We start from the raw sequence: 57,671 nt of genomic DNA on the forward strand, positions 1-57,671 counted from the left end.
GGCTATCGAGCGCTATGGCATCCATAAGCTGCTGCGGCGTGGCACACGCCGTATGCAAACCCGCCGGCAGATCGCTGGCACGCAGCCGGGCGGGATCATAGTCCACCAGCGTGGTACGCCATCCCAATGCACTCGCCAGGGGCAGCAATGCACGCGCCGCGGCGCTGCTGCCGATCACCACCAAGGCATGCGGTGGCGCGATCGCTTCCAGCAACACCTCGGCCATGCCTTGCGCAGAAGGCAGGCTCGCCGTGCCTGCGCGCCGCCATGCAGAAGCCGGCGCGTGCGCCATGATGGCTTGCACCAGCGCCGCATCGCCGATGCCATCGTAGGCCACGCCGTGGCCGTTCCATACCAGCCTGCGCGGCAATACTGTTTTGCCATTGGCGACAAACAGCGTGGCCATGTGCAGCGTGCGCCGCAGATCGAGGCAGCGTGCAAGCGTGTCGATGAAATCCATATCGTGCATCGCCAGCAGCGGTTCGATCAGGACCTCCAGTTCGCCGCCACAGCCCATTTCGATCAGCACGTCCAGGCCTGATTCCGCGTTGTAGCGGACCAGTTTCGGCTCGCCGCTGTCGATGACTTCCAGGGCGCGCGCCACGATATCGCGTTGCGGGCAGCCGCCGGAAAGCTCGCACACGACACGGCCATCGCCCAATACCAGCATGCGCGTACCGGCGCGCCGAAAGGTGGAGCCGCGTGTTCGCGTGAGCGTGGCAAGCGCTGCTTTCGGCGCGGCTTCGCCATGCAGATCACGCAATGCCGCAATCAAGGTGCTTAGCTCGTGGGCTGAATTCATCTTTGCCGTCGACAGACAAAAGGAGCAGAATAGATGACCGTGATGGTGTCACGCCTTTGCCGTTCGATGCCATCCTGTCGTGGGGTTGCCGGCAACCGTTATCACGTCGGCGGTGTTGAACAGGTCGTTTTCGGTTGCGTGCTTTGCAGGCGTGCGCGTTTTAGGCAAACGCTGCAGTTTTAGACAATACACGCCGCTCCTGATGCAGTACGGAGGCTTTCATGGTGTCCTTGTCCGTCAACGGTCAGTCTTACCCGGTCGACGTACCCGATGACATGCCGCTGCTGTGGGTGTTGCGCGACGTCATCGGCCTGACCGGCACCAAGTTCGGTTGCGGTATCGCGCAATGCGGCGCATGCACGGTGCATCTGGATGGGCAGGCGGTGCGCTCGTGCGTGCTGCCGGTGGGCGCCATCGGCAACCGCGCCATCACCACCATCGAAGCGGTGGGCAACACGCCTGCCGGGCAGAAGATCCAGCAGGCGTGGCTGGATGTCGACGTGGTGCAATGCGGCTATTGCCAATCCGGCCAGATCATGTCGGCGGCCGCGCTGCTGGCGCATACGCCCAATCCTTCCGACGACGATATCGACGCCGCCATGTCCGGCAACCTTTGCCGCTGCGCCACCTATGTGCGCATTCGTGCGGCGATCAAGCAGGCCGCCACCGGCAAGATCGAGATCCTGCAGACGATCGGCAGCACGCCGGAAGGAGCCGCGTCATGAGCGCCGAATCCCTTGCGCCGGAACCCATGGACAACATCGACCTGCAACGCCGCAGCGTGCTGAAATCCAGCGGCCTGGCGATCGCCTTCCTATGGCTGGGCGGCACTGGCGCGGCGTCGGCTATGATGAGCGCGCGCCGGCAGCCGGCCGATACCGCCGCGGCCATGGCCGACGGCAATCCGCCGTTCGCACCCAATGCCTTCATCCGCATCGACAGCGAAGGCCCGGTACGCCTGGTGATGCCCAGCGTGGAAATGGGGCAGGGCATCTATACCGGGTGCAGCATGCTGCTGGCCGAGGAACTCGGGGTGGGCCTGGACCAGATCAAGGTGGAGCACTCGCCACCCAGCGATGATCTTTACGGCATACCCGCACTGGGCGGACAGATCACCGGCGGTTCCACCAGCACGCGTGGTACCTGGTCGGTATTGCGCGAAGCGGGCGCCGTGGCGCGCAGCATGCTGGTGAGCGCGGCGGCGGTGAAATGGCACGTGGATCCTGCCAGCTGCACGGTGGATCGCGGCGTGGTGCATCACCCGCCATCCGGGCGCAGCGCCACCTTCAACGAATTGGCGGACGTCGCCGGACGGCTGCCGATGCCCGACAAGGTGCAGCTCACCGATCCCAAGGATTTCAAGCTGATCGGCAAACCGATTCGGCGCGTGGATGCCGCGGACAAAGTCAAAGGCTCCACGCAATTCGGCCTCGACGTGCGCGTGCCGGGCATGAAGGTGGCTACGGTGAAGGCATGCCCGACCTTCGCCGGCAAGCTGGTGTCCGTCGACGACAAGGCCGCGCGCAGACTGCCCGGCGTGGTGGGCGTGCTGCGCCTGGACAACGCCGTCGCGGTGGTGGGCGAGCATTTCTGGGCGGCGAAGAAAGGCATGGAAGCGCTCGTGATCGAGTGGGACCGCGGCGTCAACGCCAACCTCACCACGCAGCAATTGCAGGAGGCCATCGCCGACAGCGCACGCAACGGCAAGGGCATCGTGGCGCGCGATGACGGCGAACGTCCGCAAGGCACGCTGGTGCAATCGGAATATTCCTCGCCGATGCTCGCGCACGCCACGATGGAACCGATGAACTGCACCGTGCACGTCACGCACGATCAATGCGAGATCTGGACCGGCACGCAGGTGCCGATGCGCGCGGCGCAGGAGGCGGCCAGGATCACCGGCCTGCCGATCGAGAAAATCGTGTTTCACAACCAGTATCTGGGCGGCGGCTTCGGGCGCCGGCTGGAAACCGATTGGGTGGAGCAGGCGGTAGCGTTTGCCAAGCAGGTGCCGTATCCGCTGAAAGTGGTGTGGACGCGCGAAGAAGACATTGGCCAGGATCACATGCGGCCGATGTATCACGACGTGATCTCGGCCGTGCTCGATGCCAGTGGCCGTCCCATCTGGTACGGCTATCGCACCAGCGGCGGCTCGGTGCTGGCGCGGTTTGCGCCGGGCGCGATGGGCAAGGATGGCCTGGACAGCGATGCGGTCGAATGCGTGGTGCAAACGCCCTACGACATTCCCAAGGCGCACGTGGAATGGATCCGCCACGACATGCCGCCCGGCTTTATCGTCGGCTGGTGGCGTGGCGTGGGGCCGACGCACAACTTGTTCGTGGTGGAAAGTTTCATCGACGAACTGGCTCATCATGCCAAGCAGGATCCGCTCGCCTTCCGTCGCGCGCTGTTGCAGAAAAATCCGCGCGCGCTGGGTGTGTTGAATCTCGCTGCCGAGAAAATCGGCTGGGGTAGCCAGACCTTGCCGGCACGTGTCGGCCGCGGCATCGCGTTGGGCGATCCATTCGGCAGCCATGTGTGCGTGATCGTGGAAGCGGAAGTCACGCCGCAGGGCGAGGTGCGTTTGCGCAAGGTGGTCGCGGCGATCGACGTCGGCATTGCCGTCAACACCAGTTCGATCGAGGCGCAAGTACAAGGCGGCGTGCTGTTCGGACTGAGCGCGGCGTTGTACAGCGGGCTTACCATCAAGCACGGTGCGGTCGAGCAAAGCAACTTCAACAACTATCGCGTGCTGCGCATCAACGAAACGCCGCTGGTGGAAGTGCATCGCGTGGTCAATGCCGAAGCGCCGGGGGGCATGGGCGAAGTCGGCACCGCCATTGCCGCGCCCGCGCTGGCCAACGCCATCTTTGCCGCTACCGGCGTACGACTCTACAAGCTGCCGGTGGATCGCAGCCTGCTGGTGCAAAGCCCGGGTGCGCTCAAGTCCGTCGCATCCACCGCCGTGCATGAGAGGAGGGAGACCACATGAAACGCTTCCTGCTCGTTATCGTGATCCTGCTGCTGATCGGCACGGGCGTGTACCTGTATTTGAACCGCTCCGACAGTTCCGTAGGTACCTCGCCTGCCATGGCCGGCGCACCGCCGTCGGCCGATGTGCTGGCGCGCGGCGAATACCTCGCCAAGATGGCCGATTGCACTGCATGCCACACCGTGCCGGGTTCCGGAAAAGCGTTTGCCGGCGGCGTCTCGTTCCGCTTGCCGTTCGGCACCATCTACTCGTCCAACATCACGGCGGATGAAGCGACCGGTATCGGCAGCTGGAGCGATGATGAGTTCGTGCGCGCGCTGCACGATGGCATCGGCAAGCACGGCGAGCATCTGTATCCGGCGTTTCCCTATACCTCGTATACGTTGCTGAGCCGTAGTGACGTGCTGGCGATCAAGGCGTACCTTTTCAGCCTGCCGAAGATCTCGCAGCCGAACCGCGCCAACGATCTTTCTTTCCCGTACAACCAGCGTTGGGTGATGGGCTTCTGGAACGCCGGCTTCTTCAAGAGCCAGCGCTTCCAGCCGGATGCCTCGCAATCGACGCAGTGGAACAGCGGCAAGTATCTCGCCACGGCGCTGGGACATTGCGCGGAATGCCATACGCCCAGGAATTTCGCCTTCGCCCTGGATCACAAAAACGACTTGGCGGGTTCGGTGTTGCAAGGCTGGCGCGCTTACAACATCACCCCCGATCTGGTGCATGGTATCGGTGGGTGGAGCGATGGCGATCTTGTCGGCTACCTCACCACCGGTCATGCCGATGGCCATGGTTCCGCGTCCGGCCCGATGGCCGAGGCGGTGGAAAACAGCCTGCGTTTCCTGCAACCGGCGGATGCGAGTGCGTTGGTTGCCTATTTGCGCAACGTGCCGGCGCGTGCCGGCACGGACGCGATTGCGATCGATACCAGGCCTGCTCCCGCCTTGGCGTCCAGCGACTATGCGCCCGGCAGCGAAGCACACGCCGATGCGCAGGGCGTCAAGCTGTTCGAAGGCGCTTGCGCCAGTTGCCACCAGTGGAACGGCAAGGGGCAGCAGACGCCGTATGCGTCATTGCTTGGTTCGCGCGGCGTCAACGATGTGCGCGGCACCAACGTGACACAGATCCTGCTGCACGGCTCCAGCTTGAGCGGCATGAGTGCAAGTGTCTTCATGCCGAGCTTCGGCGATGCCTATTCGGATACGGAAATTGCCGAGCTGAGCAATTACGTGATCGGGCATTTCGGCAACAAGCAGGGCACCGTCACGCCGGATGATGTGGCGCAGCGGCGAAAGCAAATGTAATTCTTAGGCTGGGAATTTACACGACTTTCCATGAGGCTTGATCGTGCGCCGCCATTATTCCGGGCCTTCGCCGGATGACGGTAAGGCGTGATCAAACATAGGATGTATTTGGACGTCTACGTTTTGCACGTCCAAAATAGGGATAAACATGTTTGCATGACATGAGCAGGCACCAGGCGGCGGTCGATGCGCTCGTAAGGGCGTTTCCGTGGTGGGTAGAGCGTTGCTCGGCCGCATACAAACGGTACGGCGCGTGGGAAGTCGCTCATATCACATCGAAAGGCGGCATATTGAAAATGCTTATCTGCGACGTAGGCATGACGTACAAGTCTACGCGATGTTGACTTCTTCTGAATGAGAAGAAGCTGACCCATAGAAACGAATGATGACGATACGCAAGCGCAGAGACTTTGGCGAAACTGTCTTCGTGCGCGAGTATGGTGCTGTTATCGGCTCGTGTACAGGAAAAGCGACAACGCCGGTTACTCAAAAAATTTTAAAGGACATAAACATGAAGAGGTTAACTAAGTTAAGCATTATCGCATCAACATTTGCAATGGCAGGTGTCGCGCAAGCTGGATTTTCTTCAGTGCAATATGGGGTGCACATAACAAATTTCGTCGGCGGTATGTCAGGCGGATTAAACGGTTTTACTGAATTAACATATCCCATTACAGTGTTGAGCGGCCCTGTGGATAGGGCTATGTATTATTCGCAATACATCTATTTCAAAAATCATACTGCAAAAAACGAAGCGTATTACTATGGTATACAACCACAGGGTAATGGCGAGGCGCTCTTGATTTTTTCTTACTTTGGCGAGGGTGCTCGTGTAATTGACCGGGCCCATTGTAGCGAAGGTGCTGACTATGGTAATGGAATAACGTGCAACACCGTTAAGGTACCGTTCTCGCTAGGTACTACGTATGACTTCACTGCCACTCTGGTCAGCGGAACATCGGCGGAAAATGTCTGGGAAGGATACGTAAAAGATACTAAAACGGGTATTGTTACGAAAATCGGATCTTGGTCGACTCCTGCGGCATTGGGATATTTGTCTGGTGAAAGTATAGGTTTTATCGAATATTACACTGGTTTGAGAAGTTGCGCGGAAATCCCGGCTACCACCGCCATATTTGGCCCTGGGATGGGATCTTTAAATAATGGCGCGCCAGTTTTTGGAGTTGTTGCCAATGCGTATGGTGTTGGTGTTTGCAATGGAAAAGTAATGTTTTCTAGTTATCCGTTACAAGGTGGCGGTCAGGAAATAGTTCAGCAACAAGGTGTTGATTAATTGGCTCCAGTCGTTTTAAATTTTAATAGTATTTTATTTAAAGATGCGGATGCGCTTGTCCACAAAATGATGAAGTATTGACATTTATGTGGAATTTCTGATTTTTGCAAGGATGTGCGAATTGCTTCATTTAAAAAAACATCGCCACTTGTGGCGGTGTTTTTTTTGCATCATTACAGCCGATCGCCTTGGGATGTTTTTGTGGTAGGCATTGGTCAAACAGCGCAAGTTTCGTGTCGTGAAATGCGATTCCGAGTAATAACCGAAGAACTGTTGACTTAGGCGACACCGTTGAGCATCACTGGCGATTCATATAACTGCCATCTACCCTGCGAACCTTCTAGGGACGACGGCGATACTGATTCGGGTTTTCTTAAAGCACAGCTTGCACGCTAGAGTTTTCACCTCGGCATGCATCGCCTTGTCGGACCATACTGGCCTCCCCTATGGGGAGGCCAGTAGCGAGAGTATATGCAGTTTATTGCCGTTCCTAAGCAGGAAGCCCTGGTTTTGGAGGAAAGCGCTGGGTCTGACGTCGCATGGTTGCTGCTATGCGCTGGCGTGGTCGGACTCGTTCACGTGCTTACCAACGTGCGCTTCGGTTTTCATCGCGATGAATGGCAGGTGCTGAGCGACGCGCTGCATCTGGATTGGGGCTTTGTGCCGTATCCGCCGTTTACGCCTTTCATCGAGCGCATCGGGTTGTTGCTGTTCGGTCTGTGGCTGCCGGGCCTGCGTCTATTTTCCGTGATCGCGCAGGCCATCGTGGTGGTGGTATCGGGCTTGATGGCGCGCGAGCTCGGCGGCGGACGCAAGGCGCAGTTGATGGCGGCGATTATCGTGGCGCTTTCGCCGCTGCCCTTGTTCGAAGGCACGGAATTCCAATACACCAGCTTTGATTACTTGTGGTGGGTGCTGGCGGCTTATTTCGTCATACGCCTGCTAGCGACGGAAAACCCGCGCTGGTGGCTGGCTGTTGGCGCGGCTATCGGTGCGGGCGCGCAGACCAAGTACACCATTTTCTTTCTTGCGGCCGGGATCCTCGCCGGGCTGCTGTTTACGTCGCCGCGCCGCTATTTTCGCAGCGTGTGGCTTTGGGCAGGCATCGCGCTTGCGCTGCTGATCTTTCTGCCCAACCTCATCTGGCAGGTGCGGCACGATTTTGTTTACTGGCGTTTTCTCCAGGCCATTCACGCGCGTGACGTGGCCGAAGGGCGCGCCAACGACTTCTTTTTCCATCAGGTGACGAGGTGCACGAACCCGTTCACGCTGCCGCTGTGGCTGGCCGGTCTGTATGGTTACCTGCAAGAGCGCCGCTATCGTCTGCTTGCATGGATGTATCTGGTGCCGCTCGCGCTGTTGGTACTCGGGCAGGGACGGGGTTACTACCTGGGCGCCGCGTATCCGATGCTGTTTGCCATGGGCGCGGTGCTGGTGTTGCGCTGGCTGGCGTCGCCGCCGCGACGTTTGCGACGGGTGCTTGCCGGGGTTTTCTTCGTCGGGTTTTCGGGCTATGGGCTTGGTGCTGCCGCGGCGATTCTTCCGCTCTCGGCCAACGGGCCGTTGATGCGTTTTGCGCTCCACTACAACGGCGACTTGCGCGAAGAGCTAGGTTGGGAAGATATCGTGCAGACCGTTGCGAACATTCGCGATGCATTGCCGCCCAAACAACAGGCGCATGTCGGCGTGCTGGTGGGCAACTATGGCGAGCAGGGCGCCATGGAAATCCTTGGGCCACGTTACCGCCTGCCCGCGCCGATCAGCCTCACCAATTCAGCATGGCTGCGCGGCTATCCCGTGCCGCCGCCCACGACGCTGATCGTGCTGGGCTCATCGCGCGCCTGGGCGGAGCATTACCTCACCGGCTGCCGTTTGGCCGGCCACATCAGCCATCCGTATGGCATGCAGAACGAAGAGAGCCGGGATCATCCGGACATTTTCGTGTGTGGCGCGCCGCGCATGCCTTGGGCGGTGTTTTGGAAGGCGGCTCGGCGCTTTGGGTGAGCAGAGGTAATGCCGGATGCTCACTCCGGAATGACGAGCAGGAAGGACCGCATCAGCTTTTCGCCGCCGCCTTCCGCGCCAGCTTCTTCGCGTCCGCCGACATCTCCGGCTGCACCGGTTGCGGGGTTTTCTTGCCGGTGCCAGGCTTGGTCCAGACGGCGACGTAATCCACCACCATCGAGTGCCCTGGCTCTGTTTCCGGCGTCGGCGTGGGTTTCCAGCCGGCCATCACGAACGAGAAGCCGCCGCCCATCGCGACGTCCAGCAGCATGAAATACCCGTGCTCGCCGGTGAGTTGGCGCCAGGTATCGGCGGAAAGCTGGTTCTCGGCAACCTGGTTGATGAGCTGGTCGTCCACGAACCAGCGCAGCCGTTCCGGCGTCACGCTGCGATCCCACTCGAACGTGAAAGTGTGCGGGCCGGCCGTGCAGGCCTCGTGCGGGCAGGGCAGGCGGGCGCCAATGCCGATCGGTTCGCCGCACGGACCCCCGGGATTCACGCCGCAGTGCAGGATGCCCCACACCGCATCCAGTCCATTGACGCTTTCCATGATGTCGAACTCGCCGGACTTGGGCCATGCCATGGTGGTGCGGTAGTCACTGCCCAACGCCCAGAATGCGGGCCAATAGCCGAGTGCGCGCGGGCCGGTCACGTCCGGCATCTGGATGCGTGCCTCCATGCGCAGCTGGCCGCCATCGGGGGCGGCAAAGTCGTCACGCACGGTTTCCACGCGGCCGGAGGTCCACTGCCCGGCCGCGTCGCGTTGCGGCGTGATGACCAGATGGCCTTGGCCGTCCAAATGGATGTTGGCCGGATCGCTGGTGTAGTTCTCGATTTCCGAGGTGCCCCAGTTGACCGGCCCGTTCGGGTAGCCGTGTCCCGTATCGATGCGCCAGTTGGTGGACGAGGGAAGGGAGCCTGCGGCGCCGGCGAAATTGTCGCCCCATTGCAACTGCCAGCCGGCGGGAGCAGGGATGTCGATGGCTCGCGCGGTGCTGGCAAAGCCGGTCAGGCCGATACCGAGGGCGCAAGCGGCAGCGACGGCGCGGGGGAAAAGATTTTTGATCTGCATAAACTACCAAGATGAGGAGCGTGCCGTCTCGCGACACGCTCTCTGCCATGCCAACCCGGCCGTGGCCGGGTTTGACGGAGAAAAACACGGGAATGATACGCCCCTTGCACTTGCTTTTAATGTGTTCGACCTTTGGAAGCAAATCTGTAGCGCAGGTCTCAGCGCGCGATATTCATTGCAGCATGTCGGCGAGAGGCGCTTGCTTGGCTGCCGGCAATGACACACCAAGCAACTTGGCAATCGTCGGCGCCACGCGCAAATTGCTGATGGCGCCCAAGCTCACGCCATGTTTTACATGCGCTCCAGACGCCACGAACAGCGCCTGCATGTCGGGATTGGTATTGAGGTAGCCGTGCGCGCCGCGCGCGTTCTCGAAATCCGTCACCAGCGGCTCCGCGGTGCCGTCCGTGAAGGAATAGCCGGCCTTGGCGATGAGATACAAATCAGGCGCCTGGTCGGTGGAGCCCGGCACGGGAAGGCCCAGCTGATTCGCGTCGTTGGCGGTGTAGATCGCAGCTACGCCCGGCACTTTCTCGAAATCGGCTTTCAGTTTCGGCAACAGCTCGGCCCGCTTGGCGCTGTCACGGATATACAGCGATGCTTCGCCGCCTTCCGGCTGAATCCACACGTCACCGCGATAACTGCCTTTTTCCTGATGCAGATAGCCTGCCCGCACCAGTTCGACGTTTGGATGGACGGCATGCGTGTAATCGGTAAAACCGTGGTCGGAGGCAATGACGAAGGTGATGCGATCCAGCAGGCCGGCCTTGCGCGCCGCGTCGATCAACTTCGCCATGCGCGTATCCGCATATGCATAAGCCGCATAGGCAGCCGGTGACAATGCGCCGTATTCGTGTTGCAGCGTATCGGTTTGCAGCAGATGGAACAGCAGGAGATTGGGCGTGTGATGGACGAGGATGTCGATGGCGGCATCCGTCCATATTTCATCGCGCCATGCCGGCGTGCTGTCGTCGCCGAAGCTTGCTACCTGCTGCTTGGTCACGAGCCCCTGTGCGACAAGATCCTGCGCAATCGGGCCGTCTGCATCAGGCTGTTCGGCAAAGGCCCATTGCACGTTTTTCGCGCCGTAGATCGCCACCCAATCCACCTGACCCGTGCTCATGCCTTTTTCCGCCAATGCGTCATACAACGTGCGGGCGTGCACGAGTTGATCCTTCGGCGTCCACGGCTTCACTTCCGGCACGCTGCCATCCGGCGGAAAAGTGATCAGGCCATTGGCCATCACGTGATGCCCGCTGGCGTTGACGCCAGTGATCAGCGTGGTGTGATTGGGCCAGGTCACCGAAGGATTGATCGGCTGCATGGCCTGCGCATAGGCGCCATCGTGCATCAGCTTGCGCAGCGTGGGCATCGGCAAGCGCGGGTCTTGCAGGGCACGGGCGGGAAAGCCGTCGATGGTGATCAACACCACGATCGGGCCGTGCGTAGCAGCGGTGCCATCGTTGTGGGATCCCTGGGCGTGGGCGGGTTGGATGGAAGCGATGGCTAAGGCGAAGGCTAGGGCGAGCAGTTGGCGCATGATTCACCGGAGGCTGGGCAAAAACACGTCGATTCTAGCGGACAAGTTTTGCAGAACGGCTCACATGGCTGGCAGTTGCAAATGGCAGCGATCGGCTCCCTCCCCTACGACAGTAGGGGAGGGTTGGGGTGGGGTTGCTTGTGCTTTAGCGTATTACCCAATATCGCCAGGGATATATTGAGTGGCGATGTCAGCTTGTCGCCGCACGGAGACCCCCTTCGTGTCGCTGGAAGCTTGCTTACGGTACGGTGATCGTCGCCCGGTGCAGCACTTTGTACGGGCCCACCACGAAGCTCAGTTGATAACTTCCTGGCCGCAGATACAAAGTGCCGGATGGCACGGCTTGCGTATTGCCGTACGCCTTCAGGCCCGAAATGGAAACGGCGAGCGGCGCGGGTGTATCCAGCAGCATGCGGTCGGCCGGAATGGCATCGGGCCCTTCGTTGCTATAGCGCGCCTCGACCAGGCAGGCGTAGTGGCCGTGGCAACCGTCCGCACTGATCAGGCGTGGCTGGCGCAAACCCCACAGGCTCAACCAGGTGGGCCGCCCATGCTCCAGTTTTTCCGGTGGAAAGAACACGGTGACGTCGTAGGCCGGACGCAGCGACCATGGCTTGCCGTTCGCATCGGCGAAGACGATGGGCGCCTTCGGATGCAACTGGTCCATCACCGCCTTGTAGTAGGGATGATCGCCCTGGCCGGACGGGCGCGGATACATGGTGGTCTGGTCGATGGCAAGCATCGGCAGGCCGGTAAGCTTGTACAAATGTTCGGCCATGGATTGGCCACCCAGATAGACGCCCGATTTGACGATGTGTTCGTAGCCGGCGTTGACTACCAGGCGCGCGCGCGGATCCTGCTTGAACACGCTCTCGTACAGATGGCGCGCCTGTTCGGTCTCGCGCTGGTCGGGCGTGGCGGCATTCGGTGCGGCTTCGTACGCAATCACCTTGTAACCGAGCTTGAGCGCTGTGCGCACCATTTCCGCGTACACCGGCTCTTGCGTGTAGAAGCCGCTGTCTTCGATGGGATAGCCGCGCGCCTGCAACCCCGTATCTTTCGACGACAGCGTTTCGGCGGCAAAGTAGCGAAAGCCTTGCTGATAAAGCCGGCTCAGCAACGCCACGGTAAGGCTGCGCGTCATCGCCACGTTATGCGCTTCGTTGAGCAGCACGATCTGGTAATGGCCGGCAAATTCGGGAATGGCGTCCAGCGCCGGGCGCGCCGTGTAGCCACCGCCGAGGGGGGAAGGATTGTCCACGGGCTGCGCTGGTTGCGCGATAAAAAAGGCTTGCGTCGCCAGCGGATACTCGCCAAGGAAACTCAGGTACCAGCTGATGTATTGGCCGAAGATCATGTGGAAGGCGGTGGAATTGTCGCGGGCATAAGCCTCGCGCATGGCCATGTACTGGCTGAGCAGGCCTTTCTGGTGCGCGGCCTCGACCATGATCTTGTCCGCTTTCGCTTCGGCCGCCGCCTGCTCTGCGTTCCATTCGGCAACCGATTGCGCGTGCAGGGCCGTAGTGGCACCCGCAGCAAGCCAAAGCATGCCTTTTGCCCACGTGCCGCAGCGTAACGTCATGGCCCTCTCCATAACCTCTACCGGCTTGCTTGCGATCATGCACCTGTCGGCGTCGCGCTCCCAATAGCCACTTTCCCGTGGCGGGGCACGGCCATTTCCTGCACGGAGCTTTGTGTATTCCGGTCGCCGACAGGCATCAACGATAATCCAGAGCATTCTTTCGATCTGCAGGAGCAACAGCATGAAATCCCGCGCAGCCGTCGCCTTCGCCGCCGGCAAACCCTTGGAAATCGTCGAGATCGACGTCGCGCCGCCCAAGGCCGGCGAAGTGCTGGTGAAGATCACGCACACCGGCGTCTGCCATACGGACGCCTTCACGCTGTCTGGCGATGATCCCGAAGGCATTTTTCCCGCCGTGCTGGGCCACGAAGGCGGCGGCATCGTGGTGGAAGTGGGCGAGGGCGTGACCACGCTGCAGCCGGGCGACCATGTGATTCCGCTCTACACGGCCGAGTGCGGCAAGTGCAAATTCTGCCTTTCCGGCAAGACCAACCTGTGCCAGGCGGTGCGAGCCACGCAGGGCAAAGGGCTGATGCCGGACGGCACCACGCGTTTCTCTTACCGGGGCCAGCCCATCTACCACTACATGGGCACCAGCACCTTCAGCGAATACACCGTGGTGCCGGAAATCTCGCTGGCAAAGATCGACACGCAGGCGCCGCTGGACAAGGTGTGCCTGCTCGGTTGCGGCGTCACCACCGGCATCGGCGCGGTGCACAACACCGCCAAGGTGGAAGCGGGCGCGACGGTGGCGGTGTTCGGCCTCGGCGGCATTGGCCTGGCAGTGATCCAGGGCGCGGTGCAGGCGAAGGCCTCGCGCATCATCGCCGTGGATATCAACGCCGACAAATTCGCGCTGGCGCGGGAGATGGGCGCCACCGATTGCATCAATCCCAAGGATCACGACAAGCCGATCCAGGACGTGATCGTGACGATGACCGACGGCGGCGTGGACTACAGCTTCGAATGCATCGGCAATGTGGACGTGATGCGCGCTGCGCTGGAGTGCTGCCACAAAGGCTGGGGCGAAAGCATCATCATTGGCGTGGCCGGCGCGGGCAAGGAAATCCGCACGCGCCCGTTCCAGTTGGTCACCGGCCGCGTGTGGCGCGGCAGCGCGTTCGGTGGCGTGAAAGGACGCAGCCAGTTGCCGGGCATGGTGCAGCAGGCCATGCGCGGCGAGATCCGGCTCGATCCGTTCATCACGCATCGCCTGCCATTGGAGCAGATCAACGAAGCGTTCGACTTGATGCACGAAGGCAAGTCGATCCGCACTGTCATTTACTTCTGACGCAAAACGCCCTTCTCCCCGTGGGAGGGCTAAAAGCAGTGTCATCTACTCCGAGGGCCTTCACCATGGAACGCATCGAACGTCACGCTTGTTTCGGCGGCTGGCAGGAAGTGCACCGCCATCGCTCCAAGGCGGTGGATGGCGAGATGCGTTTCGCCATCTACTTGCCGCCGCATGCTGCTGAAGGGAAGGTGCCGGTGCTGTACTGGCTGTCCGGCCTTACCTGCACCGAACAGAATTTCATCACCAAGGCCGGCGCGCAGCGTTATGCCGCCGAGCACGGCCTGGCCATCGTCGCCTGCGATACCAGTCCACGCGGCGAGCAGGTGGCGAACGATGATGCATACGACCTGGGGCAGGGCGCCGGCTTCTACGTCAATGCAACGGTAGCGCCCTGGTCGCAGCACTTCCGCATGTACGACTACGTGGCGCACGAATTGCCCGCCTTGGTCGAGCAGCATTTCCCGGTGACGAAAAAGCGCGCCATCAGCGGTCACTCGATGGGTGGCCATGGCGCGTTGGTCGTTGCGTTGAAGAATCCTGGACGCTACAGCAGCGTCTCGGCGTTTTCGCCCATCGTTTCGCCGTCGCGTGTGCCCTGGGGCGAAAAAGCCTTTACCGCCTACCTTGGCAGCGATCGCGAAACCTGGCGCGCGTACGACGCTACCGAACTGGTGAAGACCGCCAACGAAAAACTGCCGCTGCTGATCGACCAGGGCGATGCGGATGAATTCCTGTCGACGCAACTGCAGCCGCGCTTGTTGCAGGAAGCTGCCAAGGCCGCGGGGCATCCGCTCGAGCTGCGCATGCGGACCGGGTATGACCACAGCTATTACTTCATTGCGAGTTTTATCGGCGAGCACGTCGCCTATCACGCAACGGCGCTGTCGCAGCCGTGATCGGTTTTCAATCGCCGGAAACTCTTGCTCGGCATTCCAGCTTTCGCTCACTGCTGTCGGGCAGGAATTTGCGTGGCCCCATGTACGTCTGCGGTAACCCATAGGGCCGTCATTCCCGCGAAAGCGGGAATCCATTTCAGGGATATACCAGAGCAAAATGGATTCCCGCTTTCGCGGGAATGACGGCCCTATGGGATACGGCGATTTTGAGTCTTGCCCTCGGTAGATGAACACTAAACTGCGTCATATCCATGTCTTGCTGCGGATTCGCAAAGCCGTGCCGGACACTAGTGAGCTTTCGCTGGAATGACTTCAAGCTGCACGCATAACCCAACCGTCATGGCGCACACGGCGAGATTCAGCTGATTTTTCCTGCACAAAACCTTCACATGGCGCCGCCATATTCCACGACTTGCACACCATCCGGCCCATCCTTCGTGGATGTATGCTACGGCGGCGGCCTCACGGGGAAGAAAGCAGTGTTCTAGGGCCGCGTCGGTTCGAGCGTTCCAGCTGGGTCACCGCACACTGCCAGGGCCATGCCCATGAACATACACGACTTGATCGTCCTGCCAACGAACCAGTCCGACGCTGTTCTTCTTAAACGCCTGGCTGTCGTGCAAAGCGCTTGCTTGGCCGTTGCAGCGCTGCTTGCTTTTCTCATTCTGCTTGCGTGGATCTTCAAGGATCTGCGCCCCGGCTATCCGCACGGCTGGGATCTGATGAAGTTCGATACCGCCGCGGGCATGCTGCTGAGCGCGGTGAGCCTTGCGTTGCTCTCCGCGACACCATCGCCACGGCGCTTGGGGTGTGGCCGCGCGCTAGCGCTGTTGGTGCTGCTGCTGGCGGTGGTGCCGCTGTACGAGCATCTCAGTGGAGACTTCATGGGATTCGACACGTTGATCGTGGCTGATCCCGGCAATGCCGAGCCTGGCGTGATGTCGGTGCAGACGGCGCTTTATCTGCTGCTGTTCGCATTGAGCCTGTTGCTTGCCACGTTGCGGCATCCGGTCTACGGGATGGCGGTGGCGATCTTGACCATACTGCTGAGCTTGCACGCCCTGATCATTTTTTCCGGCTACTGCTTCAGGGCGGTGCAGCTGTTCGGGCAAAGCCTGGCCACGCGCACCTCGCCGCACACCTTGCTGTGCATGCTGCTGCTGGCTGGCGCCTTGATCATCTGGCGCATGCAGCATGGCTATTTCTTCGTGCTGTCCGGGAGTGGGCTTGGCAGCCGGCTGGTGCGCCAGGTGATGCCCTTTGCATTGCTGTTGCCGTTTGTGTTGATGCTCGCCGGTACCGCCATGGCCAGCGCGGGCTGGCTTTCGCCACCGGTGGCCGTGGGCTTGGCCATGGCGGTGATGGCGGCTGCCCTGGCTGCGCTGGTCTCGCTGATGGGGCGCCGCATCAATACGCTTGAGAAAGAACTGCGCGAGCTGTCGTTGACGGATCAGCCCACCAGCGTGTTCAACTGCCGCGGTTTCGAATTGCTCGGCGAGCAGGCATTCCGCGAAGCGCAGCGCAGCCGTAGCGTGCTGACAGTGCTGGTGTTTCACGTCGATGGCGTCAAGGACATCAGCGACGCGTACGGGCACGAAGCCAGCGCGCACCTGATCCAGGATATGGCGCGCATGTTGCGCGAAAGCTTCGAGCCGGCGGACATCATTGCGCGTATCGCCGGCGACGAATTCGCGGTGGTCACCAAGGACGAAAACACCGGCGGCGTGATCGCCCTGATGCGCATGGGCGAGGCGATGGAGGCATTGAATGCGGCAGGTGGCTCGTACAAGACGCGTTTCAGCGTCGGCGAAGCCACCAGCCATCCCGATGCCGACGAATCGTTTCGCGATCTGGTGGAAAGAGCCGGCGTCATGCGGCGCGAACGCCAGCGCGCCGAGCACGCGCTGGCCAGGCCGGAGCGTGTTGAACCGCAGCCGTCGCACAATGAGCGTTGAATCGATGGATGCTTCGGCTTGGCTCGAACTATCCATCCGGTCTGCGCGCGTGCACTACACTGCGCATTCCCCTCAAGCCAGATCGAGAAAACATCATGACGTTCGAAGGCGGATGCTATTGCGGTTCGGTGCGCTACAAGGCGGAAGGCGAGCCGATGATGAAAGGCCAATGCCATTGCCGTGAATGCCAGTACATCAGTGGCGGCGCGCCGCAGATGTTCCTGGTGTTGCCCCAGGCCGGTTTTCATTACACCAAGGGCGCACCCAAGACCTTCACGCGCGCAGACCTGGAACAACCGGTCACGCGCGAATTCTGCCCGGACTGCGGCACGCACCTGGTCACGCGGCGTCCGGATATGCCGATGGTGATCCTGAAGGTCGGCACGCTCGACGACCCGCGCCAGTTCGGCGCACCGCAAATGGCCATCTATACCTGCGACAAGCAGAGCTTCCACCAGATTCCGGATGGCATGCCGGCATTCGAGCGCATGCCGGCGCGGTGAGTGTTTCGCAGTCCTCGTGCCCGACGCTCCCGCGAAGGCGGGACGCAATTTCGTAAGCCTGGATGCGATCCCCATTGGATGAGCATGGCGATGCTGGGATTTTCATCCCAGCCTCCGTCGCTACCGCATGGGCCAAAGGTCAACTTACTCCGGCCCGCCACACTCGCTACCATGCCGCGATCCCCGTCGGCGAGGTTACGATGCGATGCAACACCATGGTGCCACAGCGACCCTGCGCCTGAGACGCGGCGCCTTTGCAGCAGCCATCTCCCTCTCGCTCGGCCTTGTTGCCACCGCCCATGCGGATGACGAATCCGCCCGTTGGCAACGCGAAGCCCAGGCCGTCACCATCACGCGCGACGACTGGGGCATCGCCCACGTCCATGGCAAGACCGACGCCGATGCGGTCTTCGGCATGGCCTACGCGCAAGCCGAAGACGACTTCAACCGCGTGGAAACCAATTACCTCAATTCACTCGGCCGCCTGGCCGAGGCCGAGGGCGAATCGGCCCTCTGGAGCGACCTGCGGCAAAAGCTCTTTATCGATCCTGCGGAACTGCAACGCCAATACGCCGGTAGTCCGGCATGGCTGAAGGCGTTGATGAATGCATGGGCCGACGGCTTGAACGAATACCTCGCCACCCATCCGGGCGTGCATCCGCGCGTGATCAAGCATTTCGAGCCGTGGATGGCCTTGAGCTTCAGCGAGGGCAGCATTGGTGGCGATATCGAGCGCGTATCGCTCAAGCAACTGCAGGCCTTCTACGGCCGCGACGGCGAGAAGGTTGCCTTCGCCGATACGCCGTCGAGCTGGGTGGAGCCGACCGGTTCCAACGGCATCGCCATCGCACCCAAGCTCACTGTCGACGGCCATGCATTGCTGTGGATCAATCCGCACACCTCGTTCTATTTCCGCTCCGAGCTGCAGATGTCGAGCGATGCAGGGCTCGATGCGTACGGCGCCGTGACGTGGGGCCAGTTCTTTATCTACCAGGGTTTCAATCCGCACATTGGCTGGATGCATACCTCCACCACTGCCGACGCGGTGGATGAATTCGCCGAAACCATCGTGCACAAGGATGGCAAGCTGTTTTATCGCTACGGCAGCGAACTGCGACCGGTCGCCGTACGCCAGATCAGCGTGCCTTATCGTCGCAACGACGGTTCGATGGCGCAACGCAGCTTCACCGTCTACGCCACGCATCATGGCCCGATCGTGCGCGAGAAAGACGGCAAGTGGATTGCCATCGCCCTGATGAACAAGCCGCTGCAAGCGCTCGAGCAAAGCTGGCTGCGCACCAAGGCCAGCGATTACGCCAGCTACATGAAAGTGGCGTCATTGCAAGCCAACTCATCCAACAACACCATCTTCGCGGATGACAAGGGCGAGATCGCGTATCTGCATCCGCAATTCATTCCCAAGCGCGACGATCGCTTCGATTACACCAAGCCGGTCGATGGCAGCAACCCGGCCACGGATTGGCAAGGCCTGGTGGCACTCACCGATCTGCCGCACGTATACGACCCGCCCAACGGCTGGGTGATGAACACCAACGACTGGCCGTATTCCGCCGCCGGCCCTTATAGCCCCAAGCGCAACGACTACCCGCGCTACATGGACACCGTCGGCGAAAACCCGCGGGGCGTGCACGCCACCATGCTGTTGACCAACCGGCAGGGCTTCACCATGGCCTCGCTGATCACGCTCGCATTCGATTCCTACCTGCCTGAATTCGCGCGGCAGATTCCCATCCTTGTGCACGATTGCGACGCACTGCCGGCCAGCGATCCGCTCAAGCAGAAACTCGCCGGCCAGATCGCCATGCTGCGGCATTGGGACTATCGCTGGGGCATTGCCTCCATGCCCACCACGCTGGCCGTGTTCTGGGGCGATACGCTGTGGGACAAGATGGACAAGGCCGATAACGCCGAAGGCCTGTCGATGTACGACATGATGGCCGAGAAGGCCGGGCCGCAAGCAAGGCTGCAAGCATTGGCCGACGCCTCCGATCGCCTGGTGAAGGATTTCGGCAGCTGGGGCATTCCGTGGGGCGACGTGAACCGCTTCCAGCGCGTCAACGGCGATATCGCACCGCATTTCGACGACGGCAAACCCAGCATCCCCGTGCCGTTCACCTCATCGCGCTGGGGTTCGCTCGCATCCTTCGGCGCGCATCGCTGGCCCGGCACCAAGCGTTATTACGGCACCAGCGGCAACAGTTTCGTGGCGGTGGTGGAGTTCGGCGACAAGGTGCATGCGCGTGCGATCACGGCCGGCGGCGAAAGCGGCCATCCGGATTCGCCGCATTTCAATGACGAAGCGGAGCGCTACACCACCGGCAATCTCAGGCAGGTGTATTTCTGGCCCGAGGAGTTGAAGGGGCATGTGGAGCGGGTCTACCACCCTGGCGAGTAGGGACGTAGTCTGGATGAAAATCCCAGCTTCGTACTGCTCATGATGCTGGGATTTCATCCCAGCCTGCGCGTGGCCACTTGGATATGTGGACAACCGCCCATATCGCTCCCTGAATATCCCCAAGGAGACGCGACCATGACGCAATCCGATATGGGCTCTCGCCCGGTCAAGCTGCCCGGACCGGACCATCCCATCACCATCACGCCCCATCAGCAGCACATTGTGGTGAAAGCAGGCGGTCGCATCATCGCCGACACACGCCACGCGCTGACGCTGCAGGAAGCGAATTACCCGGCGGTGCAATACGTTCCACGCATGGATGTGGATATGTCGTTGCTGAAGCGCACCGACCACGCCACTTATTGCCCGTATAAGGGCAACTGTTCTTACTACAGCATTCCCGCCGGCGGTGAGCGGGCGAACAATGCCGTGTGGACGTATGAACATCCGCATGATGCGGTGGCGCAGATCAAGGAGTATGTGGCTTTTTATCCGGATCGGGTCGACGCGATCGAAGTGTCCGATTGATTGCAATATTGCCGATGGCTGCACGCCATTGTGGGGGTTCTGCTTTGCCTCACCCCAACCTATGAGGTGTTTCGTCGCGAATCGTCATTCCGGCCTTCGCCGGAATGACGATTCGCTCTGAACGAGCGAAGCGCACACTTCAGATTTTATTTCTTGCGCATACCGCCATCGCCAATGCCCATGCACAGGCGAAGCGTGGGCAGCGCCTTGTATGGATTAAGGCAACACTGATCAAGTATCGCCGTCGTCACCAGCCCTGTCTGTCCGCAGGCCACAGGGCCGCCGGCGAAGGCAGACTGGCGCATCGTCGAGACGGGGACCTGCGGCATGCGGACAGACAGGGCTGGCCCCAACAGGTTGAATTCAAAGTGATGGGGTGATGTCTGGAAGGCCCGCAGGCTGCGCCGCGCGGCTTGGCAAGACGGCCAGTCTTCCCGGCGCCACGCGACACACCCCGCGAGCTTCCAGACATCATGACGACGGCGATACTTGATCAGTGCTGCCTTAAGCAAACAAGACGGACCTTTGGCGTTGCTGGAATGACCTTGCGCGGTAGGTGTTTCGTCAAGCCGCCAAGCCAGTTTCGCGGGCACAACGTGGCCGCGCAGAAACAACCAATCAATCCACGGCTTCGCCACTATCGGCTCCCTGCATCGGTATCCACGGTATTGCCATGCAACGTGGTCGCCAACATCGACGGCCGCGCGCAGAACTGCGTGTACCAGGAGGAGAGCCGCGGCCGTGCCTGCTGAAATGCGTACACGCCGCGGAACTCAATCCAGCTCAGCGCCGTTGCCAGTGCGATATCGCCGATATCGATCGCTTTCCTATGATCAAGATGAGCTTCGAGAAAATCGCAGGCAGCGATGATCTTCTGCAGCTGCCCGTTACGCAGCGGTGCCCAGCGCACGGCTTCCGGCCTGCGTTCGGTTTCCCAGCGCACCGCGATGCCAGCATCGGCGGTGCCCGTGGCAATGGCTTGATGGCGCAGTGCGCGATAACGACGTTCGGGATCGGAGGGAATCAGCTTGGCGCCATCGTGCAAGGCATCCAGGTATTCGCAGATCACGCACGAGTCGAAGATCACTTCGCCATCGTCGCCAATCAGCACAGGCACTTTCCCCAACGGATTGAGCGCGAAGACATCATCGTTACGCGCGAGCGGACTGGTTTCGTGGTGCACCACTTGCAAGCGATCGGCCAGGCCCATTTCATGGGCGGCGACCAGCGCTTTGCGGGCATAAGGGGAGTGCGTTTGATAGAGAAGCTTCATGAACAGGAAGGTTGTGATGGAAGCGGGTGGAGCAAATCAGGCGGCGAGCAGACGTTCGCGTAAGGCAGGCGCAATGTTTCCACCCGTCAAAATCGTGGCTATGCGTTGTCCTGCGTAACGCGTCGGTTCCGCCAGCATGGCGGCGACACCGGCAGCACCCGCGGGCTCGACCACGATGCCGAGCGTGCGGTGGATCATTTGCATGGCCGCGAACAGTTCGGCCTCGGACACCGCGACAATGTCATCGCAACATTTGCGCAGCCGTGGCAGCGTGGCGGCAATCGGCACGCGCACGGCAATGCCATCGGCGATGGTCTGGGCGTGTTCGGTGGCGACGGCTCTTCCGGCTTCCAGCGAAAGCTTCATCGCCGGCGCGCTGGCCGCAACAATGGCGACGACACGTACCTGTGGCGCCAGGGCGCGCATGACCCGGCCAACGCCATCCAGCAAGGCGCCGTTGCCGAGCGGCACCACGAGCGTGTCGAACGGCGCCGCATCGAGCAGTTCCAGCGCAAGCGTGCCGGCGCCATCTGCGATGGCCGGTTCCGCGCCGTCTTCCACCCAGCGTTGGCCGGTTTGCGTGGCATGTTCGCGGGCGGTGATTTTGGCTGCGTCGAAATCCATGCCGCTGAGGCGAACGTCCGCCCCCAGGCGGCGCATGGCATCGAGCTTGACCGGATTTGCCCGGATCGAGGCGAATACCGTGCATGCATGCCCACGCCGGTTCGCCGCATAGGCCAGCCCTTGTCCAAAATTACCAGCCGAAGCGCAGACCACCGATTCCCCCGGCGCCAGCGCGGTGGCGCAGAACAAATCCGCGCCGCGTCCCTTGAAGCAACCGATCGGATTGGCCAGCTCCGATTTCGCCAGCACATGGCAGCCGGTTGCAGCATCCAGCGCCGCGGCAGTCAACAGCGACGAGCGCAGAAAAACCCGATCGATGTGGCGCCGTGCGTCAAGCACACCGTCGATGTCGCGATCCAGGACCATGCGCAAGTACCCTTTCCGAAGTAGCCGTGATGGCGACTTATGCTAGGGTTTGCCCGCGCGGCCCGCCCGCGACGATCAGCAGCCAAACGCGTTTTTTTCCCGACTTACGCATCCCATCGCGCACATGCCCATCGAACTGGACAAGCTTGACCGACGCATCCTTACCATCCTGCAAAAAGACGTGCGTCGGGCCGCCGAGCTGATCGGCGCCGATATCGGGCTTTCCGCATCGGCAGTGCAGCGTCGCATCACTCGATTGCGCGAGAACAGCGTGATCACTGCCGAAGTGGCCGTGATCGATGCCAAGAGCGTCGGCCGTCCGTTGACGCTGATTGTCGACGTGGACGTGGAGCGCGAACGGCCCGAGCTGCTATCCAGCCTCAAGCAATGGATCGCCGCCGAACCGATGATCCAGGAAGCGTGGTACGTCACCGGGGCGGGGGACTACGTATTGATCATCGTGGCGCGCGACGTCGAGGATTTCGAAGCCTTGATGCAACGATTGCTTGCCGACAACGCCAACGTCCGCCGCTATCAAACCCGCGTCACCTTGGGCACGATCAAGCGCGGCATGCAGGTGCCGGTGGAGCCGCTGGCGGAATAGCAAGACTGGGCATGTCGAATCCATCGCATGCCGTTCGTCATACAGAGCAGAGGGGTTTCCTCTGCACCCGAGACCAAACCATGCCCACCCAAACCGTTCGTCTCCATCGCGTGCTTCGCGCCACGCCCGACCGCGTCTATCGCGCGTTCCTCGATGCCGATGCCATGGCCAAGTGGCTGCCGCCCAATGGGTTCACCGGCCGCGTGTACAAGCTGGAACCCAAGTTAGGCGGGCAATACCGGATGGCGTTTACCAACTTCACCACCGGCGACGGTCATTCGTTCGGTGGCGAATACCTGGAACTGGTGCCGAACGAGCGGCTGCGCTACACCGGCGTGTTCGATGACCCCAACCTGCCGGGCACGATGCAGACGACCATTTCGTTGCGCGCCGTGTTTTGCGGCACGGAATTGACCGTGGTGCAGGAGGGGATTCCCGAGGTGATTCCCGCCGAGGCTTGCTACCTGGGCTGGCAGGAATCGCTGGTATTGCTGGCCAAGCTGGTGGAAGCCGAAATCCGGCAGTAAAGCCATGTAGGCTGGGATGAAATCCCAGGACCGCCATGCGGAAAAATGCCGGGATTTCATTCCAGCCTACGAAGGCCGTCATTCCCGCGCAGAGGGAATGACGGCCATGAGGTCATCACACGTTTCCTCAATGCCCGAGGAAATTCTTGCCCTGCTTCAACACCACGTCGCAGGCCTTGGTGGTGATCTTCGACTTCAAGTCGCTGTTGCCGCCGCCCACGCTGGACAGGTCGGTGGTATGCCCGTTGTTGCCCTTGAGAATGCCGCTAAGACCGCTCTGGTAGTCGCCATTGCCGGTGCCGCCATCGGTCTTGCCCAGCAGTTTGCTGGCGAGGCCCGAGGCGCCGGTGTTGCCGCCCAGGTAGTTGTTCTTGACGCAGTACTGCAGCAACCCTGCCACGTTGCCCATGCTGCCGGAGCTCAACGAGCCGGCATTGCCTAGGCCGCCGAGTTTTCCGCTGAGGCTGCTGCCCAGGTTGCCCAGGTCCTGGGCGGATAGCGCGCCGCAGGCCAGGCAGCACGCGAAAGCTGCCGCGGCCATTATCGAGGTTCTTGCCATACCGTTCTTTTGCATCTTCATGTGCATGCCTCCTTGTGGATGAGTGGATTCAATACCGGCGCCTGTTAGAAGTATGTCAGCGTGGTTCTTGGCGAGCCTGCGAAAGGACCCTTCCTGCTCCGAACCGTTTGCGACAACTTTGTAACACTGCGCGGGTTCTAATTCACGGCCAGCGACGAAAAGGCCACGCGACATGCCGAATCAGGACGCCATCCAGGCCGTCATCAAGACCAGCCTCACCGGCTATGACCTGATCAACAAGCCGATGTTGAACAAGGGCATGGCGTTTACCGCCAGTGAGCGCGACACGTTTCGCCTGCACGGCTTGTTGCCGCCGCATGTCGGCACCATCGACGAGCAGGCGGAGCGGCGGCTGAAGATCCTGCGGGCCTTCAGTACCGATTTCGAGCGCTATGCCTTTCTGCGCGATCTGCAGGACACCAACGAGACGCTGTTCTATCACGTGCTGGTGCATCACCTGGAAGAATTGCTGCCGCTGGTATACACGCCGACGGTGGGCGAGGGCTGCCAGCATTTCAGCGAGATCTGGCGCAAGCCACGCGGCTTGTTCCTGAGCTATCCCAACAAGCCGCGCATCCGCGAGATCCTGGCCGATCCGCGCTTCGACCGCGTGCGCGTGATCGTGGTGAGCGATGGCGAACGCATTCTCGGCCTGGGCGACCAGGGCGCGGGCGGCATGGGCATTCCCATCGGCAAGCTGTCGCTCTATACCGGGTGCGCCGGCATCCATCCGGAACTCACGCTGCCGATCCTGCTGGACGTGGGCACCCACAATCGCGAACGGCTGACCAACCCGCTGTACATCGGTTGGCGGCACGAGCGCATCGTCGGCGCCCAATACGATGAATTCGTCGAGGAGTTCGTCAGCGCGGTGATCGAGCGCTGGCCGGACGTGCTGCTGCAATGGGAGGATTTCGCCGGTGCGAATGCCGGTCGCCTGCTGCAGAAATACCGCGATCGCCTGTGCACTTTCAACGACGATATCCAAGGCACCGCCGCGATTGCCGCAGGCACGTTGCTGGCCGCCATCAACGTCACCGGCATCCCGTTGCAGGAGCAGCGCATCGCCGTGCTCGGCGCCGGTTCGGCCGGTTGCGGCATTTCATCCTTGTTGCTGCGCGCGGTGGTGGATGCCGGCGTCAGCGAAGCGCAGGCGCGCAAGGCGTTTTTCCTGGTCGACCGCAATGGCTTGCTGGTCGAAGGCATGGAAGGCTTGACCGCTGCGCAGGCGCCATTCGTGCAACCGCGCGAAGCCGTGAAGGACTGGAACATCGAATCATCCGGCCGCATCGGCCTCCTGGACGTGATGCGCCATGCCAGGCCGACGGTCTTGATCGGCGTATCCGGGCAGGCCGGTGCTTTTGCGGAAGACGTCGTTCGCATGATGGCGCAGAACGTGGCGCGCCCGGTGATCTTCCCACTCTCCAACCCGACCTCGCGCAGCGAAGCCACGCCGCAGCAATTGCTCGAATGGACCGATGGACGCGCCTTGGTCGGCACCGGCAGCCCGTTTGCAGCGGTGCCATGGCAAGGGCGCAGCGTGCACATCGATCAAACCAACAATTCGTATGTGTTTCCCGGCGTGGGATTGGGTGTGCTCGCGGTGGGCGCCAAGCGCGTCACGGATGCGATGTTCATGGCCGCCGCGAAGGCGGTGGCGGCGTTGTCGCCGACGGCCAAGGACAAGACCGCTTCGTTGCTGCCACCGGTGGATCAGTTGCGCGAGGTGTCTTTTGCGGTGGCCAAAGCGGTGGCCTTGCGGGCGCAGGCCGATGGCGTGGCTGCCGCGTGCGACGAAGCGGAAGCGGAGCGGCGCATCAAGGCGTTCGTGTGGGAGCCGAAGTATGTGCCGTATGAGCCGGCGTGAGCGAATGCAGCTTCGGACAGGCCACGGCACGTTTCCACCCCTGCAGACAGAGAGGTAACCGTTGTCCAGGATGATCGCGATGGTTGCGCTTATTCATCGCTCCACGGCCTGCGCGGCTGCGGCGCCGCCAGGTGCAGGCGATTGTTGATGTCCTTCACGCCATCCACGCTATCCACGCACTGCTCCACGCGATGGCGCACCAGCGCATCGGATACCTCGCCTTCGATAATCACCACGCCATCATGTACGTGCAGCGAGATGTCGGGAGCATCGATGTCGGCACGGCTATCGAGCGCTCCGTAAACATCTTCGCGAATCCGTTCGTCGGTGCGGTTGCCGCGCCGTGCGGCTGGTCCGGGGTAGCATGCGACCTTTTCGGCGTCGCGATCGACATAACCGTCCGGCGAGGTTTCCAGGTCTTCTGCGCTGAGCCGGAAACCGAGATCGGGATCATCGGGTTCGTAGGCGGGGTTGATGTCGCTGGGCGGCAGGTCGCCCAGCAGCTCGTTTTGGGTATCGCGATACTGCAAGCGCTGCGCTTGATCGCTGCGTGCGCCTTCCTCGTCGCCGGGGCCGACTTCGTCCGCGTATTCGTTGTAGCCGCCTTCGGGTAGCGTAAGCCGTTCCACGCTGTAATTGGTTTCATCGAAACGCAGAGGGCCCTGGCTCGGTTCTTCCGGATCGCGCAAACCCAGGTGTTCGGTGCGCCGATCAGGATCGAAACTACGCGGGCCGAAGCCGAGCGAGGCATCTTCGGGGTCCCACGCCTGCTTGCCCGGAATGACGGTGGTATCGGCCACGCTGCGCTCCTGCGCAGTCATGCCATTGCGCTGTTCCGGACGTGCGCGCGGGTGTTTCGCATCACTGGATTTTCTGGCCATGAGGCGCTCCGGTTGGTGTGCGTGGACAAAAGCTACTGCGCGTGCGAGTGGCGAGAGAGTGAATCGGATGCTAGCTATGTGTCACGTCTGCACAGCATTCATATGCGTGAAAGGTGCGCGGTTTCCGCCGTGGAAAGCACACTGGCTGGCGCTTGCCGCGTTCGTGCATGCGCTGCTTTGGGTTGTGACGCGCGGCAAGCTTTCACACACATGCAGGCCGTGGAAGCACGCAGGCATCACACAAGCGATGGCATGTTCAGCGCTTGCATGGCCGTGCGGAACGTATGCGGCCGGATTTTTTGCAGAGCAATACAAGAGGTAAGGGCATGAGCAGGAAACAGCGCAACCCGGAGCGGGGCGCCATGAGCGTACGCGAAGCTGGCCGCAAAGGCGGCGAGGCACGTAAAGAACAACTGGGACCAGAAGGTTATTCGGCGCTCGGCAAGAAGGGCGGCGCCGCCCGCAAGGAAGAACTCGGCTCGGAAGGTTATTCGGCGCTCGGCAAGCAAGGCGGCGAAGCACGCAGGCAGGAACTTGGCCGCGAAGGCTATGCGGAGCTCGGCAAGAAAGGTGGCCTGCGCAGCCGTGCCTCCTCGGCGGAACGCAACAAGAGTTCCACCCATCAGCAGCACTGACCGGCTTGCCGCGAGCGCGTGAAGCCGGCGAGAAGAAAGCTTTGTCAAACGACTTTCGTCGCGTGATCGGCCGACATGTACGTGACTATTGACTGAATCTGCACGTTTTGTCGATAAGCGCTATCGGAAGCTTCGTTCAGGTAACGCGAGGATCAGCGAAATGCCGCAAACACGACCGGCGTGGGAGTCCCCGCTGGCCCGGCCGCCAAGCATGTCTCCCCCGCAAGGATCGTTGAAAGAGTTGCGCGATCTGGCGCTGCGCTGCCACGACTGTCCCCTCTGGAAACATGCCACGCAAACGGTGTTCGGCAAGGGACCTGCGCATGCGCCCATGATGTTGGTAGGCGAGCAGCCTGGCTTGCAGGAAGATGCTTCGGGCGAGCCGTTCGTCGGGCCGGCGGGTGCATTGCTCGACCGTGCGCTGCACGAAGCCGGCCTCGATCGGGCCCACGTCTACATCACCAATGCCGTCAAGCATTTCAAATATGAGCTGCGCGGCAAGCGCCGCCTGCACAAGCGCGCCAACGCCGCGGAGCAGGCCATCTGCCGCGAGTGGCTGGCGGCGGAACTGCGCGAAGTGCGCCCGCAACGCGTGTTGGCGCTGGGTGCGATGGCCGCGCAGGCGTTCTTCGGCACCAGCTTTCAACTCACCATGAGCCATGGCCGCTGGCTCAGGCTGTCCGGCGGCATCGATGCCATGGCCACCTGGCATCCTTCCTCAGTGCTGCGCTCGATCAACCGCGATACGCATGACCATCGCTATCAGCAATTGGTGGATGATTTGCGCGCATTCATGGCAGGGCCGGAGCATGTGCACGCGGTGTCGGTGGTGGGACGAAGGGCAGGGTAGGTTTCCTGATCCGTCATCCAAGCTTTGCTCACTGCAAGCGCCATCATTCCATGTGAATTGGCGTAGACATCGGAGGTGTCTACAAAACTGTTCACTCCACTGCCTGCAACAAGCCCTGCACCTTGTTCAACAATTCCCCCATGTCGAACGGCTTGATCAAGGCATCCATCGCATTGTCGAACGCCTTGAAATCATGCCACTCCGATTCGGCGTAGCCGGTCATCAGGATCACGCGCAACTTGGGCAGCAGCTTGCGTGCCTGGCAACACAGCTCATAGCCGTCCACACTCGGCAGATCCAGATCCGATAGCAGCAGATCCCACGTGGCGTTGCCGGCAAGCATCGACAAAGCTTCATCCCCGGTGGCCGCTTCGGCCACGATGCAGCCCAATTGACGCAGCCGGGTGCCAACGGATTCGCGGATGGTCTGGTTGTCTTCCACCACCAGGATGCGATAACCGCGCAGATTCGGGGCGGTCTTCGGCCGCTGCGGTGGCGCGATGTCCAGGCTGGCACTGTCGCAGGGCAGGTAAAGCAGCACCGATGTGCCGGCGCCGGGCACGCTTTGAATGTCCACGGCCCCGCCGTGTTGCGCGGTAAAGCTGTGCACCATGGACAAGCCAAGACCCGTACCGCGTCCTTCCGCCTTGGTGGTGAAAAACGGTTCGAATGCGCGACGCCGCGTTTCGCTGCACATGCCGGGCCCATCGTCGGTCACGCAGATTTCGGCGTAGACGTCATGGCCGTGATCCAGCGGCACCTGCACGCTGCTGTCGTCGGGATGGCACAGGCGGCAGCTGATATTGAGATGGCCATGGCCGCCCATCGCATCGCGCGCATTCACGGCCAGGTTGACCAGCGCGCTTTCCAGTTGTCCGCTGTCGCATATCAAGGGCGGAAGATCGTCGGGAAACGACACATCCAGCATGATGCCGTCGCCCAGCGTGCGGCCGAGCAGTTCACGCATCGCGTTGAACACCTTGGCGATGTTTGTGCGCTGGTTGGAGCATGCCTGCCTGCGCGCCAGTGAAAGCAGGCGCTGCGTAAGGCGTCCGGCGCGCAAGGCAGCGTCCAGCGATAGCAACACGTGCCGCCTGGCCTGTTCCGCATGACGCCGGTCCAGGCACAGCGATGCCAATTCGAGCGAACTGATGATGCCTTGCAAGGCATTGTTGAAATCATGCGCAATGCCACCGGTAAGGTGGCTCATCGCCTCGATCTTCTGCGCATGCGTGATCTGTTCGTGTGCTTCACGCAGGCGGCGCTCGGCCAAGTGCGGTTGCGTGCGGTCGCGCATGATCAGGGCGAAGCCGAGCAGGTTGCCGTCGCCACCCTGGACAGATTCAAGCACGACTTCCGCCGGAAAGCTTTCGCCGGCGCGCAACAGTTCACACCCTACGCAGGCACGGCCGTCCCGGCTCGCGGCTTGGATCAGTTGCGCGGGAAGTTCATCGGTACCTTGCGTTTCGCTGAAAAACGCCGCAAACGACTTTCCCACGATGCTCCGCGCGACGTGGCCGGTGAGGCGTTGGGCGCCTGCGTTCCAATCCATGACTACGCCTTGCGGATCGAGCATGCAGAAGGCGGCATCGTCCACGCATTGCGTGAAAAGGCGAAAGCGTCGCTCGCATCCACGCAGGCGATCCTGCAGGAGCGTATGCGGAAGCATGTTGCGCATGACCATGGCAAAACCATGCAATTGCTGGTTTTCGCCTTTTAATGCGTGTATGGAGACTTCCACCCGCCGACGTTGTCCATGCGCTGGAATGACCCACGTCTCCAGGCAGGCGGGCTGACCGGTACCATCGGCGTTGAGCGCTGCGTCCAGCAGATCGTTGCCATGCGCACCTGCATATACGTTGGTGTAGTGCTTACCGATCAGCTCCTGCGTTTGCACGGCGTCGAACGGCGTTTCTCCTGCATGAATTGCCACGATATAACCGTGCCGGTCGAGCATGAACACGGCGCAGTCGGGTGGCAATGAATGGGACGGGTGATCATGGCGTAACGCTAACGGCATGGCATGGCTCAAAAAGCGTGTAAAGCCGGGCGGTGAATGCAGTGCTCTTCGCGGACAAGCCGGTCGAAACTGCGCCTTTACTCATGCAGCGGAAAACGGGCAACACGCATCTGCGTGAACGCTGTGCGAGCTCCATGCCTTGAGGCCCGCGCAACGTAAGACTGGCGTCAATGAATGGGCGTTTGCCTGCGATCGGCAGGCCTTCCAGCCCCTCGCAGTCATCCGCGCCAGCCTCCCGCTCCGTTGCCCCTGTTCAAGATGCTGGTTGCGTCGTAATGGCAATGTGAAAATTGCCGAAAAAACGGGCAGTTGAGCACAGTTATTCGTGTTGGCTGTCGCCAGGCTGACGAAGCGCGGGTACGTTCGCCAGAGGCGCTGTAGACGGGTCCGTTCGCTTGCCGTGCGCGATGTTTTTTCTGCTCGCCAGGCATGCTGGCGGTTCCCGATGCGAAGACGCTTTCTGGCCAAAGAACATGGCTGCGTCGCATCGGCTCATGCGTTGTCGGAGAGTAATAATCATGCAAGCGAGCGAAATCATGACCACCCATCTGCGCTGCTGCTCGGCGCGCGATTCGTTGCAAGGCGCCGCCAAGATCATGCTTGAAGCAGATATCGGCGAAGTGCCCGTGGTGGACGAGCAGCACAGACTGGTTGGTGTCATCACCGATCGCGACATCGTCGTGCGTTGCGTGGCCGCCGGTGAATCGCCCGACACCTGCGTGGTGGACGCGTACATGACGGCACCGGCGGTGTCGCTGATGGAAGATGCCAGCGTCGAGGATGTTGCCAACGCGATGGCGAAGGAAGCGGTGCGACGCATTCCCATCACCGACAAGGAAGGCCGGCTTTGCGGCATCGTCGCGCAAGCCGACCTGGAACATTCCGCCGCGCGTTCCCAGAAAGAGAAAGTGTCGCAGCGCGTATCGACGCCTCACTGAGCGGCACGCACCTATCATGAAGTCATTGATCGAAGCACTCCCGGCTTTTCCCATCTGGTTTCAGCCCCAACCTGCGCCACCGCCGGACCCGGTAAAACCACCGAGGCCGGCGATACCGCAACCCGGACCACTCACACCACAGCCCAGTCGACCGCCCTTGATCGAGCCGAATCCGGAGCCGGCGCCGATCGATGATCCAGCGCCGCCGCCCAACTGGCGTCCGATGGCGTGGGTGAGTGCGGCGGCTACCTGTTAGCTTTAGCTTTTTCTCCCTCTCCCCTTTGGGGAGAGGGTCGGCGTGAGGGGGGCGGGCAGCGTGGATTTCAGTTTCCCCGCAGCACTCACTCGGTCTTCGCCGGAATGACGGCGATGTTGAGCCGAGCCATCGACATCATCGTGCGTCGCACTGCCATGCCATGTTGGGGCTCATGCGCCGACCTACATCAACGGCGCAGCGCAGTCAGCTCCATGCTTCTTCGGTAGGTTGAGAAACATCGTCGCGTGGGTCGTCGCGGCGATCGAACTCAGCCATGGCCTTGCGGTTGCGGCTGATCTGGCTGCCGCCTTTCTGGCCGGCCTTGCGTGCTTCTTCGGGCGTAAAGCGATGGGCGCGCCCTCTTGCATGAGCAATGCGGCCGCCGAGACTCGCGACCTCGCGGCGCCGGCGCTCATCCATGGCGGCAAAACCCCGGGGTGGAACGCTGGTTTCGTCGTGATCGGACATACAGGCACTCGTTACGCAAACGAAAGGAACCCTGAGTTTTAAACCCCCGGCCTCGGAAGGGCGTGAATGTATGGAAAAGAGAAGGTGAACGGCCGGGCTAGTAGCTGAATTGGCCGCCAACAGGTTGAATTCAAAGTGATGGAGTGATGGCTGGAAGAATGGCACTGACTTAAGCCCAAAGGCAGCTGAAACGTCCTTAAGTTAGTGCCATTGGCCTTAAAGACGGCTGAGATGGCGATGATCACCCAGCAGCATGCCGGAGCGTCCCGTGATGGAGCTTTTCAGCGGACGGCGGGATTTCATGGCCAGCTGATTGCGCCGCACCAGCCCCAACGCGACGTCTTCATAGGCTTGCTGAAGCGCGATGCGCTGTTCGTGGTGGCGTGCGCAAGCTTGCTCGAAGTGGCCGATGAAGCGTTGCAGTTCGGCATCTTTCACCAATGCCAGCAGCAGTCCCCACGCCACCTCGTTGAACTGCTCCACCACCAGCAGCGCCTGCATGGCAGCCAGCACGGACGTGTCCGGGCCGCTCACTTGTTGCTCGGCGGCACGCAACAGGGCGAGAAAGCGTTCGTGCCGTTCTTCCAGGTTCTCCGCGTTGGGTTTGTCCGCCAGCACGTCCAGCGATTGAGTGAGCAGATGGATGTGCTCGGTGAGCGTCCCGCAGAATTGTTGCAGCGGGGAGACGTCCCATGCGCGGATCACCGGATCCTTGCTTTCGCGCGCCTTGGCGATAAAGCACTCGCACATGCTGTTGGTTGCACGTTCGTAAGTCATGCGCATGGCGAGCAGGTCGGGCAGGGAGAGATGTTCGGTGGTGTTCGTTTCGCCCGTCTTGGGCGAGAGATCGTCGGTCATGTCATGCACCATGAGTGGAAGAACTTTTGACAGGCTAGCGCAGGCCGTGCCGTACGCATGTTCAATTGATCTTAAAAAATAGCCGCGTCATGCAGGCATGCAAGCGATTGCGTGCGGCAATGACGCACGTGTTTTTTGCCGCATGACAGGGCTGTCACTGATGCGAAATAGTTTTCACGATGGTCTCAAATCCATTTGACCACTGCACGAATAGAGTGGCATGCGTCCGTTGCAAGACGGGCGTTTGTTCCTCACTGGGAGTCATTTCATGTCTAATGAGAAAAGCAACCGCGGATTCGCATCGATGGATGAATCCAAGCAGCGCAAGATCGCCAGCAAAGGCGGGAAAGCGGGCGGCGGCGATCATGCAACCCATGAGCAACACGTGGAAGCTGGCCGCCAGAGCAGTGGCGGTACTCACGAGCAACACGTGAAAGCCGGCCAGCAAAGCCACAAGAACACATGACGTGTTCGGGGAGGGAGCCCAGCGGTTTTAACCTCATGGATGATTCGAAGACGAGAGCCCGGCACAGCGGATGTGCCGGGCTCTCGGCAAAGAGGGGTGCTGATTGTTTCATCTCCCACCTGGCGAACTTCAACCCTTGCGCAACGAGGAAGATGCATCGCCTAGCGTATTGCCCTCTGCTTCCTGCACCCACGCTTCGCGCGCCACGCGCAGGCGGTTCTCGACGTCCTTCACGCCACTGACGTGTTCGGCACAATCCTCGGCGCGGTGTTTCATCTGCCGGTCGGATACTTGTCCTTGGAGCGTCACGATGCCGCTTTCCACCGCCACGTCGATGGCGCTTGCATCCACGTGGGGGTCGTCGGTCAAGCGATCGCACACATCTTCGCGAATGCGTTCGTCCGAGCGTATGTAGCCGGAAGGGCCTCGCCCGTAATACATGCCGCCACCGCCGGGTTCGTTCGAGCGGTACCGGTTCTGGTCGTGCCAATGGGCATCGCGGCCATGGTCGTTCTCGTAACCATGCTCGGGATGGCGATAGGTGGAGCCGAAGGTGGGGCCATAGACACTGCCATAGCCGTATTCGCCGGATTGAAAATTCAGGCTGCCTTGATCGTCGCCTTCGCCGGGCCATCCATAACGCCCGTGCATGCCCGGGGCGACGTGTTCGTTGCCGCGCTGGCGCCAGACGTCGCCGGATGGATAACCGCCCCATGATTCCTGGAAATGCTGGCCGTAACGCGGGTTTTCGCGGCTGCGGTCGGAACCGTAGCCCTGCGCGTATTTGGCGCGGTCATAGTCGGGGCGTTGATCGGCGTCATAGTCGCGCTCGTTCCGCTGCGATGGGCCACCGTAATGCGACAGCCAGCGGGCCGTCTGCTCGTCGTTCCAGTGCGAGCCGGAGTCTTCGTATCGCGAAGGATGGTCATGCCTCCGGCCACCCGCGCGGCGGCCCTCTTCGTCGTAGCGCGATGCATCGCGATGGCGATGGAAATAATCTCGATTCATGATGAGCTCCTCGGTGGGTGGACAACGCATGCGTGAGCTTAGGCAGCGCACCACAAAGACGATGTGATGCTTCGGTGAGCAGGGCTTCCCCGCCGCGTGCGAAAAACATGTCTGCCAGCGCATGGGGTTGAAGCAGGCGACAACTGTTTCACCCGGCCGTGGCAATGCGGCGACGAACACTTGCCTATCTTGTGTTCCTCGTCCAACCCTGTGTCAAAAGGAGCCCGCACCATGGCCGTCAAAACCATCGAAGAACTTTTCGTGCACGAACTTTCGGACATCTACAGCGCCGAGAAGCAGCTGACCCGTGCCTTGCCCAAGCTGGCGCGTGCGTCCACCGAGCCCAAGCTGGCGCAGGCGTTCGAAAGCCATCTGGAGGAAACCAACGGCCAGGTCGAGCGCATCGACAAGATCGTCGAGGTGTTGGATCTACGCCTGAAGCGCATCAAGTGCGCGGCCATGGAGGGATTGGTGGAAGAGGGCAAGGAAGTGATCGAGTCGGTAGAAAAAGGCCCGCTGCGCGACGCCGCGCTGATTGCCGGCGCGCAGAAGGTGGAGCACTACGAGATCGCCTCCTACGGCACGCTGGCGGCACTGGCCAAGGAGCTTGGCTATGACGAGGCGCTGCCGTTGATCATGGATACCTTGAAAGAGGAAAAAGGCGCGGATGAAAAGCTGACGAAGCTGGCGGAGCAGGGCGCCAATCAGCGCGCGTCGGCGCAGCGGGAGGCGGCAGGAGCGTGAGGCAATAAAATCGAAGGCTGCGGCAGTGGCGTGGGCGGGAAGCCTCCTTCATGCGTGAAGCTTGCAGTGATGACTCCCTTCCCTGCGGCAGTAGAGGAAGGAGTGAGTCCGACTCGCTCACACCGCGTCCAACCCCTGAGGCGTCCCTTTTTTTGCTAGTTGTCCAGAAAAATTTGGGGTTTCGAGCCTATTTCGAAGCGAATCGTCATTCCGGCCTTTGCCCGCTGCTGTCCGGGGAATTTTTCGCCGTTCTTGCGGGAAAGCTAAAACGACGTCATTCCAGCCAAAGCTGGAATGACGAGCTGATGGCGCTGAATTTCCATGGAAAATTTTCGATGCGGGGTGCTATGCCCGCGCATTTCTGAAGAACTTCATTTTCCCCGGACAGCAATGAGCCTTCGCCGGAATGACGAGCAAAAAACGTGGGGACGCCTCAGCCTCAACCCTCCCTTGCACAAGAGGGAAGGGAGCCGATTCGACGCGATTTCAAGCTATCTCGCAAAAGCAAAAAAGCGTGGTCCAGAAAATCCGCTCGCGTCAATCCGGCCTACGGTTGCATTGCGAAAAGAATGCTCGCGCAAACGCACCACAGACGATAGTTTCACTTCAAAAGACGGATAGTTCCCCTCATCCGCAATGGAGCCAGGCCGCCATGACTACCACCATTTCATCCGAGCAGCGCGTGCAGCACCTGGAGCGTCTCTGCGGACAGTTGCTGGCGCAGAACCATCGGTTGATCGAGCGCAACGCCAAGTTGCTGCTGGAAATCCAGGCGATGCATCGTGAAGGTAGCGTGACGTTACCGCTGAGCAACGTGGCGCGCATGCCGTTGACGCCGCGCCTGCATACGGTGCCCTGAGAGCGCTGGCTCGGAACGAGGTTCCATGGCTACGAACAGCGAAGATATTGCCGTTCTCAACCGCCTGATCGAAGCGACCATCGACAGCGTCGATGGTTATGACGAAGCGGCCAAGGACGTCAAGAATCCGCAAATAAGAGCCATCTTCCAGCGCCGTGCGCGTGAGCGGCAGGCCGCGTGCGCGTCATTGCAGTCGCAAGTGAAGGCGCTAGGCGGACAGCCGCAGGATGAAGGCACCATGCTGGCTTCCATGCACCGCGTGTTCGTGAATCTGCGCAGCGCCGTGCGCGCCGGCGACCTGGCGGTGATCGACGAAGTTGAGCGCGGCGAAGATCACATCAAGGCCAAATACGACGATGCCATCAGCGAAGCGGGGCTTTCCACTACCTCGCTCGCCGCCGTGCAGCATGCCTACGCGTCGGTGCGATCAGCACACGAGGAAATGAGCAGGTTGAAGCATTCGCTGCACCAAGTGCATGGCTGATCGCACAAGTCATGCCGCAGGCGTCCAAATCCGGGGGACGCCTGCAGCGGCGCACACGGACGGCGACCGTCAAGGGGATGCGACGGAGCGGGCGAGCAATTCGTTGAGGCAGCCGAACAGCTCGCTCAGGTGGACCGGTTTCTGCAAGCGTTCCAGGTGCGCGTAATCGCGCGGAATGGCATCGCCATCGTAGCCGGTGGTGAGCACGATCGGCACGTTGTCGGCCATTAGCCGATCGGCCAACGGGAAAACGCGCTCTCCGTTCAAGTTCACGTCGAGGATGGCCGCATCCGCCTTTACGCCTTCGTCCAGGGCCTGCATTGCGCTGGCAACGTTGGGGAACGGTCCCACCACGTGCACATCTTCCATTTCGAAGGCGGAACATAGCGCGTCGGCGATCAGATATTCGTCTTCGACCATCAGGACCGACTTTCCGCTCAGTTGACTGGAAATCATCAGCAGGCTTTCCCTCGACGCAAAACACACTTTTACATGTCCCCTTGCTTAGGTGGCGTGTATACGTGGAGAGCATGTTGTAATGCGGTGGGCATGATGGTGGCGATGCCTACGGCCCATGCCAAGCGCGCGTTCCTCCCCCTTGCAAGGCTTCGCCGGATGACGAAGTTTCCGGCAAGGTTCTACAACGGTGGCTCAGCTGGGATTCGACGCCAATCAAGTGCAAGCGGGAGAACCGGGTTTTCATTGCAGCAATGTCTGGCGTGTTCACGCCAGCACCGGCACTGACAGCGAACACCGCACGCCTTCGGGCAACAGCTCATACTGCGTGGTGGCCTTCAACTGATACGGCAACGCACGCTCGATCAGTTCGCGCCCATAGCCCGGTTGCGTCCTGTCCTCGCCCAACGCCAGGCCCGGTACGCCGGTTTCCTGCCAGAACACGTGCAGAACCGAGGGCTGTCCTTCGGTGCGTTCTATGTCCCATCGTATCGAAAGGCGCGCGGCAGGATAGGCGAGCGCGCCGTATTTCACGGCATTCACCACCAGCTCGTGCAGGGCCAGCGCAAATGTCTGCAGCGCGGAAGAACGCAAGCGTACGCCTGCCGGGCCATCCAGGGTGATCTGCTGCATCGATACCGCGTGGGCCGCCAGTTCGTTGCGCAGCAAGCCGTCGAACGTCACCTTTTCGCCTTGCACCAGCCGCGACAGGTAAACCTGCACGCGGTTGATCGCATCCAGTCGTGCGGAGAACACTTCGGCAAAGCCATCCAGCAAGGTGTGGTTGGATCGCGTGCGGTCGAACAGCACGCGAATCACGCTGAGCAGATTGCGTGTGCGATGCTGCAACTCGGTGTTGAGCACTTGCAACTGGCCGGTCAGCGCCTCGCGCAGTGCATCGCCGGCATGTGCCCATTCGGCATCGGACGTATCCAGCAGGCGCCGCGCCAGATCCTGGTGTTGTGCCATCAACATGAGCATGTCCGCTTCGTATTCCAATTGCGGATGCGTTTCCGTCCAGTAGTGCGCCTGGCGAGCGAAGGCAAGGAATGCCAGCAAGCATTCAAGGTTTTGGCCGCCCACGGCGTGCTTGATGGCGGCGCGCGCCTGCGCCGAACGGGCGGGCACCACGAACATCACCGTCAATGCATCGAACAGGTCTTGCTCATCGCGCGTGCACGGCGCGGGAATGGGCGCGGGTTCGGCATGGCCTTCCAGGCGCGCGAGAGCCGCTGCCAGGTGCGCCGCATCGGGTACGGGCCGGCTCAGCAGTTGCTGTACCTGTTCGATGCTGGCTGCCGCCGCCCTGGCGTCGCCGGACGGATGGCCTCTGCCGAGCAGAAAGCCGACATGACGCACTATGCAATAGCGCGCCTCGCAAAAGCGCGACAGGTGTACGAACAGCCGCTCCTTGAACAGCGAAGGCAATGGATTGTCCAGATACGCCGCCTTTGCCTGCGCCCATAGCTGTTCGCCCAGGCCTGGCGCCGCCGATGCGGTGAGAAAGAAATTCGGCAGTACGCCCATGCGTTCACGTACGTCGCGATGGAAGCGCGTTTCCCCCGCGCTGGCTTCGTCATGTCGGCCCGGCGGGGCCAACGCCGTGCGCCAACGCTCGCGCAGCGCCGTGAACGGCAGGAATCGCCGGACGTCCTGCTGGACGCCCTGCTGCGGGGCGACGTCGATCTTGCGCAGCGGTGGCGGTTCAACCAGCACGCGGGCCGTTCGTTGCAAGACGTGGGTGATGGTGCGGCGATGCAGTGACATGATGTTGCTGAACTCTCGGTTTCTACTTCTTCTTTTAGTTGCTGAGATCGGCTGCCGGTGTGCAGCACTGTCGAATAATCCAAAGGTCCCGCTGTGTTTGTCGCAGCAAGGCCACTCTGACATGAGGCTGCTCAATGGCGTGCACACTCCTCGTCAGTGCAGGCTTCACGCATGGTGAACGATTCACGTCTTGCGTGCGCTGCGATGAAGACAGGCGTTGCGCAGGCTCAGTGCGGCACGATGGAAGATGTCGGAACAGGATGGTCACGGGCAATGGCCAGCCCATGCGTCAGTTCCGCGCCGAGCAACACCACGAACGAGGCGTAATACACCCACGTCAGCATCACCACGATCGTGCCGGCCGACCCATATGCGCCACCGATGCTGACGTGCCCGATGTACAGCTCGATGGCGAATTTGCCGAGTGTGAACAACACCGTGGTCAGCAACGCGCCCCATACCGCGTCCGACCAAGCGATCTGCGTGTCCGGCAACACGCGGTACATCGCCCCGAACGCCACCACGAACACCAGCAGCGATATCACGTATTCCAGGATCGACCAGGCCAGCGATCCATACGGAATCATCAGATGAATCGCCGCGCTGACCGCGAAGGAAATGATCAGCAGGAAAGCGATGCCGATCACCAGCGCGAACGCACGCGCGCGCGCCTTCAGCCAGATGCCGATGGCATTGCGCGACGGTTCCTGCACGCGCCAGATGCGATTGAGCGAGCCCTGCAACTGCGCGAATACCGCCGATGCGCTGAAGAAGGTCACCAGCAGGCCAAGGACGCCGGCGACATTGCCCAGCGCCGGCCGCGATTTGGCGGTGTTGACGATCATCACCACCGCCTGCGCCGCCTTGTCGCCCATCATGTTGGTGAGCGCATGGTTCAGTTGCGCCTGCCATTGCGCGCCCAGTAGCGAGAGCAGCCACAGCGTGAGCACAATCAGCGGCGCCATCGACAGGGCGGAGTAATACGCGATCGCGGCGGCGTGCGTGAAGAGTTCGTCTTCATTGAAGCCGGTGATGGCGCTGTGCAAGGTGGTGCGTAGTGCATGGCGCATGGGCGAGTCCTCGCCATAACCCTTGCATGTCCGTTGTAGGAAGTTGGTGAGTGTCGCCGCTTATGTTTCGGGCGGGGTGCCGGTGCCGGCAAAGTCTGAAAGGTCCATTTCCGCAATCGCGCGGGACTCCAAAAAGCCAGGCAAAGAATCATTTGGATCGATCCATTACCGCGACCGCAAATGAAGAAACATTACCTCTTGCCTGCAATTTCGTAATTGCCCGACAAAAGAGCAAGCCGCAGCATCCACATTGCCACCCATCGGCGACGGAACGTTAACGCTTAGGGGATTTGCCGGTGGGTGCATCTGTCGGGCGATGTCCCGAAATGACAACAACAGCCGATAGGCCAAGGCCTGCCGGCGCGGGTAACTGCGGGGAGAAGAAAAGCTATGATCGCAAAGGTGCAAGCATCAGATGTGCACGGCGTCGGACGTCCTGTGCAACACAAGCCGGTGTCCAGTGCTCGACTGGCGATGGCGGTAGCAATGGGATTGGCGTTCACGTACGGCTGCGCCACCGTGCATGCCAAGGATGCAGCACCGGCTTCCGATACCGGCAGTGCACCGGCGCAGACGGGAGAGCAAAATACCCAGAGCGGCACCGCTGCGAAGAAGAAGCGGGATGAAGCCAAGGACCTGGCAGGCATCACCGTCACCGGCATCCGCGCATCGGTCGAAAAAGCGCAGGACATCAAACGCGACGCGCCGACCTTCGTCGATTCCTTGTCCGCGACGGACATTGGCGCATTGCCCGACCGCAGCGTCACTGAAACCTTGTCGCGCATTCCCGGCGTCACCATCGATCACTTTCTTTCCCAGGGCGATCCGGAACACTTCTCCGCCGAGGGTACCGGCGTGCAGGTGCGCGGCCTGACACAAGTGCGTTCCGAATTGAATGGCCGCGACAGTTTCTCCGCCAATGGCGGACGCGCGCTCAGCTTCCAGGACGTGCCGTCGGAACTGATGTCCGGCGTCGACGTCTACAAGAACCAGACGGCCGAGATGATCGAGGGTGGCCTGGGCGGCACGGTGAACCTGCGCACCTTCATGCCCTTCGATTTCCAGGGCCAGAAGATCGCCGCATCCGTCAGCGAGAACTACGGCGACTTCGTCAAGAAGTACAAGCCGTCCGCCTCCGTGCTCTACAGCAATCGCTGGAATACCAACATCGGTGAAATGGGCGTACTCGTCGACGTGGCCGATTCACGCCTGGCTACTCGTACTGACGGTTTGTTCGTACGTCCGTTCTTCAAGAACGCAGCCGGCACCTGGGTGCCGCGCGGCGCCGACTGGCGCACCTTGCTGTACGACCGCAAGCGCGACGGCTACTACCTGGCCTATCAGTGGCGCCCCAGCCAGGCGCTCGACTTCTACGCCACCGCGTTCCAGAGCAGGTACCACGAAGTCTGGGACGAGGATGCGATCTTCGTCAGCAACGATCCGACCCAGGTACAGGTGGATGCCAGCCAGCCGAGCCAGGTCAATGGCGGCGTATTCCAGTCCGGCCGCCTCACGCAATCCGGCGGCATGCCGATGGGCACCGACATCCGCGCATCCGACAGCACTTCCAAGACCACGGACTTCTCCACTGGCATGAAGTGGCTGATCGGTTCGGGCACCGAAGTCACCAGCGAGCTGCAGTTCGTCAAGGCAACCACCAACGCACTGGATTCCACGGTGGCACTGGGCACCAACGTGCCCTACATCGACGTCGGCCTGAACGGTAGCAACCCGCCGCACATCGGCGTCGATTCCAACTTCACCGCGAACCCCGCCAACTATTACTGGGGGTTCACCATGGACCACCAGGACCAGAACTACGCCAGGGAGCTGGCCTGGCGTACCGACGTTTCGCACAGTTTCATCAGCGGCTTCGTGCAGGCGATCAAGGCGGGTGTGCGCATCACCAACCGCTACGCCAACAACATCGACACCGGCTACAACTGGCTGCCCGTGTTCCAGACCTGGATGCAACCGTGGGCGGTGCCGGGCGGTACGTTGCCGGGCCTGAACTTGAACGGCACGGTCAACACCAGCCTGGTGCACCTGGATACGTTCAAGAACTTCTACCGGGGCGCCGCCGGCATACCGGGTGCGTTCTATGCGCCGGTGCTGTCCACCGCACTGGGCTATCCGGGTAGCTACGCGGCAATCCACGACGCGGCCATTCCGTACTACGTCAGCGGTAGCGGCTATGACACCGATTATCAGCCCACGCTGCTCGATGCTCCGCACACCAATCTCCAGCACGAGAAAACCTATGCGGCGTACGCCATGATGGAATTCGGCGTGGACGATGCCAACCTGAGCGGCAACGTCGGCGTGCGCGCGGTGCAGACCAGAAATGCCTCCTCGGGTTTTCTGGTATTGCCGAACGTGGCATTGGCGCCGTACCTGGGTTCGGGCCAGAGCTCGCCCATCAACGCTCGCAACGAATACACCGACATCCTGCCGAGCTTGAACCTAAAGTGGGAATTCGCGCCGAACGTGGTCACGCGCTTTGCCTTCTCCAAGGCGGTTGCGCGGCCGGACTTCAGCCAGATGCAGGCCTATCAGATTCTCAACGCCGCGGTGCTGTCCGGCTATACGCCGCCCGCGGGCACCACCACCTTGCCGATCGACAAGCTGACGCTGACCAGCACGTCCAACAGCAACCCGTACCTGACGCCGATGAAGGCCAACCAGTTCGACCTGTCGCTGGAGTGGTACTTCGATCCGGATCGCGGCGGCATGACCTGGATCAACTTCTTCCACAAGGGTATCAGCGACTACTTCCGCAACGAGTCGGACTTCGTGACCTACCCGGGTGTCGACGGCAACACCTATCAGTATCTGGTCACCCGCCCGGTGAATATCGGCAAGGCGACGATCGACGGTGCGGAAGTGGGCTGGAACCAGTTCTTCGATTTCCTGCCGGTGAAGGGCTTCGGCATGTCGGCGAACTACACCTACATCCGCAGCAGGACGCATATACCGAACGACTCGACGGCGGTGCCGCTGGATACCGATGGATCCAAATTCGGCGACCTGCCGGCGGATGGCTTGTCGAGGGATTCGCTCAACGTCGCCGGCTTCTACGAGCACGGTCCGTGGCAGATCCGCCTGGCCTATAACTGGCGTAGCCAGTATCTGCTATCGGTTGGCCCGAACGGCTACAACGGCACCGACGGCGGCATTCCGTGGAAGCTGCCGGTATTCGCCGACGCCTACGGACAGCTGGATGGCTCGGTCTTCTATTCGTTCAACGATCACATCAAGCTGGGCCTTGAGATGAACAATCTCAATAACGCCGAACAGCGCACGATCATGTATCAGAACGGAGCCGGCAAGCACATCACCTCGTGGTACGTGAACGACACGCGTTATGCGCTGACCTTGCGTGCATCGTTCTGATGAAGCCTGCCGCGATCCACTCCCTCCCCTGCGATAGCAGGGGAGGGTTGTGGAACACGCTTGCGACGAACTCTCTCCTCGTCATTCCGGCGAAGGCCGGACGTAGCGCAAAGCGTGGAGAACATCCGAAGGATGGCCCCGAAGGGGTGAGCGAAGCGAATCATCCAGTGAAGTACGCTGTGCGCAGCACACATAACCTTTATGTCGTGTGCTACGCACGCCATTTTTCACTGGATTCCGGCCTTCGCCGGAATGACAACGCGCGGTGGAAGGCTTCGACGCGCAACGGCAACGCTAGAACGGGATTAATCGGCATGTTGAGAAACATCTGCGTCACCGCCTGCTCGCTGCTCTTCACGCTCAGCCTCCACGCAGCCGAACCCACTTCGATTCCCTATCACTTCACCAGCGTGCGCATCGGCGGCGGCGGCTTCGTCAGCGGCCTGGTCTACCATCCCAGCGCACAAGGTCTGCTTTACGCGCGCACCGACGTGGGCGGCGCGTATCGCTGGGATCAATCATCCATGCGTTGGACCGCGCTCACTGACTGGCTCGGCGCGGCGGACAACAATCTGCTCGGCATCGACAGCGTGGCTATCGATCCGCACGATGCCGATCGCGTGTATCTGCTGTCCGGCACCTACAACGATCCGCGCGTGGGCAACGCCGCGGTGTTGCGTTCGACCGATCGCGGCGCGCACTTCCAGCGCGCCGATCTGCCGTTCAAGATGGGCGGCAATGAACTGGGTCGCGGCGATGGCGAGCGACTGGCGGTCGATCCCAACGATGGTCGCATTCTGTTCCTGGGTTCGCGCGACGCCGGCTTGTGGCGAAGTGACGACTACGGTACGCACTGGACGAAGGTCGACGGTTTTCCATCGGTCGCCACATCGCTTTCGGCGAGCGCCAAGAACAACTGGCGGCGGCAGGCGATCGGCATCGTGTTCGTGGTGTTCGATCCAGGTACCGGCTCGCCGGGCAAGCCGACCAGTACGCTTTACGCCGGCGTTTCCACGAACGAAACCAGCTTGTTCCGTTCCATCGACGGCGGGCGCACCTGGAACCCCGTTTCCGGTCAACCGGTCGGCTTGCGGCCCAATCACATGGTGCGTGCGAGCGATGGCGCGTATTACCTGAGCTACGGCGACGAGCCCGGCCCCGACACCATGCACGACGGTGCGGTGTGGAAATACGAACCCGCCGCGCAACGCTGGACCGACGTCACGCCGCTGCCGCACGTGATCGGCACGCCGAGCGGTTACGGCTGGGGCGCGGTGACGGTCGATCCCGGCAACCCGAACGTGGTGATGACGGCAACCTTCGCGCACTACACGCCGAAGGATCTGCTGTTCCGCAGCACCGATGGTGGCCGTCATTGGCAGGAAATCTTTGCGCGGTCGCAATTCGACTACAGCGATCCGGTGTGGGTGCGCGAGCATACGCCGCATTGGCTGGCATCCCTGGCGATCGACCCGCACGATCCCGATCGCATGTGGTTCGTTACCGGTTACGGCGTGTGGATGTCCACTGACATGCGCAAGGCCGATCATGGCGGCGACGTGCATTGGCAGTTCCAGGATCGCGGCCTGGAAGAAACCGTGGCGCTGGATTTGATCAGCCCGCCGCAAGGCGCGCATCTGCTGAGCGCCATCGGCGACCTGGATGGCTACAGGCACGACGACCTCGACGTGGCGCAACTGCAATTCACCGCGCCGCCGCGCTACGCCAATAGCGAAAGCATCGACTTCGCACAGGACAAGCCCGCGCTGATCGTGCGCAGCGGTTACCTGCGCAAGCCGTTCGATCCGGCCATACGGGCGGCTTATTCCGAAGACGGTGGCGTGCATTGGCAGGCTTTCGCCAGCGAACCCGAGCCGGCGGGGGAGGGCGCTGGCACCATCGCCGTTTCGGCCGACGGTTCGGCCGTGCTGTGGTCGCCGCGCGGCGCTGCACATGCCTATCTCACGCATGATTTCGGCAAGCATTGGCAAGCGGTGGATGGCTTGCCGTCGCATGCACGCGTGCTGAGCGATCGTGTCGATCCCAAGCGTTTCTATGCGTATGAAGGCCATTTCTTCGGCCGCGGTGGAAAGGTTACGCAGGTGCTGGTTAGCCGCGATGGCGGTGCGCATTTCCAGCCGATTGGCGGTGCCTTGGGCGAGCAGCTGAAACAGGGTTCGGTTGCGTGGGTGCGTGCTGCGCCCGATGCGGCTGGCGTGGTGTACGTGGGTGGCGAAGGGCTTGTGCGCGCGCACGATGACGGCGCAGATGTGCAGAAGCTCGGCGAGCTGGCCAACGTGCGCGATTTCGGTTTCGGTAAGGCGGCGCCTGGCAGTGCATTGCCTACCGTGTTTGCGGTCGGCCAGCTTGGCGACGTGGATGGGCTTTATCGCTCGACCGATGACGGCAAGCATTGGCAGCGCATCGATGACGATGCGCATCGCTATGGCGGGGAACGGTTGGTGACAGGTGACCCGCGCGTGTTCGGGCGCGTGTATTTCGCGACCAGTGGGCGTGGGGTGTTTTATGGCGACCCTGCGAAGGGGCCATGAGCAAGCGAGAAACTTTGATCTCGTCATTCCGGCCTTCGCCGGAATGACGAGACATAGCATCGACGTAGACATCAAGATCGGAGCACTACATGCAAACCCATCTACGCCGCCAAGTGAAGTACGCATGGATGGCGCTCGCCACACTCTTCACGCTCGGCCTCTCCACACCATCCGTCGCCGAAACCCTCAACACCCTCCCGCACTTCATCACCCAAAACGGCCGCCACGCCCTGATCGTCGACGGCAAGCCCTTCCTGCTGCTCGGTGCGCAGGTGGGCAACTCCAGCAACTACCCGGCCGTGCTGGATCAAGTATGGCCGGCCATCGATCACGTACAGCCCAACACCGTGATGGTGCCGATCGCGTGGGAGCAGATCGAACCCACGGAAGGCCATTTCGATTTCAGCTTCCTCGACACGCTGCTCAAGCAGGCGCGCGAGCACAAAGTGCGCCTGGCGCTCTTGTGGTTCGGTACCTGGAAAAATAACAGCCCCAGCTACGCACCTTCGTGGGTGAAGCTGGACAACAAGCGTTTTCCACGCGTGATCGCGCAGGACGGCAAGCAGCTGGTTTCGTTGTCGCCGCTGGGTGCCGCGACGCTGGATGCCGACCGCAAGGCCTTCGTGCAACTGATGACGCATCTGCGCGACGTCGACGGCACGCAGCACACCGTGATCCTGATGCAGGTGGAAAACGAATCCGGCGCCTACGGCACGGATCGCGACTATTCGCCAGCCGCCAATGCAGCGTTCGCGCAACAGGTGCCGCCGGCGGTGCTTAAGGCCGCCGACAAGCCGGCAGGTACGTGGACGCAGGTGTTCGGCAAGGATGCGGCGGAGTTCTTCGAGGCCTGGTCGGTGTCGCGTTTCATCGGCCAGGTGGCTGCGGCCGGCAAAGCGGTCTATCCGCTGCCGATGTATGCGAATGCGGTGGTGAGCGATCCCGTGCATCCGAGCCCGCCGGCCAGCCATTCCAGTGGCGGCCCTTCGCAGAATGTGCTTTTCATCTGGAAGCAGGGCGCACCGGCGATCGACATGATCGGCCCGGATCTTTACTGGCGTGATAGCGAGCGTTACTTCGCTGCACTTGGCCAGTATTCGCGGCCGGACAATCCGCTGGTCGTCACCGAGACCGGCAACGATCAACCCTATGCGCGCTATATCTTCGCCACGCTGGGCCATCAGGGCATCGGCTTTTCGGTGTTCGGCATCGACTACACCGGCTTCGTCAACTGGCCGCTCGGTGCAAGCAAGGCGGACGACGAAGCCTTCGAGCCGTTTGCGATGAACAATCGCCTGTTGCGCCCGATGGGCGAACTGATCGCCACGTTGAGCCTTGCCGGCAAGGTGTGGGGCGTTTCCGAACCGGAGCACACGCACGAGCAAACCCTCGACCTCGGCGATTGGCAGGCCAAGGTTTCCTACGGCCTGCCGCAGTTCGGCAACGACACGCCGCCGGGCAATTCACCGCCGAAAGGTGGCGTGCTGATTGCGCAGCTCGGCAAGAACGAATACCTCGTCACCGGCTATTTCGCGCGCGTGGATTTCATGGCGGGCAAGAGCAGGGAGCACGAGCACTTCATGATGGAACGTGTGGAAGAAGGTCGCTATGACGACCAGGGCCGCTGGAATTTCCTGCGCGTGTGGAACGGCGACCAGACCGATTGGGGGCTCAACTTCACCGGCAAGCCGCAGGTGCTGCATGTGAAGTTGGCGACGTATTGATGGCGATCGGTCGCTTGCGAGATGAGCCCCCTCTCCCTTCCGGGGAGAGGGGCAAATCTCGCGGGAAACGGGTTCCGTGCGAATCACAAAAACCAAGCGTCTGGGGATGGCCATATTTAGCCGCAAGCGGCTTCCCCTCACCCCAACCCTCTCCCCAAGGGGTAGAGGGGGCTGCTTTTCTGAGACTCAAGAATCACAAGGAACATTTCGCTTCATGCAACACCGGATTCTGAAACACCTCACCTTGTCCCTCTGCGTCGCCCTCGGCGTATGCACCACCGCCCACGCAGACACCACCACCCCAGTCGCTGACACACCCGCTGTCGAGCAACGCGTCGACGCCATGCTCGCCAAGCTCACGCTGGAACAGAAAGTGGAACTGCTCGGCGGCGTCGACAACTTCTCCACCCACGCCGAACCCAGCATCGGCCTGCCTGCGATGACCATGTGCGACGGCCCCTATGGCGTGCGCGCACCAGGCCCTTCGACTGCGTACATGGCCGGCATCGGTTTGGCCGCATCGTGGGACCCGAATCTCGCGAAAGACGTCGGCGAAGCGATGGGCCGCGATGCACGCGCACGCGGCGTCGGCTTCCTGCTCGGCCCCGGCGTGAACATGTACCGCGCGCCGCAGAACGGCCGCAACATGGAGTATTTCGGGGAGGATCCGCTGCTGGCCGGCAGCATGGCCGTCGGCTTGATCCAGGGTGTGCAAAGCCAGGGCGTGGTGGCGACGGTGAAGCATTTTGCCGCCAACAACTCCGAATACGACCGTCGCCATCTCGACACGCACATCGACGAACGCACCCTGCGCGAAATCTACTTGCCCGCTTTCGAAATGGCGGTAAAGCAAGGCCATGTCGGCGCCGTGATGAGCAGCTACAACCTGGTCAACGGCGACTACCTCGCCGAGAACCGCGCGATCAGCTACGACATTCTCAAGAAGGACTGGGGTTTCAACGGCATCTTCATGTCCGACTGGGGCGCCACGCATGATGGCCTGAAAGCCTTCAACGCCGGCCTCGACCTGGAAATGCCGGCGCCCGATGCAATGAAGCCTGATTTGATTCTGGCCAATTTGCGCAGCGGCAAACTCTCGCAGGCGATGCTGGACGACAAGGTGCGCCGCATCCTGCGCACGGCCGTGCGCTTCGGTTTCCTCGATCGCCCGGAAAAGGATCTGTCGCTGCCGCTGTATAGCCTGCAAAACGATCAAGTGGCATTGAAGGACGCGCTGGAAGGCCTGGTGTTGCTGAAGAACGACCATCACGTGCTGCCGTTCGATGCGAACGTGAAGACCATTGCGGTGATCGGCCCGAATGCCGACCCGGCCATCAGCAGCGCCGGCGGCAGTTCGCACATCGATACATTCCAGGCGCAGAGCGTGCTCACCGGCATCACGCACCTGGTGGGCGACAAGGTGAACGTGCTGTATAGCCGCGGCTTGCCGTCGGCGACGGACGTGTTCAAGAAATCCAGCTTCAGCACCCTGGACGGCAAGCCGGGCCTGATCAAGGAAACCTTTGCCAACGACGCGTTCCAGGGCAAGCCCAGCAACAGCGCGGTCGACCAGCAGGTGAACCTGTGGAAGCCGGAACTGTGGACCACGCCGGCCACGCAGCGGCAGAGCATCCGCTGGAGCGGCCGTTTCGTGCCCAGGCACGACGGCAAGTATTTGTTCCTTACCGCAGCGGCCAGCGAAGATACGTATACGCTGTACATCAATGGCAAGCCGGTGATCACGCAGCCGCATCGCGAAGGCCAGGCACCGCTGTATGCCACGCTGAGCCTGCATGCGAACCAGCCGGTGTCGATTCGCCTCGACTACAGGCCCGACGTCGATTACAGCCGCATGGGCTTTGGCGTGATCGCCATCGACGACCTGATTTCCGCCGATGCGAAGAAGATCGCTGCGATGGCCGATGCGGCAGTGGTCGCGGTCGGCTTCGATCCCACTTCCGAAAGCGAAGCCTTCGACCGCACCTTCCAGTTGCCGTGGGGGCAGGAGGCATTGATCGAAGCGGTGGCGGATATCAATCGCAAGACGGTGGTTACCGTCACTTCCGGCGGCGGCTATGCCACCGACGATTGGCTCGGCAAAGTGCCGGCGCTACTGCAGAACTGGTATCCGGGACAGGAAGGCGGCACGGCGATCACGCAGGTGTTGTTCGGCGAGCACTCGCCGGAAGGCAAGCTGCCGATCAGCTTCGAGCGCCAGTGGGCCGACAACCCCACGCACGATTGGTACGACGCGCCGCCGCACCCGGCAGGCACGAATCCGTCGGTGACGTATGGCGAAGGCGTGTTCCTGGGCTATCGCTGGTACACCAGCCATCCGGATAAAGCCCAACCGCTGTTCGCGTTCGGCTATGGCTTGTCGTACACCAGCTTCCGCTTTGCCAACCTTGCGACCAGGACGGTGGGGCCGGATCAGGTGGAAGTCTCGTTCGACGTCACCAACACCGGCCAGCGCGAAGGCGCGGAAGTGGCGCAGGTGTATGTGGGCGATCCATCCGCCAAGGTGGCGCGGCCGGCGCGCGAGTTGAAGGCATTCCGCAAAGTGCGCTTGCAGCCGGGACAGACGCAGCATGTGAGCTTGCAGCTGGATCGTCGCGCGTTCGCGTATTACGACGTTGGCCATCACGGTTGGCAGGTCGATCCGGGCGCGTTCAAGGTGTATGTGGGCGATGCGTCGAACGATACGCCGCTGGAAGCCACGCTGAAGTTGTAGGTGGGGTGCAAACGATCAGCTCCCTCTCCTGTTAGCAGGGGAGGGAGCAGTTTTCGTGGCGCTGATTCTGTTGATGGTGTTTGGGCGGAGCGCCTGGTGTGGCGATGGCGATTTCGGTTTCCTCTCCCGCGCACGAAGAGGGTTGGGCAGGCGACGCAGCCGCGCCAGGAAGCTGATCGAAAATCCACACCTGGCACGCGGGGATGGTCCCACGTTCTATGGTGTTGCCTTAAGGCAACACTGATTAAGTATCGCCGTCGTCATGATGTCTGGAAGGCTCGCAGGGTGTGTTGCGTGGCGCCGGGAAGACTGGCCGTCTTGCCAAGCCGCGCGGCGCAGCCTGCGGGCCTTCCAGACATCACCCCATCACTTTGAATTCAACCTGTTGGGGCCAGCCCTGTCTGTTCGCATGCCGCAGGTCCCCGTCTCGACGATGCGCCAGTCTGCCTTCGCCGGCGCCCCTGTGGCCTGCGAACAGACAGGGCTGGTGACGACGGCGATACTTAGTCAGTGTTGCCTTAAAAGCTCGGGGCCCAAGCCCCAAGCGTGGTCAATGCGCCCGTGCGCCGTCGCGCACGTTCTCCATGTACTGCCGCGGCGTGCAATTGAATTCGCGCCGAAACACCGCGTACATGTACTGCAACGAGGTAAAGCCGCTGCGCACGGCCACTTCGCTCAACGGGATGGACGGATCGTTGAGCATCTGCCGCGCCATCTCCAGCTTGTGCTCCAGGATGGTCTGGTGCACCGACTGCTTCAGCTCGCGCTTGAAGTGTTCTTCCAGCAGCGTGCGCGAGATGCCGACATAGTCGGCCACCTGTTCGGTCTTGATCCCCAGGCATGCGTACTGGCGGATGTAATGCTTGGCGCGCATGACGTACGCACTCTTCAGCGGTTGATGCAGGCTGGTGGCCTGCACGTTGATGCCGACCGGCGGCACCAGCACGCGCGTGGTGGAACAGTCGCCGCCATGCAACATCTGGTGTAGCACTTGCGCGGCCATGCGGCCCATTTCTTCCGCGCCCTGGATCACCGACGTCAGCGGAATGCGGCAGAGCAATTGCGCGATCGGATCGTTGTCGATGCCGACGATGGCGATCTGCTCCGGGATAGGTACGTCCGCGACGATGCAGGCTTGCAATAAATGCCGGGCGCGCGCGTCGGTGGTGGCGATGATGCCGATCGGCTTGGGCAGCGAGCGCACCCATTCCACCATTTCTTCCTGCGCGCGGCCCCAGCCGCCCGCACTGGTGGAAGAGCCGCGATACACGCTGCCTTCCAAACCATCCGCGCGCACCATCTGCATGAAAGCCAATTCGCGCTCGTACGCCCAGCGATTGCCGGGGCTGGGCGGCAGGCCGTAAAAGGCGAAGCGTTGCAGACCTTGTTCGATCAGATGGTCGTAGGCCAGTCGAACCAGTTTGTGGTTGTCGGTGGCAACGTAGGGAATGTTGTGCGGGTAGTGCGTCTCGTCGGCGTAGGAACCGCCGACAGCCACCACAGGAATAGGCATGGACGCCAGCGCCTCGCCCACGACGGGATCGTCGAAGTCGGCAATGATGCCGTCGCCGCGCCACTGGTGGATGCCCACCGTGCGGCTGCGGAAATCCTCTTCCATGAAGAGATCCCATTTGACGCGGGTGGAAGTGAGGTATTGGCCGATGCCGGCAATGACCTGCCGGTCATACACCTTGTTGGCGTTGAAAAGCAGTGCGATGCGATGTGGCTTTGTCATGAGCAGCAACCAGGCACGGCCACGCGTGCCGTGACAAAAAGCTAACAGTTCGCAGGATCAGGCACATGACGCAACGCGACAAAGAAAAACCCAGCGCGGATGGCGGATTTCGCAATTGCGGGGGCGAGGTGTGAACTGCAGCATCGGCCGGGTACACAGGAGCACCACATGAGTTACTTCGACCACATCAACCCCATCCAACAGGCCGGGGCGGCCAAGGACGCCCTGGCTTTTCGTCATTACGATCCGGCGCGCCTGGTGCTGGGCAAGCGCATGGACGAGCATCTCCGTCTGGCCGTGTGCTACTGGCATAACTTCGTATGGCCGGGCGTGGACATGTTCGGCCATGGCACCTTCGGCCGCCCGTGGCACGAAGCCGGCGACCCGATGCAGCGCGCACGCGAGAAGGCCAACGCCGCGTTCGATTTCTTCAAGCGCCTGGGCACGCCGTTCTACACCTTCCACGACACTGACGTGGCGCCGGAAGGCAGCAGCTTGTCCGAATACGTGAGCAACCTTTCCGCCATGGTCGACGTGCTGGCCGCCAAGCAGGCCGAGACCGGCGTGAAGCTGCTGTGGGGCACCGCCAACCTGTTCAGCCATCCGCGCTATGCCGCGGGTGCGGCCAGCAACCCGCAGCCGGAAGTGTTCGCCTGCGCGGCCACCCAGGTGTTCCACGCCATGGCGGCCACGCATCGCCTGGGCGGCGCCAACTACGTCCTGTGGGGCGGCCGCGAAGGCTATGACACGTTGCTCAACACGGACCTGAAGCGCGAGCGCGAGCAGCTCGGCCGCTTCTTCAAGATGGTGGTGGAGCACAAGCACAAGATCGGCTTCAAGGGCACCATCCTGATCGAGCCCAAGCCGCAGGAACCCACCAAGCACCAGTACGACTACGACACGGCGACCGTGTACGGCTTCCTCAAGGAGTTCGGCCTGGAGCAGGAAGTGAAGGTGAACCTGGAGGCCAACCACGCCACGCTCGCCGGGCATTCCTTCCATCATGAAGTGGCCACGTCGATCGCGCTGGGCCTGTTCGGCAGCATCGACGCCAACCGCGGCGATCCGCAGAACGGCTGGGATACCGACCAGTTCCCCAATAGCGTGGAAGAAATGACGCTGGTGATCTACGAGATCCTGCGCCACGGCGGCTTCACCACCGGCGGTTTCAATTTCGACACCAAGGTGCGCCGCCAGAGCAGCGATCCGGTCGACTTGTTCCACGGCCACGTCGGCGCGTTCGACACGCTGGCCATCGCTTTGGAGCGCGCGGCCAAGATGATCGAGCGCGATGCGCTGGCCGAATTCAAGGCCAAGCGTTACGCCGGCTGGGATGCGCCGTTCGGCAAGCAGATCCTGGAAGGCGGTTTCTCGCTGGAATCGCTGGCGCAGGATGCGGTGAAGCGCGATCTGCGCCCCGCGCATGTTTCAGGTCAGCAGGAACACCTGGAAAACCTTGTCAACGCTTACATCTACAGCTGACGCATGTTTCTCGGAATCGATCTGGGTACCTCGGCCATCAAGGCCGTTTTGATCGATGCTGCGGGCAAGGTGCGTGCGACCGCTTCGCACGCGCTGAGCCTGTCCCATCCCCAGCCGCGCTGGTCGGAACAGGACCCGCACGAGTGGTGGCAGGCAGCGCAGTCGGCGATCGAGCAAGTGCTGGCCGAGGCGGGCAGGGCAGGGATTTCGCCGCGCCAGATCGCCGGCATCGGCCTCTCCGGACAGATGCACGGCGCCACCGTGCTGGACAAGGCCGACCAGGTGCTGCGTCCGGCGATCCTGTGGAACGACGGCCGCTGCGATGCGCAGTGCGTGACGATGGAAAACTGGCCGGGTTTTCGCCAGATCACCGGCAACCTCGCCATGCCGGGCTTCACCGCGCCCAAACTGCTGTGGTTGCGCGAGCATGAGCCGCACGTGTTCGAGCGCATCGCCAAGGTGCTGTTGCCGAAGGATTACCTGCGGCTATGCCTGACCGGCGAATACGCCACCGATGTTTCCGATGCAGCCGGCACCTTGTGGCTGAATGTCGCCGAGCGCCGCTGGAGCCAGCAGATGCTGGAACTCACTGGCCTGCCGCAGGATGCGATGCCTTCACTGCATGAAGGCAATGGCGTGACTGGATATTTGAGCCAATCGCTGGCCGATCGCTGGGGTATGCAACGCGTGCCGGTGGCAGCGGGCGGCGGCGATAACGCGGCTGGCGCGGTTGGCGTCGGCATCGTGCGCCATAAGCAGGCGATGTTGTCGCTGGGTACGTCGGGTGTGTACTTCGCCGTTTCCGATGGTTATCTCGCGCGTCCCGAGCAGGCGGTCCACAGCTTCTGTCACGCCTTGCCCGGCACGTGGCACTTGATGTCGGTGATGCTCAGTGCAGCGAGTTGTTTGGACTTCACCGCCAACCTCACCGGCTATGCCGACGTCCCCGCCTTGCTGGCCGATGCGGAACGCACGCCGGTGCGCAGCAATGCGCCGTTCTTCCTGCCATACCTCAGCGGCGAACGCACGCCGCATAACGACGTGCATGCAGCCGGTGCCTTCACCGGTTTGCGTGGCGATACCGCGCGCGCGGATCTCGCCAATGCCACGCTGGAAGGCGTGGGCCTTGGCTTGCTCGACGGCATCGAAGCGGTGGATGCGGCCGGCTTGCATGCCGACGACATCACCGTGATCGGTGGCGGCTCGCGCAGCGCATATTGGACACAGATGCTGGCCGACATCATCGGCCGGCCGCTGACCTTGCGTGCCGGTGGCGAAGTAGGCGCGGCGCTGGGTGCGGCACGCCTGGCGCATCTTGCCGCGGAACCCGGCGCGAAGCTGGAAGATGTGTGCGAAATGCCAGAAATCACCGCCGTGCGTGAACCGGATGCGGGGCGGCATGCGTATTATCGCGAGCAGCGTCAGCCGATGTTCCGGGCGTTGTATCGCCAGCTGGCCGGTGTGTATCGGGTAAGAGGAACGACATGAGGAAGCTGGGGGTTTTACTCCCTCTCCCCTCCGGGGAGAGGGTTGGGGTGAGGGGCTGTGCGGAGCGTGGTGTTGATCTCTTGCGTTCAACCCCTCGCTCGTCATTCCGGCGAAGGCCGGAATCCAGTTTAAATATGCGTCCGAAGGACACCGAATCATTTATGTCGAGTGCTTCGCACAGCGTATTTGCACTGGATTCCGGCCTTCGCCGGAATGACGGCAAGGCACGGAAAGGCATAATGGGGGCGCTGAAATATCTCGCGCTGGCAATGTTGTGTACTTTCACCACCACCACCCAAGCCAGCAAAGCCCACCCCGTCATCGGCTTCTCCATCGACGACCTCCGCCTCGAACGCTGGGCCCACGACCGCGACTACTTCGTCGCCGCCGCCACCAAGCTCGGCGCCACCGTTTACGTACAATCGGCCGACGCCAGCGAAGAACGCCAGGTCGCACAGCTGGAAAACCTCATCGCCCGTCGGGTCGACGTGCTGGTGATCGTGCCGTTCAATTCCAAAGTGCTCAGCAACGTCGTTGCCGAAGCGGAGCAGAACGGTATCAAGGTGATCTCCTACGATCGCCTGATCCTCAACGCCAACGTCGATGCCTACATCACCTTCGACAACGAACGCGTCGGCGAGCTGCAAGCGCAGGGCGTGCTGGATCGTGCGCCGAAGGGCAACTATTTCCTGCTCGGCGGTTCGCCCACCGACAACAACGCCAAGATCATCCGCCAGGGCCAGATGAAAGTGTTGCAGCCGGCGATCGACAGCGGCGCCATCAAGATCGTCGGGCAGCAGTGGACGCCGGATTGGGATGCATCCAAGGCATTGCGCATCGTGGAGGATGCGTTGACTGCCAACGCCAACAATATCCAGGGCGTGGTCGCTTCCAATGACGGCACGGCCGGCGGCGCCGTGCAGGCACTCGCCGCGCAAGGCCTGGCCGGCAAGGTGCCGGTGTCAGGCCAGGATGCCGACCTGGCCGCGGTCAAGCGCGTGATCGACGGCACGCAGGCCATGACGGTCTACAAGCCGATCAAGAAGATTGCCACGGAAGCGGCGCAACTTGCCGTGCAGCTGGTCCGCGATGAACAACCGCACTACACCACCACCTTGAACAACGGCACCAAGGATGTGAACACGGTGTTGCTCACGCCCATCCTCTTGACGCAGAAGAACGTGGATGTGGTGATCCAGGACGGCTTCTACACGCACGAACAGGTGTACGGCCACGGAGCGGACAAGCCATGAGCGATTACCTGTTCGAGATGCGCGATATCCGCAAGTCGTTCGGCGGCGTCAAGGCGCTGGACGGCATCGACCTGAAGGTGCGCCCCGGCGAATGCCTCGGTTTGTGCGGCGAAAACGGCGCCGGCAAGTCCACCCTGATGAAGGTGCTGTCGGCGGTGTATCCGCACGGCACCTGGGAAGGGGAAATCCTTTGGCAAGGCAAGGCGTTGCAGGCGCGTTCGGTGCGCGACAGCGAGCAGGCCGGCATCGTCATCATCCATCAGGAGCTGATGCTGGTGCCGGAGTTGTCGGTGGTGGAAAACCTCTTCCTCGGCAACGAACTCAAGCTGCCCGGCGGGCGCATGAACTACGAGGCGATGTACGCCCGCGCGCATGCCCTGCTGAAAGAGCTGCAGCTGGAAGACGTCAACGTGGCGCTGCCGGTGAAGGCGTTCGGCGGAGGCCATCAACAGCTGTTCGAAATCGCCAAGGCGCTGGCCAAGGATGCGCGCCTGCTGATTTTCGACGAGCCGACGTCGTCGCTTTCCAGCAAAGAAACCGAAGTGCTGCTCGGCATCATCGAGCGGCTCAAGCAGCGCGGCATCGCCTGCATCTACATCTCGCACAAGCTGGACGAAGTGGCGCGCATCTGCGACACCGTTTCCGTGATCCGCGACGGCAAGCACGTCGCCACCAAGCCGATGAGCGAGCTGGACGAAGACAGCATCATCGCCATGATGGTGGGGCGCCGGCTGGAAACGCTGTATCCGAAAGTGGCACACGAGATCGGCGAGGTGGTGTTCGAAGCCAGGCACGTCACCTGCTACGACGTCACCGATCCCTCGCGCCAGCGCGTGAAGGATGTTTCGTTCGCGCTGCGGCGTGGCGAGATCCTTGGCATCGCCGGCTTGGTCGGTGCTGGGCGCACCGAACTGGTCAGCGCGATCTTCGGCGCATATCCCGGGCGCAGCCAGGTCGAGCTGGTGATGGACGGCAAGCCGCTCAAGATCCGCTCGCCACGCGATGCGATCCGCGCCGGCCTGGGCCTGGTGTCCGAAGACCGCAAGCGCTACGGCATCGTGCCGCTCTTGGGCGTGGACCAGAACATTACCCTGGCCACGTTGCGGCATTACGCGAGCGCGGGCCATCTCGACAGCGGACGCGAATGGAGCGTGGCCGAGGCGCAGATTGCCTCGCTGCACATCAAGGCCTCCAGCGCCGCATTGCCGATTGCCAATCTCTCCGGCGGCAACCAGCAAAAAGCGCTGTTCTCGCGCATGCTGCTGACCAAGCCGCGCATCCTGATCCTGGACGAACCCACGCGCGGCGTGGACGTGGGCGCGAAGGTGGATATCTATCGCCTGATCTTCGAGCTGGCGAAAGAGGGGATCTCGATCATCCTGGTGTCGTCGGAACTGCCGGAAATTCTCGGCACGAGCGACCGCGTGCTGGTAATGGGCGAGGGGCGCTTGTGCGCGGATCTGCCGAACGATGGGCTGACGCAGGAGCAGGTAATGGCGGCGGCGATTCCGCAGGCGAAGAGGGCATAAGACA

At 61.6% G+C, this 57,671-nt stretch carries 46 protein-coding genes; 29 read left to right on the forward strand and 17 right to left on the reverse strand.

Features of this window, described 5'->3' with window-relative positions; all coding sequences use genetic code 11:
- A partial coding sequence (locus V7M64_RS00005) for an XdhC family protein (RefSeq protein WP_333676128.1) occupies positions 1 to 802 on the reverse strand: 802 nt, incomplete at its 3' end.
- Between the two features lie 221 nt (positions 803 to 1,023).
- Here V7M64_RS00005 and V7M64_RS00010 point away from each other — a divergent pair.
- The 5 genes from V7M64_RS00010 to V7M64_RS00030 all read left to right on the forward strand — a co-directional run bounded on the left by V7M64_RS00010 (position 1,024) and on the right by V7M64_RS00030 (position 8,393).
- Positions 1,024 to 1,527, forward strand: a complete 504-nt coding sequence (locus tag V7M64_RS00010) for a (2Fe-2S)-binding protein (protein WP_333676129.1) — start codon at positions 1,024 to 1,026, stop codon at positions 1,525 to 1,527.
- The gene (locus tag V7M64_RS00015) at positions 1,524 to 3,794 is read left to right on the forward strand and encodes a molybdopterin cofactor-binding domain-containing protein (RefSeq protein ID WP_333676130.1); all 2,271 of its coding nucleotides are present in this window, start codon (positions 1,524 to 1,526) and stop codon (positions 3,792 to 3,794) included. The genes V7M64_RS00010 and V7M64_RS00015 overlap by 4 nt, the downstream gene beginning before the upstream one ends.
- Positions 3,791 to 5,095 (forward strand): cytochrome c, encoded by a 1,305-nt coding sequence (locus tag V7M64_RS00020; RefSeq protein WP_333676131.1) that lies wholly within the window; start codon positions 3,791 to 3,793, stop codon positions 5,093 to 5,095. Before V7M64_RS00015 ends, V7M64_RS00020 begins: the two co-directional genes overlap by 4 nt.
- Before the next feature lie 385 nt (positions 5,096 to 5,480).
- A complete protein-coding gene (locus V7M64_RS00025) occupies positions 5,481 to 6,389 on the forward strand; it encodes a hypothetical protein (RefSeq protein WP_333676132.1) in 909 nt (302 codons plus the stop codon).
- A 471-nt stretch (positions 6,390 to 6,860) separates the two neighbouring features.
- Entirely contained in the window at positions 6,861 to 8,393 is a 1,533-nt protein-coding gene (locus V7M64_RS00030; protein WP_333676133.1) for a glycosyltransferase family 39 protein, read from the forward strand.
- Between the two features lie 52 nt (positions 8,394 to 8,445).
- Here the strand turns inward: V7M64_RS00030 and V7M64_RS00035 are convergent, their stop codons facing one another.
- The 3 genes from V7M64_RS00035 to V7M64_RS00045 all read right to left on the reverse strand — a co-directional run bounded on the left by V7M64_RS00035 (position 8,446) and on the right by V7M64_RS00045 (position 12,587).
- Positions 8,446 to 9,465 carry a glycoside hydrolase family 16 protein gene (locus V7M64_RS00035; RefSeq protein ID WP_333676134.1) on the reverse strand — a complete coding sequence of 340 codons (1,020 nt, stop codon included), beginning with the start codon at positions 9,463 to 9,465 and terminating at the stop codon, positions 8,446 to 8,448.
- Between the two features lie 172 nt (positions 9,466 to 9,637).
- A complete protein-coding gene (locus V7M64_RS00040; RefSeq protein WP_333676135.1) occupies positions 9,638 to 11,005 on the reverse strand; it encodes an ectonucleotide pyrophosphatase/phosphodiesterase in 1,368 nt (455 codons plus the stop codon).
- A 238-nt stretch (positions 11,006 to 11,243) separates the two neighbouring features.
- Entirely contained in the window at positions 11,244 to 12,587 is a 1,344-nt protein-coding gene (locus V7M64_RS00045) for a hypothetical protein (protein WP_333676136.1), read from the reverse strand.
- A gap of 181 nt (positions 12,588 to 12,768) precedes the next feature.
- Here V7M64_RS00045 and V7M64_RS00050 point away from each other — a divergent pair, with 181 nt between their 5' ends.
- The 6 genes from V7M64_RS00050 to V7M64_RS00075 all read left to right on the forward strand — a co-directional run bounded on the left by V7M64_RS00050 (position 12,769) and on the right by V7M64_RS00075 (position 20,179).
- Positions 12,769 to 13,878, forward strand: coding sequence for an S-(hydroxymethyl)glutathione dehydrogenase/class III alcohol dehydrogenase (locus V7M64_RS00050; RefSeq protein ID WP_333676137.1), 1,110 nt, complete (start codon positions 12,769 to 12,771; stop codon positions 13,876 to 13,878).
- A 65-nt stretch (positions 13,879 to 13,943) separates the two neighbouring features.
- On the forward strand, positions 13,944 to 14,777 hold the full coding sequence (gene fghA / locus V7M64_RS00055; RefSeq protein ID WP_333676138.1) for an S-formylglutathione hydrolase: 834 nt from the start codon (positions 13,944 to 13,946) through the stop codon (positions 14,775 to 14,777).
- A 545-nt stretch (positions 14,778 to 15,322) separates the two neighbouring features.
- Positions 15,323 to 16,732 carry a GGDEF domain-containing protein gene (locus V7M64_RS00060; protein ID WP_333676139.1) on the forward strand — a complete coding sequence of 470 codons (1,410 nt, stop codon included), beginning with the start codon at positions 15,323 to 15,325 and terminating at the stop codon, positions 16,730 to 16,732.
- Between the two features lie 95 nt (positions 16,733 to 16,827).
- Entirely contained in the window at positions 16,828 to 17,235 is a 408-nt protein-coding gene (locus tag V7M64_RS00065) for a GFA family protein (protein ID WP_333676141.1), read from the forward strand.
- A 205-nt stretch (positions 17,236 to 17,440) separates the two neighbouring features.
- Positions 17,441 to 19,651 (forward strand): penicillin acylase family protein, encoded by a 2,211-nt coding sequence (locus V7M64_RS00070; RefSeq protein WP_333676142.1) that lies wholly within the window; start codon positions 17,441 to 17,443, stop codon positions 19,649 to 19,651.
- Positions 19,652 to 19,786: 135 nt separating this feature from the next.
- Positions 19,787 to 20,179: a DUF427 domain-containing protein gene (locus V7M64_RS00075; protein WP_333676143.1), complete on the forward strand. Its 393-nt coding sequence runs from the start codon at positions 19,787 to 19,789 to the stop codon at positions 20,177 to 20,179.
- 146 nt (positions 20,180 to 20,325) lie between these two features.
- On the opposite strand, the gene V7M64_RS00080 is transcribed toward V7M64_RS00075, so the two are convergent.
- Genes V7M64_RS00080 through V7M64_RS00090 form a run of 3 tightly spaced genes read right to left on the reverse strand, consistent with a single transcriptional unit; the run spans position 20,326 to position 22,442 of the window.
- A complete protein-coding gene (locus tag V7M64_RS00080) occupies positions 20,326 to 20,817 on the reverse strand; it encodes a hypothetical protein (protein WP_333676144.1) in 492 nt (163 codons plus the stop codon).
- Complete coding sequence (locus V7M64_RS00085; protein ID WP_333676146.1) at positions 20,817 to 21,452, reverse strand: glutathione S-transferase family protein; 636 nt, start codon at positions 21,450 to 21,452, stop codon at positions 20,817 to 20,819. The genes V7M64_RS00080 and V7M64_RS00085 overlap by 1 nt, the downstream gene beginning before the upstream one ends.
- A gap of 36 nt (positions 21,453 to 21,488) precedes the next feature.
- Positions 21,489 to 22,442, reverse strand: a complete 954-nt coding sequence (locus V7M64_RS00090; protein WP_333676148.1) for a pyridoxal-phosphate dependent enzyme — start codon at positions 22,440 to 22,442, stop codon at positions 21,489 to 21,491.
- A gap of 124 nt (positions 22,443 to 22,566) precedes the next feature.
- Here V7M64_RS00090 and V7M64_RS00095 point away from each other — a divergent pair, with 124 nt between their 5' ends.
- Both V7M64_RS00095 and V7M64_RS00100 read left to right on the forward strand, forming a co-directional pair.
- Positions 22,567 to 23,046: an Lrp/AsnC family transcriptional regulator gene (locus V7M64_RS00095; protein WP_333676150.1), complete on the forward strand. Its 480-nt coding sequence runs from the start codon at positions 22,567 to 22,569 to the stop codon at positions 23,044 to 23,046.
- A gap of 80 nt (positions 23,047 to 23,126) precedes the next feature.
- Entirely contained in the window at positions 23,127 to 23,573 is a 447-nt protein-coding gene (locus V7M64_RS00100) for an SRPBCC family protein (protein ID WP_333676151.1), read from the forward strand.
- Positions 23,574 to 23,700: 127 nt separating this feature from the next.
- Here V7M64_RS00100 and V7M64_RS00105 read toward each other — a convergent pair whose 3' ends face one another.
- Positions 23,701 to 24,153 carry a DUF2501 domain-containing protein gene (locus V7M64_RS00105; RefSeq protein ID WP_333676152.1) on the reverse strand — a complete coding sequence of 151 codons (453 nt, stop codon included), beginning with the start codon at positions 24,151 to 24,153 and terminating at the stop codon, positions 23,701 to 23,703.
- Between the two features lie 172 nt (positions 24,154 to 24,325).
- Here V7M64_RS00105 and V7M64_RS00110 point away from each other — a divergent pair, with 172 nt between their 5' ends.
- A complete protein-coding gene (locus tag V7M64_RS00110; RefSeq protein ID WP_333676154.1) occupies positions 24,326 to 26,020 on the forward strand; it encodes an NAD-dependent malic enzyme in 1,695 nt (564 codons plus the stop codon).
- A gap of 89 nt (positions 26,021 to 26,109) precedes the next feature.
- Here the strand turns inward: V7M64_RS00110 and V7M64_RS00115 are convergent, their stop codons facing one another.
- The gene (locus V7M64_RS00115; RefSeq protein ID WP_333676156.1) at positions 26,110 to 26,901 is read right to left on the reverse strand and encodes a BON domain-containing protein; all 792 of its coding nucleotides are present in this window, start codon (positions 26,899 to 26,901) and stop codon (positions 26,110 to 26,112) included.
- Between the two features lie 362 nt (positions 26,902 to 27,263).
- Here V7M64_RS00115 and V7M64_RS00120 point away from each other — a divergent pair, with 362 nt between their 5' ends.
- Together V7M64_RS00120 and V7M64_RS00125 are read left to right on the forward strand one after the other, a co-directional pair.
- Positions 27,264 to 27,536: a KGG domain-containing protein gene (locus V7M64_RS00120; RefSeq protein ID WP_333676158.1), complete on the forward strand. Its 273-nt coding sequence runs from the start codon at positions 27,264 to 27,266 to the stop codon at positions 27,534 to 27,536.
- Positions 27,537 to 27,747: 211 nt separating this feature from the next.
- On the forward strand, positions 27,748 to 28,386 hold the full coding sequence (locus V7M64_RS00125) for a UdgX family uracil-DNA binding protein (RefSeq protein WP_333676160.1): 639 nt from the start codon (positions 27,748 to 27,750) through the stop codon (positions 28,384 to 28,386).
- A gap of 91 nt (positions 28,387 to 28,477) precedes the next feature.
- On the opposite strand, the gene V7M64_RS00130 is transcribed toward V7M64_RS00125, so the two are convergent.
- Positions 28,478 to 30,343, reverse strand: a complete 1,866-nt coding sequence (locus tag V7M64_RS00130; RefSeq protein WP_333676422.1) for a response regulator — start codon at positions 30,341 to 30,343, stop codon at positions 28,478 to 28,480.
- Between the two features lie 599 nt (positions 30,344 to 30,942).
- Here V7M64_RS00130 and V7M64_RS00135 point away from each other — a divergent pair.
- Positions 30,943 to 31,344: a CBS domain-containing protein gene (locus V7M64_RS00135; RefSeq protein WP_333676162.1), complete on the forward strand. Its 402-nt coding sequence runs from the start codon at positions 30,943 to 30,945 to the stop codon at positions 31,342 to 31,344.
- Between the two features lie 460 nt (positions 31,345 to 31,804).
- Here the strand turns inward: V7M64_RS00135 and V7M64_RS00140 are convergent, their stop codons facing one another.
- Together V7M64_RS00140 and V7M64_RS00145 are read right to left on the reverse strand one after the other, a co-directional pair.
- The gene (locus V7M64_RS00140) at positions 31,805 to 32,068 is read right to left on the reverse strand and encodes a stress-induced protein (RefSeq protein ID WP_333676164.1); all 264 of its coding nucleotides are present in this window, start codon (positions 32,066 to 32,068) and stop codon (positions 31,805 to 31,807) included.
- A 216-nt stretch (positions 32,069 to 32,284) separates the two neighbouring features.
- Positions 32,285 to 32,926 (reverse strand): hypothetical protein, encoded by a 642-nt coding sequence (locus V7M64_RS00145; protein WP_333676166.1) that lies wholly within the window; start codon positions 32,924 to 32,926, stop codon positions 32,285 to 32,287.
- A 268-nt stretch (positions 32,927 to 33,194) separates the two neighbouring features.
- Between V7M64_RS00145 and V7M64_RS00150 the strand changes: the two genes are divergently transcribed.
- Positions 33,195 to 33,392, forward strand: a complete 198-nt coding sequence (locus V7M64_RS00150) for a KGG domain-containing protein (RefSeq protein WP_333676168.1) — start codon at positions 33,195 to 33,197, stop codon at positions 33,390 to 33,392.
- A 129-nt stretch (positions 33,393 to 33,521) separates the two neighbouring features.
- Here the strand turns inward: V7M64_RS00150 and V7M64_RS00155 are convergent, their stop codons facing one another.
- Positions 33,522 to 34,400, reverse strand: a complete 879-nt coding sequence (locus tag V7M64_RS00155; RefSeq protein ID WP_333676170.1) for a BON domain-containing protein — start codon at positions 34,398 to 34,400, stop codon at positions 33,522 to 33,524.
- 231 nt (positions 34,401 to 34,631) lie between these two features.
- Between V7M64_RS00155 and V7M64_RS00160 the strand changes: the two genes are divergently transcribed.
- The 3 genes from V7M64_RS00160 (at position 34,632) to V7M64_RS00170 (ending at position 36,487) form a co-directional block, all read left to right on the forward strand.
- Entirely contained in the window at positions 34,632 to 35,144 is a 513-nt protein-coding gene (locus V7M64_RS00160) for a ferritin-like domain-containing protein (RefSeq protein ID WP_333676171.1), read from the forward strand.
- Between the two features lie 652 nt (positions 35,145 to 35,796).
- Positions 35,797 to 36,003, forward strand: coding sequence for a hypothetical protein (locus V7M64_RS00165; RefSeq protein ID WP_333676172.1), 207 nt, complete (start codon positions 35,797 to 35,799; stop codon positions 36,001 to 36,003).
- Positions 36,004 to 36,028: 25 nt separating this feature from the next.
- Positions 36,029 to 36,487, forward strand: a complete 459-nt coding sequence (locus V7M64_RS00170; RefSeq protein WP_333676173.1) for a PA2169 family four-helix-bundle protein — start codon at positions 36,029 to 36,031, stop codon at positions 36,485 to 36,487.
- Positions 36,488 to 36,556: 69 nt separating this feature from the next.
- Here the strand turns inward: V7M64_RS00170 and V7M64_RS00175 are convergent, their stop codons facing one another.
- The 3 genes from V7M64_RS00175 to V7M64_RS00185 all read right to left on the reverse strand — a co-directional run bounded on the left by V7M64_RS00175 (position 36,557) and on the right by V7M64_RS00185 (position 39,780).
- Complete coding sequence (locus tag V7M64_RS00175; RefSeq protein ID WP_333676174.1) at positions 36,557 to 36,943, reverse strand: response regulator; 387 nt, start codon at positions 36,941 to 36,943, stop codon at positions 36,557 to 36,559.
- Positions 36,944 to 37,210: 267 nt separating this feature from the next.
- Entirely contained in the window at positions 37,211 to 38,710 is a 1,500-nt protein-coding gene (locus V7M64_RS00180) for a sensor histidine kinase (protein WP_333676175.1), read from the reverse strand.
- 227 nt (positions 38,711 to 38,937) lie between these two features.
- Positions 38,938 to 39,780, reverse strand: a complete 843-nt coding sequence (locus V7M64_RS00185) for a YihY/virulence factor BrkB family protein (RefSeq protein ID WP_333676176.1) — start codon at positions 39,778 to 39,780, stop codon at positions 38,938 to 38,940.
- A 402-nt stretch (positions 39,781 to 40,182) separates the two neighbouring features.
- Here V7M64_RS00185 and V7M64_RS00190 point away from each other — a divergent pair, with 402 nt between their 5' ends.
- From V7M64_RS00190 to V7M64_RS00205, 4 genes are all read left to right on the forward strand, one after another.
- Positions 40,183 to 43,173 (forward strand): TonB-dependent receptor, encoded by a 2,991-nt coding sequence (locus V7M64_RS00190; RefSeq protein ID WP_333676177.1) that lies wholly within the window; start codon positions 40,183 to 40,185, stop codon positions 43,171 to 43,173.
- A gap of 314 nt (positions 43,174 to 43,487) precedes the next feature.
- Complete coding sequence (locus tag V7M64_RS00195; RefSeq protein ID WP_333676178.1) at positions 43,488 to 45,725, forward strand: cellulase; 2,238 nt, start codon at positions 43,488 to 43,490, stop codon at positions 45,723 to 45,725.
- A gap of 89 nt (positions 45,726 to 45,814) precedes the next feature.
- On the forward strand, positions 45,815 to 47,449 hold the full coding sequence (locus V7M64_RS00200) for a DUF5597 domain-containing protein (protein ID WP_333676179.1): 1,635 nt from the start codon (positions 45,815 to 45,817) through the stop codon (positions 47,447 to 47,449).
- A 214-nt stretch (positions 47,450 to 47,663) separates the two neighbouring features.
- Complete coding sequence (locus V7M64_RS00205) at positions 47,664 to 50,180, forward strand: glycoside hydrolase family 3 protein (protein ID WP_333676180.1); 2,517 nt, start codon at positions 47,664 to 47,666, stop codon at positions 50,178 to 50,180.
- A 550-nt stretch (positions 50,181 to 50,730) separates the two neighbouring features.
- On the opposite strand, the gene V7M64_RS00210 is transcribed toward V7M64_RS00205, so the two are convergent.
- The gene (locus V7M64_RS00210; RefSeq protein WP_333676182.1) at positions 50,731 to 51,915 is read right to left on the reverse strand and encodes a DNA-binding transcriptional regulator; all 1,185 of its coding nucleotides are present in this window, start codon (positions 51,913 to 51,915) and stop codon (positions 50,731 to 50,733) included.
- 168 nt (positions 51,916 to 52,083) lie between these two features.
- Here V7M64_RS00210 and xylA point away from each other — a divergent pair, with 168 nt between their 5' ends.
- The 4 genes from xylA (at position 52,084) to V7M64_RS00230 (ending at position 57,667) form a co-directional block, all read left to right on the forward strand.
- A complete protein-coding gene (gene xylA, locus V7M64_RS00215) occupies positions 52,084 to 53,397 on the forward strand; it encodes a xylose isomerase (RefSeq protein ID WP_333676184.1) in 1,314 nt (437 codons plus the stop codon).
- A 3-nt stretch (positions 53,398 to 53,400) separates the two neighbouring features.
- Positions 53,401 to 54,885, forward strand: coding sequence for a xylulokinase (gene xylB / locus V7M64_RS00220; RefSeq protein ID WP_333676186.1), 1,485 nt, complete (start codon positions 53,401 to 53,403; stop codon positions 54,883 to 54,885).
- Between the two features lie 239 nt (positions 54,886 to 55,124).
- On the forward strand, positions 55,125 to 56,138 hold the full coding sequence (gene xylF, locus V7M64_RS00225) for a D-xylose ABC transporter substrate-binding protein (protein ID WP_333676188.1): 1,014 nt from the start codon (positions 55,125 to 55,127) through the stop codon (positions 56,136 to 56,138).
- Entirely contained in the window at positions 56,135 to 57,667 is a 1,533-nt protein-coding gene (locus V7M64_RS00230; protein ID WP_333676189.1) for a xylose ABC transporter ATP-binding protein, read from the forward strand. Before xylF ends, V7M64_RS00230 begins: the two co-directional genes overlap by 4 nt.
- Positions 57,668 to 57,671 lie beyond the last annotated feature (4 nt).

Origin of the sequence: Dyella sp. (genome assembly GCF_036746095.1) — a bacterium.
Taxonomy (GTDB): Bacteria; Pseudomonadota; Gammaproteobacteria; order Xanthomonadales; family Rhodanobacteraceae; genus Dyella_B.

Excerpts from the sequence above, each read along its gene's own strand:
- V7M64_RS00060 (WP_333676139.1), top strand. The coding sequence starts at position 15,323 with ATGAACATACACGACTTGATCGTCCTGCCAACGAACCAGTCCGACGCT.
- V7M64_RS00085 (WP_333676146.1), bottom strand. The coding sequence starts at position 21,452 with ATGAAGCTTCTCTATCAAACGCACTCCCCTTATGCCCGCAAAGCGCTG.
- V7M64_RS00185 (WP_333676176.1), bottom strand. The coding sequence starts at position 39,780 with ATGCGCCATGCACTACGCACCACCTTGCACAGCGCCATCACCGGCTTC.
- xylA (WP_333676184.1), top strand. The coding sequence starts at position 52,084 with ATGAGTTACTTCGACCACATCAACCCCATCCAACAGGCCGGGGCGGCC.
- V7M64_RS00025 (WP_333676132.1), top strand. The coding sequence starts at position 5,481 with ATGACGATACGCAAGCGCAGAGACTTTGGCGAAACTGTCTTCGTGCGC.
- V7M64_RS00150 (WP_333676168.1), top strand. The coding sequence starts at position 33,195 with ATGTCTAATGAGAAAAGCAACCGCGGATTCGCATCGATGGATGAATCC.
- V7M64_RS00090 (WP_333676148.1), bottom strand. The coding sequence starts at position 22,442 with ATGGTCCTGGATCGCGACATCGACGGTGTGCTTGACGCACGGCGCCAC.
- V7M64_RS00065 (WP_333676141.1), top strand. The coding sequence starts at position 16,828 with ATGACGTTCGAAGGCGGATGCTATTGCGGTTCGGTGCGCTACAAGGCG.
- V7M64_RS00045 (WP_333676136.1), bottom strand. The coding sequence starts at position 12,587 with ATGACGTTACGCTGCGGCACGTGGGCAAAAGGCATGCTTTGGCTTGCT.
- fghA (WP_333676138.1), top strand. The coding sequence starts at position 13,944 with ATGGAACGCATCGAACGTCACGCTTGTTTCGGCGGCTGGCAGGAAGTG.
- V7M64_RS00015 (WP_333676130.1), top strand. The coding sequence starts at position 1,524 with ATGAGCGCCGAATCCCTTGCGCCGGAACCCATGGACAACATCGACCTG.
- V7M64_RS00175 (WP_333676174.1), bottom strand. The coding sequence starts at position 36,943 with ATGATTTCCAGTCAACTGAGCGGAAAGTCGGTCCTGATGGTCGAAGAC.
- V7M64_RS00210 (WP_333676182.1), bottom strand. The coding sequence starts at position 51,915 with ATGACAAAGCCACATCGCATCGCACTGCTTTTCAACGCCAACAAGGTG.
- V7M64_RS00125 (WP_333676160.1), top strand. The coding sequence starts at position 27,748 with ATGTCTCCCCCGCAAGGATCGTTGAAAGAGTTGCGCGATCTGGCGCTG.
- V7M64_RS00160 (WP_333676171.1), top strand. The coding sequence starts at position 34,632 with ATGGCCGTCAAAACCATCGAAGAACTTTTCGTGCACGAACTTTCGGAC.
- V7M64_RS00130 (WP_333676422.1), bottom strand. The coding sequence starts at position 30,343 with ATGCTCGACCGGCACGGTTATATCGTGGCAATTCATGCAGGAGAAACG.
- V7M64_RS00230 (WP_333676189.1), top strand. The coding sequence starts at position 56,135 with ATGAGCGATTACCTGTTCGAGATGCGCGATATCCGCAAGTCGTTCGGC.
- V7M64_RS00070 (WP_333676142.1), top strand. The coding sequence starts at position 17,441 with ATGCAACACCATGGTGCCACAGCGACCCTGCGCCTGAGACGCGGCGCC.
- V7M64_RS00050 (WP_333676137.1), top strand. The coding sequence starts at position 12,769 with ATGAAATCCCGCGCAGCCGTCGCCTTCGCCGCCGGCAAACCCTTGGAA.
- V7M64_RS00100 (WP_333676151.1), top strand. The coding sequence starts at position 23,127 with ATGCCCACCCAAACCGTTCGTCTCCATCGCGTGCTTCGCGCCACGCCC.
- V7M64_RS00010 (WP_333676129.1), top strand. The coding sequence starts at position 1,024 with ATGGTGTCCTTGTCCGTCAACGGTCAGTCTTACCCGGTCGACGTACCC.
- V7M64_RS00115 (WP_333676156.1), bottom strand. The coding sequence starts at position 26,901 with ATGGCCAGAAAATCCAGTGATGCGAAACACCCGCGCGCACGTCCGGAA.
- V7M64_RS00155 (WP_333676170.1), bottom strand. The coding sequence starts at position 34,400 with ATGAATCGAGATTATTTCCATCGCCATCGCGATGCATCGCGCTACGAC.
- V7M64_RS00035 (WP_333676134.1), bottom strand. The coding sequence starts at position 9,465 with ATGCAGATCAAAAATCTTTTCCCCCGCGCCGTCGCTGCCGCTTGCGCC.
- V7M64_RS00145 (WP_333676166.1), bottom strand. The coding sequence starts at position 32,926 with ATGACCGACGATCTCTCGCCCAAGACGGGCGAAACGAACACCACCGAA.
- V7M64_RS00075 (WP_333676143.1), top strand. The coding sequence starts at position 19,787 with ATGACGCAATCCGATATGGGCTCTCGCCCGGTCAAGCTGCCCGGACCG.
- V7M64_RS00135 (WP_333676162.1), top strand. The coding sequence starts at position 30,943 with ATGACCACCCATCTGCGCTGCTGCTCGGCGCGCGATTCGTTGCAAGGC.
- V7M64_RS00040 (WP_333676135.1), bottom strand. The coding sequence starts at position 11,005 with ATGCGCCAACTGCTCGCCCTAGCCTTCGCCTTAGCCATCGCTTCCATC.
- V7M64_RS00180 (WP_333676175.1), bottom strand. The coding sequence starts at position 38,710 with ATGTCACTGCATCGCCGCACCATCACCCACGTCTTGCAACGAACGGCC.
- V7M64_RS00110 (WP_333676154.1), top strand. The coding sequence starts at position 24,326 with ATGCCGAATCAGGACGCCATCCAGGCCGTCATCAAGACCAGCCTCACC.
- V7M64_RS00120 (WP_333676158.1), top strand. The coding sequence starts at position 27,264 with ATGAGCGTACGCGAAGCTGGCCGCAAAGGCGGCGAGGCACGTAAAGAA.
- V7M64_RS00105 (WP_333676152.1), bottom strand. The coding sequence starts at position 24,153 with ATGAAGATGCAAAAGAACGGTATGGCAAGAACCTCGATAATGGCCGCG.
- V7M64_RS00170 (WP_333676173.1), top strand. The coding sequence starts at position 36,029 with ATGGCTACGAACAGCGAAGATATTGCCGTTCTCAACCGCCTGATCGAA.
- V7M64_RS00030 (WP_333676133.1), top strand. The coding sequence starts at position 6,861 with ATGCAGTTTATTGCCGTTCCTAAGCAGGAAGCCCTGGTTTTGGAGGAA.
- V7M64_RS00195 (WP_333676178.1), top strand. The coding sequence starts at position 43,488 with ATGTTGAGAAACATCTGCGTCACCGCCTGCTCGCTGCTCTTCACGCTC.
- V7M64_RS00020 (WP_333676131.1), top strand. The coding sequence starts at position 3,791 with ATGAAACGCTTCCTGCTCGTTATCGTGATCCTGCTGCTGATCGGCACG.
- V7M64_RS00200 (WP_333676179.1), top strand. The coding sequence starts at position 45,815 with ATGCAAACCCATCTACGCCGCCAAGTGAAGTACGCATGGATGGCGCTC.
- V7M64_RS00095 (WP_333676150.1), top strand. The coding sequence starts at position 22,567 with ATGCCCATCGAACTGGACAAGCTTGACCGACGCATCCTTACCATCCTG.
- xylB (WP_333676186.1), top strand. The coding sequence starts at position 53,401 with ATGTTTCTCGGAATCGATCTGGGTACCTCGGCCATCAAGGCCGTTTTG.
- V7M64_RS00165 (WP_333676172.1), top strand. The coding sequence starts at position 35,797 with ATGACTACCACCATTTCATCCGAGCAGCGCGTGCAGCACCTGGAGCGT.
- V7M64_RS00140 (WP_333676164.1), bottom strand. The coding sequence starts at position 32,068 with ATGTCCGATCACGACGAAACCAGCGTTCCACCCCGGGGTTTTGCCGCC.
- xylF (WP_333676188.1), top strand. The coding sequence starts at position 55,125 with ATGGGGGCGCTGAAATATCTCGCGCTGGCAATGTTGTGTACTTTCACC.
- V7M64_RS00205 (WP_333676180.1), top strand. The coding sequence starts at position 47,664 with ATGCAACACCGGATTCTGAAACACCTCACCTTGTCCCTCTGCGTCGCC.